At 53.3% G+C, this 57,671-nt stretch carries 53 protein-coding genes and 1 riboswitch (1 of these 54 running past the window's edge); of the genes, 26 read left to right on the forward strand and 27 right to left on the reverse strand.

Annotated elements, in window-relative coordinates:
- Positions 1–247: 247 nt before the first annotated feature.
- Together murI and btuB are read right to left on the reverse strand one after the other, a co-directional pair.
- On the reverse strand, positions 248–1,099 hold the full coding sequence (gene murI / locus VH86_RS17060; RefSeq protein WP_045833616.1) for a glutamate racemase: 852 nt from the start codon (positions 1,097–1,099) through the stop codon (positions 248–250).
- Positions 1,044–2,921, reverse strand: a complete 1,878-nt coding sequence (btuB, locus tag VH86_RS17065) for a TonB-dependent vitamin B12 receptor BtuB (RefSeq protein ID WP_045833617.1) — start codon at positions 2,919–2,921, stop codon at positions 1,044–1,046. Before btuB ends, murI begins: the two co-directional genes overlap by 56 nt.
- A 69-nt stretch (positions 2,922–2,990) precedes the next feature.
- A riboswitch (cobalamin riboswitch) is annotated at positions 2,991–3,173 on the reverse strand.
- Positions 3,174–3,284: 111 nt separating this feature from the next.
- On the opposite strand from btuB, the gene trmA reads away from it, so the two are divergent.
- Positions 3,285–4,388: a tRNA (uridine(54)-C5)-methyltransferase TrmA gene (gene trmA, locus VH86_RS17070; protein WP_045815694.1), complete on the forward strand. Its 1,104-nt coding sequence runs from the start codon at positions 3,285–3,287 to the stop codon at positions 4,386–4,388.
- A gap of 36 nt (positions 4,389–4,424) precedes the next feature.
- Here the strand turns inward: trmA and VH86_RS17075 are convergent, their stop codons facing one another.
- Positions 4,425–4,781: a YijD family membrane protein gene (locus VH86_RS17075; RefSeq protein ID WP_034823705.1), complete on the reverse strand. Its 357-nt coding sequence runs from the start codon at positions 4,779–4,781 to the stop codon at positions 4,425–4,427.
- Positions 4,782–4,799: 18 nt separating this feature from the next.
- The gene (gene fabR / locus VH86_RS17080; protein WP_034823706.1) at positions 4,800–5,444 is read right to left on the reverse strand and encodes an HTH-type transcriptional repressor FabR; all 645 of its coding nucleotides are present in this window, start codon (positions 5,442–5,444) and stop codon (positions 4,800–4,802) included.
- A 194-nt stretch (positions 5,445–5,638) separates the two neighbouring features.
- On the opposite strand from fabR, the gene sthA reads away from it, so the two are divergent.
- On the forward strand, positions 5,639–7,039 hold the full coding sequence (gene sthA, locus VH86_RS17085) for a Si-specific NAD(P)(+) transhydrogenase (RefSeq protein ID WP_038644114.1): 1,401 nt from the start codon (positions 5,639–5,641) through the stop codon (positions 7,037–7,039).
- Here the strand turns inward: sthA and oxyR are convergent.
- From oxyR to argC, 5 genes are all read right to left on the reverse strand, one after another.
- Positions 7,022–7,939, reverse strand: coding sequence for a DNA-binding transcriptional regulator OxyR (gene oxyR / locus VH86_RS17090; RefSeq protein WP_034823715.1), 918 nt, complete (start codon positions 7,937–7,939; stop codon positions 7,022–7,024). The genes sthA and oxyR overlap by 18 nt on opposite strands.
- Positions 7,940–8,203: 264 nt before the next feature.
- Positions 8,204–9,577, reverse strand: a complete 1,374-nt coding sequence (gene argH / locus VH86_RS17095) for an argininosuccinate lyase (protein WP_045833618.1) — start codon at positions 9,575–9,577, stop codon at positions 8,204–8,206.
- 76 nt (positions 9,578–9,653) lie between these two features.
- The gene (locus VH86_RS17100) at positions 9,654–10,871 is read right to left on the reverse strand and encodes an argininosuccinate synthase (RefSeq protein WP_038644110.1); all 1,218 of its coding nucleotides are present in this window, start codon (positions 10,869–10,871) and stop codon (positions 9,654–9,656) included.
- A 15-nt stretch (positions 10,872–10,886) separates the two neighbouring features.
- Entirely contained in the window at positions 10,887–11,660 is a 774-nt protein-coding gene (gene argB, locus VH86_RS17105) for an acetylglutamate kinase (RefSeq protein ID WP_038644108.1), read from the reverse strand.
- A gap of 15 nt (positions 11,661–11,675) precedes the next feature.
- A complete protein-coding gene (gene argC, locus VH86_RS17110; RefSeq protein ID WP_045815742.1) occupies positions 11,676–12,680 on the reverse strand; it encodes an N-acetyl-gamma-glutamyl-phosphate reductase in 1,005 nt (334 codons plus the stop codon).
- A gap of 169 nt (positions 12,681–12,849) precedes the next feature.
- On the opposite strand from argC, the gene argE reads away from it, so the two are divergent.
- Together argE and ppc are read left to right on the forward strand one after the other, a co-directional pair.
- A complete protein-coding gene (argE, locus tag VH86_RS17115) occupies positions 12,850–13,998 on the forward strand; it encodes an acetylornithine deacetylase (RefSeq protein ID WP_045815696.1) in 1,149 nt (382 codons plus the stop codon).
- A 246-nt stretch (positions 13,999–14,244) separates the two neighbouring features.
- On the forward strand, positions 14,245–16,896 hold the full coding sequence (gene ppc, locus VH86_RS17120) for a phosphoenolpyruvate carboxylase (protein WP_045833619.1): 2,652 nt from the start codon (positions 14,245–14,247) through the stop codon (positions 16,894–16,896).
- Between the two features lie 266 nt (positions 16,897–17,162).
- On the opposite strand, the gene metF is transcribed toward ppc, so the two are convergent.
- The 3 genes from metF to metB form a co-directional block, all read right to left on the reverse strand.
- A complete protein-coding gene (gene metF / locus VH86_RS17125) occupies positions 17,163–18,059 on the reverse strand; it encodes a methylenetetrahydrofolate reductase (protein WP_038644102.1) in 897 nt (298 codons plus the stop codon).
- Positions 18,060–18,275: 216 nt separating this feature from the next.
- The gene (locus VH86_RS17130) at positions 18,276–20,708 is read right to left on the reverse strand and encodes a bifunctional aspartate kinase/homoserine dehydrogenase II (protein ID WP_045833620.1); all 2,433 of its coding nucleotides are present in this window, start codon (positions 20,706–20,708) and stop codon (positions 18,276–18,278) included.
- 2 nt (positions 20,709–20,710) lie between these two features.
- Positions 20,711–21,871, reverse strand: a complete 1,161-nt coding sequence (metB, locus tag VH86_RS17135; protein WP_045815698.1) for a cystathionine gamma-synthase — start codon at positions 21,869–21,871, stop codon at positions 20,711–20,713.
- Positions 21,872–22,148: 277 nt separating this feature from the next.
- Here metB and metJ point away from each other — a divergent pair, with 277 nt between their 5' ends.
- The gene (gene metJ / locus VH86_RS17140) at positions 22,149–22,466 is read left to right on the forward strand and encodes a met regulon transcriptional regulator MetJ (protein ID WP_034823729.1); all 318 of its coding nucleotides are present in this window, start codon (positions 22,149–22,151) and stop codon (positions 22,464–22,466) included.
- Between the two features lie 76 nt (positions 22,467–22,542).
- Here the strand turns inward: metJ and rpmE are convergent, their stop codons facing one another.
- Entirely contained in the window at positions 22,543–22,758 is a 216-nt protein-coding gene (rpmE, locus tag VH86_RS17145; protein WP_021506837.1) for a 50S ribosomal protein L31, read from the reverse strand.
- A 336-nt stretch (positions 22,759–23,094) separates the two neighbouring features.
- Here rpmE and priA point away from each other — a divergent pair, with 336 nt between their 5' ends.
- The 6 genes from priA to rraA all read left to right on the forward strand — a co-directional run bounded on the left by priA (position 23,095) and on the right by rraA (position 30,260).
- Positions 23,095–25,293, forward strand: a complete 2,199-nt coding sequence (gene priA / locus VH86_RS17150) for a primosomal protein N' (RefSeq protein ID WP_045833621.1) — start codon at positions 23,095–23,097, stop codon at positions 25,291–25,293.
- Between the two features lie 167 nt (positions 25,294–25,460).
- Complete coding sequence (gene cytR, locus VH86_RS17155) at positions 25,461–26,498, forward strand: DNA-binding transcriptional regulator CytR (RefSeq protein WP_038644093.1); 1,038 nt, start codon at positions 25,461–25,463, stop codon at positions 26,496–26,498.
- Between the two features lie 171 nt (positions 26,499–26,669).
- The gene (ftsN, locus tag VH86_RS17160) at positions 26,670–27,560 is read left to right on the forward strand and encodes a cell division protein FtsN (protein WP_045833622.1); all 891 of its coding nucleotides are present in this window, start codon (positions 26,670–26,672) and stop codon (positions 27,558–27,560) included.
- Between the two features lie 180 nt (positions 27,561–27,740).
- Complete coding sequence (gene hslV, locus VH86_RS17165) at positions 27,741–28,277, forward strand: ATP-dependent protease subunit HslV (RefSeq protein ID WP_071845580.1); 537 nt, start codon at positions 27,741–27,743, stop codon at positions 28,275–28,277.
- A 5-nt stretch (positions 28,278–28,282) separates the two neighbouring features.
- Positions 28,283–29,620: an HslU--HslV peptidase ATPase subunit gene (gene hslU / locus VH86_RS17170; RefSeq protein WP_045833623.1), complete on the forward strand. Its 1,338-nt coding sequence runs from the start codon at positions 28,283–28,285 to the stop codon at positions 29,618–29,620.
- 154 nt (positions 29,621–29,774) lie between these two features.
- Positions 29,775–30,260, forward strand: coding sequence for a ribonuclease E activity regulator RraA (gene rraA / locus VH86_RS17175; protein WP_034823742.1), 486 nt, complete (start codon positions 29,775–29,777; stop codon positions 30,258–30,260).
- Between the two features lie 53 nt (positions 30,261–30,313).
- Here the strand turns inward: rraA and zapB are convergent, their stop codons facing one another.
- A complete protein-coding gene (gene zapB / locus VH86_RS17180; RefSeq protein WP_034823745.1) occupies positions 30,314–30,553 on the reverse strand; it encodes a cell division protein ZapB in 240 nt (79 codons plus the stop codon).
- A 421-nt stretch (positions 30,554–30,974) separates the two neighbouring features.
- Between zapB and VH86_RS17185 the strand changes: the two genes are divergently transcribed.
- From VH86_RS17185 to glpX, 3 genes are all read left to right on the forward strand, one after another.
- Positions 30,975–31,823, forward strand: a complete 849-nt coding sequence (locus tag VH86_RS17185; RefSeq protein ID WP_034823747.1) for an MIP/aquaporin family protein — start codon at positions 30,975–30,977, stop codon at positions 31,821–31,823.
- 29 nt (positions 31,824–31,852) lie between these two features.
- Positions 31,853–33,364, forward strand: coding sequence for a glycerol kinase GlpK (gene glpK / locus VH86_RS17190; RefSeq protein ID WP_045833624.1), 1,512 nt, complete (start codon positions 31,853–31,855; stop codon positions 33,362–33,364).
- A gap of 96 nt (positions 33,365–33,460) precedes the next feature.
- Positions 33,461–34,471 (forward strand): class II fructose-bisphosphatase, encoded by a 1,011-nt coding sequence (gene glpX, locus VH86_RS17195; RefSeq protein ID WP_045833625.1) that lies wholly within the window; start codon positions 33,461–33,463, stop codon positions 34,469–34,471.
- Here glpX and emrD read toward each other — a convergent pair.
- Positions 34,461–35,657 carry a multidrug efflux MFS transporter EmrD gene (emrD, locus tag VH86_RS17200; protein WP_045833626.1) on the reverse strand — a complete coding sequence of 399 codons (1,197 nt, stop codon included), beginning with the start codon at positions 35,655–35,657 and terminating at the stop codon, positions 34,461–34,463. The two genes, glpX and emrD, sit on opposite strands and share 11 nt — an antisense overlap.
- 290 nt (positions 35,658–35,947) lie before the next feature.
- Here emrD and fpr point away from each other — a divergent pair, with 290 nt between their 5' ends.
- The 3 genes from fpr to tpiA all read left to right on the forward strand — a co-directional run bounded on the left by fpr (position 35,948) and on the right by tpiA (position 38,279).
- Complete coding sequence (fpr, locus tag VH86_RS17205) at positions 35,948–36,694, forward strand: ferredoxin--NADP(+) reductase (protein ID WP_045833627.1); 747 nt, start codon at positions 35,948–35,950, stop codon at positions 36,692–36,694.
- Between the two features lie 106 nt (positions 36,695–36,800).
- Entirely contained in the window at positions 36,801–37,391 is a 591-nt protein-coding gene (locus VH86_RS17210; RefSeq protein WP_045833628.1) for a YiiQ family protein, read from the forward strand.
- Positions 37,392–37,511: 120 nt separating this feature from the next.
- Positions 37,512–38,279 (forward strand): triose-phosphate isomerase, encoded by a 768-nt coding sequence (tpiA, locus tag VH86_RS17215; protein WP_038644077.1) that lies wholly within the window; start codon positions 37,512–37,514, stop codon positions 38,277–38,279.
- A 138-nt stretch (positions 38,280–38,417) separates the two neighbouring features.
- Here tpiA and VH86_RS17220 read toward each other — a convergent pair whose 3' ends face one another.
- The 5 genes from VH86_RS17220 to cpxP form a co-directional block, all read right to left on the reverse strand.
- On the reverse strand, positions 38,418–39,176 hold the full coding sequence (locus tag VH86_RS17220; protein ID WP_038644075.1) for a CDP-diacylglycerol diphosphatase: 759 nt from the start codon (positions 39,174–39,176) through the stop codon (positions 38,418–38,420).
- Between the two features lie 130 nt (positions 39,177–39,306).
- Entirely contained in the window at positions 39,307–40,296 is a 990-nt protein-coding gene (locus VH86_RS17225) for a sulfate ABC transporter substrate-binding protein (RefSeq protein ID WP_034823765.1), read from the reverse strand.
- 147 nt (positions 40,297–40,443) lie between these two features.
- Positions 40,444–41,406, reverse strand: a complete 963-nt coding sequence (pfkA, locus tag VH86_RS17230) for a 6-phosphofructokinase (RefSeq protein WP_034823768.1) — start codon at positions 41,404–41,406, stop codon at positions 40,444–40,446.
- Positions 41,407–41,613: 207 nt separating this feature from the next.
- A complete protein-coding gene (fieF, locus tag VH86_RS17235; protein ID WP_045815705.1) occupies positions 41,614–42,516 on the reverse strand; it encodes a CDF family cation-efflux transporter FieF in 903 nt (300 codons plus the stop codon).
- A 200-nt stretch (positions 42,517–42,716) separates the two neighbouring features.
- A complete protein-coding gene (cpxP, locus tag VH86_RS17240; RefSeq protein ID WP_045833629.1) occupies positions 42,717–43,229 on the reverse strand; it encodes a cell-envelope stress modulator CpxP in 513 nt (170 codons plus the stop codon).
- Between the two features lie 150 nt (positions 43,230–43,379).
- Here cpxP and cpxR point away from each other — a divergent pair, with 150 nt between their 5' ends.
- The 3 genes from cpxR to trmL are packed head-to-tail and all read left to right on the forward strand — an operon-like array spanning position 43,380 to position 45,960.
- Positions 43,380–44,078, forward strand: a complete 699-nt coding sequence (gene cpxR, locus VH86_RS17245) for an envelope stress response regulator transcription factor CpxR (protein ID WP_007885339.1) — start codon at positions 43,380–43,382, stop codon at positions 44,076–44,078.
- Positions 44,075–45,451: an envelope stress sensor histidine kinase CpxA gene (gene cpxA / locus VH86_RS17250; RefSeq protein ID WP_034823776.1), complete on the forward strand. Its 1,377-nt coding sequence runs from the start codon at positions 44,075–44,077 to the stop codon at positions 45,449–45,451. The genes cpxR and cpxA overlap by 4 nt, the downstream gene beginning before the upstream one ends.
- A 35-nt stretch (positions 45,452–45,486) precedes the next feature.
- Positions 45,487–45,960 carry a tRNA (uridine(34)/cytosine(34)/5-carboxymethylaminomethyluridine(34)-2'-O)-methyltransferase TrmL gene (trmL, locus tag VH86_RS17255; protein WP_038644069.1) on the forward strand — a complete coding sequence of 158 codons (474 nt, stop codon included), beginning with the start codon at positions 45,487–45,489 and terminating at the stop codon, positions 45,958–45,960.
- Here the strand turns inward: trmL and cysE are convergent.
- From cysE to VH86_RS17280, 5 genes are all read right to left on the reverse strand, one after another.
- The gene (gene cysE, locus VH86_RS17260) at positions 45,957–46,772 is read right to left on the reverse strand and encodes a serine O-acetyltransferase (RefSeq protein ID WP_034823780.1); all 816 of its coding nucleotides are present in this window, start codon (positions 46,770–46,772) and stop codon (positions 45,957–45,959) included. The two genes, trmL and cysE, sit on opposite strands and share 4 nt — an antisense overlap.
- 67 nt (positions 46,773–46,839) lie before the next feature.
- A complete protein-coding gene (gene gpsA / locus VH86_RS17265; protein WP_045833630.1) occupies positions 46,840–47,859 on the reverse strand; it encodes an NAD(P)H-dependent glycerol-3-phosphate dehydrogenase in 1,020 nt (339 codons plus the stop codon).
- Positions 47,859–48,323 carry a protein-export chaperone SecB gene (secB, locus tag VH86_RS17270; protein ID WP_034823785.1) on the reverse strand — a complete coding sequence of 155 codons (465 nt, stop codon included), beginning with the start codon at positions 48,321–48,323 and terminating at the stop codon, positions 47,859–47,861. The genes gpsA and secB overlap by 1 nt, the downstream gene beginning before the upstream one ends.
- 39 nt (positions 48,324–48,362) lie before the next feature.
- Positions 48,363–48,617, reverse strand: a complete 255-nt coding sequence (gene grxC, locus VH86_RS17275) for a glutaredoxin 3 (protein ID WP_007885328.1) — start codon at positions 48,615–48,617, stop codon at positions 48,363–48,365.
- Positions 48,618–48,634: 17 nt separating this feature from the next.
- Positions 48,635–49,066 (reverse strand): rhodanese-like domain-containing protein, encoded by a 432-nt coding sequence (locus VH86_RS17280; RefSeq protein ID WP_045833631.1) that lies wholly within the window; start codon positions 49,064–49,066, stop codon positions 48,635–48,637.
- A gap of 249 nt (positions 49,067–49,315) precedes the next feature.
- Between VH86_RS17280 and envC the strand changes: the two genes are divergently transcribed.
- The 4 genes from envC to VH86_RS17300 all read left to right on the forward strand — a co-directional run bounded on the left by envC (position 49,316) and on the right by VH86_RS17300 (position 53,756).
- Positions 49,316–50,617, forward strand: a complete 1,302-nt coding sequence (envC, locus tag VH86_RS17285; RefSeq protein ID WP_045815707.1) for a murein hydrolase activator EnvC — start codon at positions 49,316–49,318, stop codon at positions 50,615–50,617.
- 3 nt (positions 50,618–50,620) lie between these two features.
- Positions 50,621–51,520: a divergent polysaccharide deacetylase family protein gene (locus VH86_RS17290; RefSeq protein WP_045833665.1), complete on the forward strand. Its 900-nt coding sequence runs from the start codon at positions 50,621–50,623 to the stop codon at positions 51,518–51,520.
- 102 nt (positions 51,521–51,622) lie between these two features.
- Positions 51,623–52,852 carry a glycosyltransferase gene (locus VH86_RS17295; RefSeq protein WP_045833632.1) on the forward strand — a complete coding sequence of 410 codons (1,230 nt, stop codon included), beginning with the start codon at positions 51,623–51,625 and terminating at the stop codon, positions 52,850–52,852.
- Positions 52,845–53,756 carry a hypothetical protein gene (locus VH86_RS17300; protein WP_045833633.1) on the forward strand — a complete coding sequence of 304 codons (912 nt, stop codon included), beginning with the start codon at positions 52,845–52,847 and terminating at the stop codon, positions 53,754–53,756. The genes VH86_RS17295 and VH86_RS17300 overlap by 8 nt, the downstream gene beginning before the upstream one ends.
- A gap of 27 nt (positions 53,757–53,783) precedes the next feature.
- Here VH86_RS17300 and tdh read toward each other — a convergent pair whose 3' ends face one another.
- The gene (gene tdh, locus VH86_RS17305; RefSeq protein ID WP_045833634.1) at positions 53,784–54,812 is read right to left on the reverse strand and encodes an L-threonine 3-dehydrogenase; all 1,029 of its coding nucleotides are present in this window, start codon (positions 54,810–54,812) and stop codon (positions 53,784–53,786) included.
- On the reverse strand, positions 54,809–56,017 hold the full coding sequence (locus VH86_RS17310) for a glycine C-acetyltransferase (RefSeq protein ID WP_045833635.1): 1,209 nt from the start codon (positions 56,015–56,017) through the stop codon (positions 54,809–54,811). Before VH86_RS17310 ends, tdh begins: the two co-directional genes overlap by 4 nt.
- Before the next feature lie 231 nt (positions 56,018–56,248).
- On the opposite strand from VH86_RS17310, the gene rfaD reads away from it, so the two are divergent.
- Positions 56,249–57,181: an ADP-glyceromanno-heptose 6-epimerase gene (gene rfaD, locus VH86_RS17315; RefSeq protein ID WP_045815712.1), complete on the forward strand. Its 933-nt coding sequence runs from the start codon at positions 56,249–56,251 to the stop codon at positions 57,179–57,181.
- Positions 57,182–57,198: 17 nt separating this feature from the next.
- A protein-coding gene (gene rfaF, locus VH86_RS17320; protein ID WP_038644061.1) for an ADP-heptose--LPS heptosyltransferase RfaF crosses the window boundary here: on the forward strand, positions 57,199–57,671 show its 5' end (the start). It continues 571 nt past the right edge of the window; the window shows 473 of its 1,044 coding nt (coding positions 1–473); the start codon lies at positions 57,199–57,201; its stop codon lies beyond the right edge, outside the window.

Here is a 57,671-nt window from a genome sequence, read left to right on the forward strand (position 1 = left end):
AAATTGTTAAAGAGCAGTGCCGCGATTTCTCAAGCGGCGCGGGAAGCGTATATTACGCTTTCCGCATTCTCAGTCAAGCATTTATTTTTGCTTTTCTGAAGGTTGCCTTGAAGGCCACCTCCTGAACACTTCGCTTCGTAAGCCGTTGTTCCGTGTCAGTGGAGGCGCAGTATAGGGATTTCTTTTTGGCTGACAAGCGCTAAATGCAAATTAAATTCTGAGTGCTGTTTTTTTCGTCGAAACCCCACTAAATCGCCAGTTTTTCCAGCAATGGAAAGCCATAACGCCGTAGAACCGGTGATAATTGCACCGCCTCCTCATCCATCAGCGTGCAGAATGCCATATTCTGACCAGAAGAAACGGCGTGCGGCGCTTCATGTTCTAATAACCATACTGTGCGGCGTGCAATGGCTGCACCGGAATCCACTAACCGCGTGCCTTCAGGCAGTACCATTTGCAGCTCGTCACGCAATAGAGGGAAGTGCGTACATCCCAGAACGACAGTGTCAGGTGGCTCTTTCATGCGAAGCCAGGGTTGCACAGCATGGCGCACATCAGAGAGTGCCACCTCTTCACCATGCAGTTTCGCTTCCGCCAGCTCTACCAGTTCAGCAGAACCCAGCATTTCAATTTTGCACTCGCGCGCAAACTGCGCCACCAGCTCATGAGTATAAGGACGTTTTACCGTGCCGCGTGTTGCCAGTAATCCCACGACACCATTACGCGTGAGACGAGCGGCAGGTTTAATCGCCGGCACAACCCCCACAACAGGAAACTCGAATCGCTCACGCAGTGCAGGTAAAGAAACGGTGCTGGCCGAGTTACAGGCAATAATGACTAATGCCAGCGGGAAGCGTTTTGTCATCGCCTCAACCACAGCAACCACACGCTCGACAATAAAGTCTTCGGTTTTTTCACCGTAAGGGAAACCTTCATTATCAAAGGCGTATAAATAGTGAAGATCCGGCAATAACTGCCGGACCTCATCATAGACGGAGAGCCCACCGACGCCGGAGTCAAACACCAGCACGGTGGGACGCAAATCAGAAGCTGTAGCTGGCGCTGAGGTAATACTCCGTTCCTGGAGTTGGATAGCCATACACTGTCTCGTAGTCTTTATCGAACAGGTTGGCAATTCTACCACGAACGGTGAGTTGTGATGTGACCGGATACGAGACTGCGAGATCCCACAAGCTTACACCGCCTAATTTAATACGTTGTGCAGTATAGGAGTGGTTGTAATCGGTATCGTAGCGATCGCCAAGGTAGTGATATGTCACAGACCAATCGAAGTCATAGAGAGTCCAATCAAGCTGGTACTTAACCTGTTGTTTGGCACGGCGTACGAGTTGCTGGTTAGTCGCTGCATCACGTGCGTCAACATAATCGTAAGAGATTTGATGGCTTAATGGGCCCGTATCAAATGATGCCGTGGCTTCAACGCCCTTAATACGCGCTTTATCAATGTTGTAATAAATATAGGTGGATGGGTCGCTATCGATCAGGTTGTCGATATCATTACGGTAACCAGAAACACGCCAGTTAACCGGACCTGTAAGCCCCTCAAAGCCCCCCTCCCATTGCTTACTCTGCTCGGGTTTCAGATCGCTATTACCATAGGAGCCATACAATTGCCCGAGCTGTGGCGACTTGTAAGCGGTTGCGTAGCTGGCGAACACGCTATAGCCGTCAACAAATTCCCAAGATGTCCCCGTCTGCCAGGTGGTATGCCAACCGAATTGGCTATTGTCATCACCACGCACTGCACCTTCAACGGTTACGTCGCCAAACTTTTGCTGAGTGGTGGCATAAATACCGGTGTCACGCAGTTCAGTGCTATTGGTTACATAAGCAGTGCCCGGTTCCGTAGTCTGTTTCTGCCAGTCTACGCCACCACTGACCGTGCCTTGGCCTAATTGCAGCGTGTTACCCCACTGCAGATTGTACTGTTTACTATCATCAAGCGTGGTGGCTGGGCCATATCGGCCGACACGTGGATCATAGTTATAGTCTTTACTGCGGCTATAGCTGGCAATTAACTGAGTTGAATAGATGTCATGGTTGAATCGCAGCCCGGTATCCCAGGTCTGGCTGTAGAGTTGGCGTGTATCAGCTAATCCCAGGAGATTGAAACTACTGTCATAGCTATAGGTACCATCATAAGCCGTGCGATTATCAAAACCATAACCACGCACAAAGCCACTCAGTTCATCACTAAACTGATGCTCCAGTGAACCGTATATCGATTTACTCATAAAACCATCGCGATCTTTCTGCGCGGGATCGCCGTAAACGTCAGGCAAGTTGGCCACCACGTCGTAACCCCTGGTGTAGGTATAATTACCCGCCATGGTGAGTTTTGTGGCATCGCCCAGCATTTGCTGCGTGGAACCATCGTAACTTTGGTAGCCATTGGAACCGACACCCGCCGTCAACGTGGTACCTGCTTTATCGCGGCCGGTAATAATGTTCACCACCCCGCCAATCGCATCCGAACCATAAACCGCTGAACGCGCGCCACGGATATATTCAATGCGCTGCACCAGTGACAGCGGTATCTGGCTCAGGTCAGATGAACCAGAAATACCCGCCTGATTGAGACGAATACCGTCAATCAGCACCAGCACATGGCTGGAGTTGGTACCGCGAATGAACATTGAGCTGGATTGACCAAGGCCACCGTTCTGCGCGATATCCACGCCCGGTAAACGGCGCATCACATCAGTCAGGCTTTTTGCCTGCCAGCGATCGATTTCTTCACGGGTGACAACGGTGGTTGGCGCCAGCACCGATGAAACCGGCTGGGCGAAACGGTTAGCGGTGACGATTTGCGTATCATCATCCTGAGCGTAGCCATACGCAGCCCAGAGTGAAAGCGCCGTTGCACTGAAGGCACACAGCGTAGTTTTGCTTTTATTCATTGTTGTAAGCATCCAAAAGACGAAGCAGGATGCCGCAGGCCTACAACCGATAGCACGCGATGGTTGTAGTGATTGCGACGACACACCGGCAGGTCTTCGGGCTAAGAATCATAAATGGTGAAAAACTTCCCATCCCGCAGGACAGTGTTTGTCGATACCATCACCATGACATTCTTTTACCGCTGCGCGTCAGCTCCAGATTCACACTGGATTCCCTTTTAACTCAAGGAGGCCGGCTGTCGCAGTCTACGGTTAAGCAGGCCGCGAATCCAGACTGCTCGCCATCATCTTTTCACAGAACTGGACATCAGCAGGTGAATGCCTACAATCGCCCGGCAAGCAGGCTTATTACCAGGATGAACGATGACACCCGAACAACTCCCAATTGAACAATACGACGCGCAACTGGCGGAAAAAGTCAGCCGTTTACAGGCGATGATGGTGCCCTTTGCCGCGCCTGACGTGGAGGTGTTCCGCTCACCGGTCAGCCACTATCGTATGCGCGCCGAATTCCGCATCTGGCATGATGGCGACGATCTGTATCACATCATCTTTGATCAAGAGACCAAGCAGCGCATCCGTGTGGATCAATTCCCAGCGGCGAGCGAATTGATCAATCAGTTGATGCCAAAACTGATCGACGCGATCCGTGATAACCCGGTGCTGCGTTTCAAGCTGTTCCAGATCGACTACCTGTCGACCATGAGCAATCAGATTGTGATCTCGCTGCTTTACCACCGCAAGCTGGAAGCGGAGTGGACAGAAGCCGCCACGATACTGCGTGACAAGCTGCGTGCCGAAGGGATTGATGTGCAGCTGATTGGTCGTGCGACCAAAACCAAAATCTGCCTCGATCGCGATTACGTTGATGAATGCCTGCCTGTAGCGGGCAAAGAGATGATTTACCGTCAGGTAGAGAACAGCTTCACTCAGCCTAATGCGGCGATGAACATTCAGATGCTGGAATGGGCGCTGGATGTGACCAAAGGTTCGCGTGGTGACCTACTGGAACTTTACTGTGGCAACGGCAACTTCTCATTGGCGCTGGCGCGTAACTTCCATCGTGTACTGGCAACCGAGATCGCCAAGCCATCTGTGGCCTCAGCGCAGTACAACATTGCCGCCAACCATATCGATAACGTGCAGATTATCCGCATGGCGGCGGAAGAGTTTACGCAGGCGATGAATGGCGTACGCAGCTTTAATCGTTTGGAAGGGATCGACCTGAAGAGCTATCAGTGCGAGACCATCTTTGTCGACCCACCACGCAGTGGACTCGATGAGGAAACGGTGAAGATGGTGCAGGCGTATCCGCGCATTCTTTATATCTCCTGCAATCCGCAAACCCTGTGCGATAACCTCGCCACACTAGGTCAAACACATGACGTGTCGCGGCTGGCGCTGTTTGACCAGTTCCCCTACACCCATCATATGGAATGCGGTGTCTGGCTCACGCGTAAAGCGTAAAACAAAACGGGAACCCTGCGGTTCCCGTTGTTGCATTTAGCTCTTGTTCCTGGCGCGGCGGAAGCGCGTGGCAATCCAGAACACCAGTGCCACCATCAGGATGGTCGGAATGAAGTTGGAACCGATATCCGGATATTCAGCGCGAACCAGCGCGCTGTACACCAAAATACCCAATAGGAAAAACGCCGCAGCCAGTGAAGGCATGCCATCGGGCATGTTGCGGTTAAGGTAACGCTGATGCAGACACCAGGCCGCGAGGCCAAGGGCGATCAGCGGAAATATCGAAAAAGGCACAAACGTACTGAACAGCACCGAAAAGGAGCCGTTGATCGCTAAACCGGTGATAAAAGCCAGTAACAGGGTTCCTTTATCGCGAGGGTTTTGCTCAATCATTTCATTATCCTTATCACATTACTCTTCGGGTTTTTCCAGGGTAACCGCCAGACGTTCCTGCTCCCGGCGATACCAGTAATAAGCGCCTTTAGCGATCATACGCAATTGCAGCACCAGGCGATCTTCCAGCTTGCGACGCTGTTCGATATCCACATCCAGCGCTTCCGCACCGGCGCTGAACACGATTGTCACCATGGCTTCGGCTTGCGCTTCGGTAAAGCTGCGCGGCATGCGATTTTCCAGCTCAAGGTAATCAGCGAGCTCAGCAATAAAGTGCTGAATCTCTCGCGCAACTGCGGCACGGAACGCGGCCGATGTTCCGGAGCGCTCGCGTAGTAAGAGACGAAAAGCGTTGGGATTGTTCCCGATAAATTCCATAAATGTGGAAACGGAGGTCTTGATGATGCTGCCTCCTTTGGCAATGCGCTGGCGTGCCTGACGCATCAACTGGCGTAACATCAGGCCGCTTTCGTCGACCATGGTCAGACCCAGTTCATCCACATCTTTAAAGTGACGATAAAACGAGGTCGGTGCAATCCCGGCTTCACGCGCAACTTCACGCAAACTCAGGCTGGCAAAACTCCTTTCTGCACTTAACTGACTGAAGGCTGCTTCAATCAGCGTACGTCTTGTACGTTCTTTCTGTTGCGCCCTGACGCCCATTTTCCCGGCCTTTTGAGTGATCTGGAAGGCACTATAACAAACTTTTCAGCGTACAGTGGCGCAAAGTTTGTGACCGCCTGTGTACCTCACGCTTTGTCAAAACTGGGGATTTTTCGCTGTTAGAATTCAGATGTGCGCGGTGAGATGTTAGAATCTCGTTGTAAAAATGTGATAGAAAAATAGGACGTACTGGTATGCAAAAGTCTTACGATTACGATGCCATTGTGATTGGCTCAGGTCCAGGCGGCGAAGGTGCGGCAATGGGCCTGGTGAAGCAGGGAGCGCGCATTGCAGTGATCGAACGCTACCATAATATCGGCGGCGGTTGTACTCACTGGGGGACCATCCCCTCCAAAGCTCTACGTCACGCTGTCAGCCGTATTATCGAGTTCAATCAAAACCCTCTTTATAGCGATCACACCCGACTCCTGCGCTCCTCATTTGCTGACATTCTGAATCACACCGAAAACGTTATCAGTCAGCAAACGGCCATGCGGCAGGGATTTTACGAACGCAACCGTTGTGAGATTTATCAGGGCGATGCCCATTTTGTTGATGCCAACACTATCGAAGTTGAACAGCCCGATGGCACCCGCGAACGCCTAACCGCAGAAAAATTCGTGATTGCGTGCGGTTCACGTCCTTATCATCCTGCCGACGTCGACTTTACGCACCCACGCATTTACGACTCCGACTCCATCCTCAACCTGCATCATGAACCTGGCCATGTGATCATCTACGGTGCCGGTGTGATTGGTTGTGAATACGCGTCGATTTTCCGTGGCCTGAACGTCAAAGTTGATTTGATTAACACGCGCGATCGTTTGCTGGCGTTCCTCGATCAGGAAATGTCAGATTCGCTCTCCTACCACTTCTGGAACAGCGGCGTGGTGATTCGTCACAACGAAGAGTTTGAGAAGATTGAAGGTGTGAGTGACGGCGTGATCATGCACCTGAAGTCAGGCAAAAAAGTGAAAGCGGACTGCCTGCTGTACGCTAACGGTCGTACCGGTAACACGGATTCACTGGCGCTGGAAAATGTCGGGTTAGAAGCCGATGGTCGTGGTCTGCTGAAAGTGAATAGCATGTACCAGACTGCGCAACCGCACATCTATGCCGTTGGCGACGTGATTGGTTACCCGAGTCTGGCTTCCGCCGCTTACGATCAGGGCCGTATTGCCGCGCAGGCGATCATTAAAGGTGAAGCCACTGCACATCTGATCGAAGATATTCCCACCGGGATTTATACCATTCCGGAGATCAGCTCAGTGGGTAAAACCGAGCAGCAGTTAACCGCGATGAAAGTGCCTTACGAAGTGGGTCGTGCGCAGTTTAAACATCTGGCTCGTGCGCAGATTGTGGGGATGCACGTGGGCAGCCTGAAGATTCTGTTCCATCGTGAAACCAAAGAGATTTTGGGCATTCACTGCTTTGGCGAGCGTGCAGCAGAAATTATTCACATCGGGCAAGCCATCATGGAGCAGAAGAACGGCGGCAACACGATTGAGTATTTCGTGAATACCACCTTCAACTATCCGACAATGGCCGAGGCCTATCGCGTTGCGGCGCTCAACGGCTTAAACCGCCTGTTTTAACGACGTATCCAGATAACCCTGCATATGGGTTTTGATTGCTTCTGCCAGCTGCTCATAGCGGCTGCGCAGAGGTGATCCTGGACGATATACCAGAGCAATCGTGCGTTGTGGCACCGGCTTGTAGCACGGCAAATAGCACACGCCATCTCGCACACGCTCATTCGGCACCGCCAGCGATGGCAGCAAAGTAATGCCGCTTCCTGCCGCGACCATGTTGCGTAGCGTTTCCAGGCTGGTTGCGCGGAAATGGGTATCTTCATCCGCACCGGCTTCAAAGCAGAAGCCCATGGCTTGATCACGTAAGCAGTGGCCATCTTCCAGCATCAGCAGCTTTTCACCCGCCAGATCCGACATCGGCACACGATCGCGATCGTGCCATGGATGATCCTTGTAGATCGCCAGCTTCATCGGCTCGTCAAACAGCGGCACCTCAATAAAGGCTTCGCTCTCTTTCACTAGCGCCAGAATGGCACAATCCAGTTTACCGCTATCGAGCTGTGCCAGCAGTTGCTGCGTCTGCGCTTCATGCAGGTACATTTCGAGTTTGGGGAAAGTCTGGTGCAGCATTGGGATGATTTGCGGCAACAAATACGGGCCCGTTGTCGGAATCAGGCCAATATGCAGCGGACCGGACATCGCCTCGCCCTGCTGACTCGCCATTTCCTTCAGCACTTTCACTTCGCGCAGCACGGTTCGCGCCTGATCCACCAGCAACAATCCAGCCTGGGTAAATAATACCTTCCGGCTGGTTCGCTCCAGCAGCATCACACCGAGCTCATCTTCCAGCTTACGAATCTGCCCGCTTAAGGTAGGTTGGCTGACATGACAAGCATCAGCTGCACGCCGGAAATGGCGATGCTCCGCAAGCGAAACCAGATACTCCAGATCACGAATGTTCATTGATTTCCTCCAAACCACGATAGCCCGTGGCGATAGATAGAATAGCAATGAACGATTAGCCCTATCAAGCGATGAACAGGAATAATACCGGCCATAGCAAGCAATGTTGAAAATGAAGTTGAGATGACATCGAGCATCACCTGCGATGAGCTCGAAAAATCATAGTGTTGGCCGGGAGTGCCAGCCCTTGATGATGTGCCTATAACAATATGTATTTCTGAAGCTAGAGGTTGGCGGGCTACCGAAAAGGAGCCCGCTCTTTTTTTATGCCAAACGCTTTTTCGCTTCAGCGATGGCAAATGCGACTTGCTGAGGCGACACACCGCCCTGTGCATTACGCTTGTCGAGGCAGGATTGCAGCGACAGAATCGGATAGACGTCATCCTCAATCACCGCACTGAACTGCTTCAATTGCGCCAGGCTTAACGCTTCCAGCGCCACGCCCTGCTTGATCGCTTCAACCACGGTTTCACCGACAATGTGGTGCGCTTCACGGAACGGAACGCCTTTGGCCACCAGATAGTCCGCCAGTTCAGTGGAGTTGGCGTAACCCTGCTCGGCCGCTTCCTGACAACGTGGGCGTTTCACCTGAATGCCGTCCAGCACCAGTATCGACATGTGCAGACAATCAACCCAGGTATCGAGTGCATCGAACAGGCCTTCTTTGTCTTCCTGCATGTCTTTGTTGTAGGCGAGCGGCAAGCCTTTCAGTGTCATCATCATGCCGGTCAGTGCGCCTTGTACACGGCCACATTTGCCGCGAATCAGTTCCAGTGCATCCGGGTTCTTTTTCTGCGGCATCAGTGATGAGCCTGACGTCACTTTGTCAGACAGCTCAAGGAAGCCCGCTTCGCCAGTGTTGAAGAAAATCAGGTCTTCTGCGAAACGTGAAAGGTGAATCATGCCGATTGATGCATCCGACAACAGCTCCAGCACGTGGTCACGATCAGACACGGTATCGAGGCTGTTGCGTGTGGCAGATGCGAAGCCTAACCAACCCGCCAGCTGCTGGCGATCGATTTCATACGCGGTACCGGCCAGTGCGCCACAGCCCAGCGGGCTCACGTCTAAGCGCTTCAGCGTATCCTGCAGACGGCTTTCATCACGCGCCAGCATTTCTACATAGGCGAGGCACCAGTGTGCAAAAGTCACCGGCTGCGCGCGCTGCAGGTGCGTATAGCCTGGCATCACCGCGTCCTGATTAGCTTCGGCGGTGGCAACGAGGGCAGATTGTAATTCGCGCGTGGCGTCCAGCAACACCGCGACCTGCTCTTTGCACCACAGTTTCAGATCGGTAGCCACCTGGTCATTACGGCTACGGCCGGTGTGCAGTTTTTTGCCCAAGGCACCCACTTTGTCGATCAGCTTGCCCTCGACCCAACTATGGATATCTTCGGCATCGCTTTGCAGAATCTGTTCTGGATTGGCGCGCACTTCTGCCAGCAGTTCATTCAATGCGACGTCCAGTTGCTGCTGCTCTTCGCTGCTCAGCACATTGACGGTGACCAGCGCTTTAGACCACGCTATTGAACCGGTGATGTCCTGCTCCGCCAGACGATAGTCAAAACGCAGTGAGTCATTAAACTGTTTGAACCGTTGGTCTGCTGCCTGCGAAAAACGTCCGCCCCAAAGTGCCATCTCTCATACTCCTGAATTCTGTTAAAGAAAGGGCGGCCCGAAGCCGCCCTTGCAAAATGTGTTATCTGCTGCGGTGTTACTTCTTCTGCTCGTTCAGTGCACGAATGCGTGAAGAGAGAGAGAACAGACGGATGAAGCCGCCCGCGTGGCTGTGATCGTATACTTCGTCTTCGCCGAAGGTGGCGAACTCTTCAGAGTACAGGCTGTTCGCCGAGGTTTTCTGAATCGCAGTGGCGTGGCCTTTATACAGCTGCAGGACCACTTCGCCATTCACCTCTTCTGCCAGGGATTCGGCAGCAGCCTGGATAGATTTACGCAGCGGCGCAAACCAGCGGCCATCGTAAACCACGTATGACATTTCGTGGCCCAGCTGCTCACGCCATTTGAAGCTATCACGATCCAGTACCAGCTGCTCAACCGCACGCAGCGCGTTGACCATAATGGTGCCGCCAGGGGTTTCATAGCAGCCACGAGATTTGATACCGACCAGACGGTTTTCCACGATGTCGATACGACCCACACCGTGTTTTGCGCCCAGCACGTTCAGTTTTTCCAGACACTGGAACGGGCTCAGCTTCTCGCCATTTACCGCCACCACACGACCTTTCTCAACGGTCACGGTGACGTTCTCTGGCTGATCTGGCGCTTCCAGTGGGTCAACGGTCCACACCCAGCAATCTTTGTTCGGTGCATTCGCTGGGCTTTCCAGCACGCCACCTTCAGTAGAGATGTGCCACGCGTTCTCATCACGGCTGTAGATTTTTTCCAGTGATGCCGTAGTTGGGATGTTACGCACTTTCAGGTAATCCAGCAGCGCTTCACGTGAACGCAGATCCCACTCACGCCATGGCGCAACCACTTTCAGCTGTGGCGCCAGTGCGGTGTAGGTGGTTTCGAAACGCACCTGGTCGTTACCTTTACCGGTCGCACCGTGGCAAAGTGCGTCTGCACCCACTTTCAGCGCCAGTTCAACCTGCGCTTTCGCGATGATAGGACGAGCCATTGAGGTGCCCAGCAGGTAAGTGCCTTCGTACAGCGCACCGGTTTGCAGCACGGGATAAACGTATTCACTGATGAACTCTTCACGCAGGTCAGCAACGTGACACTCAGATGCACCAGACTGCAGCGCCTTCTTCTCAACGCCTTCCAGATCGGCTGGGTCCTGGCCAATGTTGGCCACGAATGCCACCACTTCACAACCGCCGTAGTTCTCTTTCAACCATGGAATGATGGCCGAAGTATCCAGACCACCAGAATAGGCCAGAACGATTTTTTTGATGTTTTGCGTGCTCATGTCTTAAATCCTTGATTATGCGAGAATCCGGGTGCCAATCGACACGCCGTTGAAAAGGGTTGGCAGCTGTTCAGCATGGCGCCAGCTGGCGATATCAACCGGACGACCTAAAGTACGTGCGGCATCGAGTGCCGCGTTCACTTTAACGATCATGCCATCAGTAATAATGCCCTGATCGATCAGCTGCTGTGCTTTCTCGGCCGTCATCTCTTCGATGCGTTGACCTTTGCCATCGAGAATACCGCTGACATCTGAAAGCAGTACTAAATCAGCACCAATGGTCGCAGCCAGCGCGGTCGCCGCCTGGTCAGCGTTGACGTTCATCAGATCGCCGCCGTCAGTAATACCGATGGAGCTGATCACCGGCATATAGCCCGCGCTCAACAAGGTATTTACCAGCGCTGGATTACCTGGCGTCGCGTTGCCCACATGGCCAAGTTCCTCGTCGAACTGCGCCACGTTCACCAGCCCCGCATCACCGAGGCATAAGCCAACGGCACCAATGCCATACTTCTTCGCCCAGGCCAGCAAGGTCTTGTTCGCTGTACCCGCCAGGGCACCAGTAATAATGTCAATCTGATCGGCTGGCGTCACGCGCAAACCGTTCTTCTTTTTCACTGGCAGAGCGAGCTTCTTCATCAGCTCGTCAACCAGGCAGCCGCCGCCGTGCACAATGATCAGCGGACGCTGATGTTCATTGCGGTAGGCCAGCAGCGCATCAAACAAGCGGGCCAGCGCTTCTTCGCTATCCAGCAGCACGCCGCCCAGTTTAATGATTAATGGATTCATGGCAGTTTCCGTCCGTTAAATCAGTGACAGCGTTTCGGGGAAGCCGAAACGAATGTTTAAGCATTGAACCGCCTGCGAAGAGGCGCCTTTCAACAGGTTATCTTCGGCAGCCACCACAATCAGATGTTCGCCTTGCATGGCAAAACCGATATCGCAGAACGGTAAACCAACGACTGCTTTCAGCGCCGGCACACCTTTTTCATACACGCGAACCAAGGGTTTGTCGTGATACGCCTTATGGAAGGCATCCGCCACATCCTGCTGCGTCACGCCTGCTTTCAGGCGGCAGGTGGTGGTCGAAAGAATTCCGCGCGGGAAGCTGCCCAGATGCGGGGTGAAGATCACGGGCGTACCGAGGTGTGCCACGATTTCAGGATGATGACGATGGTTGAACAAGCCATACGGCTGCAGGCTCACTTCGCAGAAGCTGGTGCCGACGTTGGCTTTACGCCCCGCCCCGCTCACACCACTGGTAGCATTGATCACCGGCCATTGTGCATCGTTAAGCAGTCCCGCTTCGACCAGTGGTTTTAACGACAGCTGCGCCGCCGTGGGATAACAACCGGGTACCGCCACCAGCTGCGCATCTTTGATTTTTTCATGCTGCCATTCGGCCAGGCCGTATACGGCTTTATCCAGCCAATCCTGATGCTGATGGCTGAAACCATAATATTGAGTATAGAAAGCATCATCGTTGACACGGAACGCACCGGAAAGGTCGAACACCACACAGCCTGCTTTGAGGAATTCGGGTGCCAGATCGTGGCTGACTTCATGCGCGGTCGCGAGGAATACCACATCGACTTTGTCTGCCCACTCGGAAGCCTCACTCAGCGGCTGCAGCGGCAAATCGACAATGCCTTTCAGCTGCGGATGCAGATCGGAGAGTAATTTTCCGGCGTCCGGGCTTTGCGCTGAAACCGCCAAAGCGGTTATGTTCATATGCGGATGGCGATTCAGGTAAGTGGCAAGCTCTACGCCAGCATAACCACTGGCACCAACGATCAGCGTATTCAACATCAGGCTGTAACCCTTTTTACAGTCACTCATTCCGGGTCGCGGCTTTGCCCCGTTGCCCACGATGCCGTTTGCAGATGATTTTACTCTTCACTTGCAAGCGACGTTATTGTATTTTTATTCACTATTAATGCATGAATATTGATACATCCTAACCCAAGGACCGTCAACAGTGAAGACAAAATTACCACCTTTTATCGAACTCTACCGCCAGCTGATTGCCACACCATCGATCAGCGCCACCGACAGCGCGCTGGATCAGAGCAATGAAACTTTAATCAATTTGCTGGCGGGCTGGTTCCGCGATTTAGGCTTCAGTGTTGAAGTCCAGCCAGTCCCGGGGACGCGTCATAAATTCAACATGCTGGCACGCAGCGGCTTGGGTGCGGGTGGCCTGCTGCTGGCCGGTCATACGGACACCGTTCCGTATGATGATGGCCGCTGGACGCGCGATCCTTTCACCCTAACCGAGCACGACAACAAGCTGTACGGTTTGGGTACCGCAGATATGAAAGGTTTCTTTGCTTTTATTCTGGATGCCCTGCGTGACGTTGACGTGACCAAACTGAGCAAGCCACTGTACATCCTCGCCACCGCCGATGAAGAAACCACCATGGCCGGTGCAAAGTACTTTTCCGAATCCACTCAGCTGCGTCCGGATTGCGCCATCATTGGTGAGCCGACCTCACTGAAGCCCGTGCGCGCGCACAAAGGCCATCTGTCAAACGTGATTCGTATTCAGGGTCAGTCAGGCCACTCCAGCGATCCTTCACGCGGTGTGAACGCCATTGAGCTGATGCACGAATCCATTACCCAGCTGATGCAACTGCGCAATACCCTGAAAAATCGCTATAACCACGATGGATTTGCGATTCCTTATCCGACCATGAACTTTGGTCACATTCACGGTGGCGATGCTGCAAACCGTATCTGCGCCTGCTGCGAACTGCACATGGATATTCGCCCGCTGCCGGGCTTAACTCTGAGCGATTTGGATGGTTTGCTTAATGAAGCATTGGCGCCAGTGAGCGAACGCTGGCCGGGGCGTTTGACGGTAGGTGAACTGCATCCGCCGATTCCTGGCTACGAATGCCCCGCCGATCATGAGCTGGTAAAAGTGGTGGAGAAACTGCTGGGTGTGCCGACTGAAGTGGTGAACTATTGCACCGAAGCGCCATTTATCCAGCAATTGTGTCCAACGCTGGTTTTAGGCCCGGGATCGATCAATCAGGCCCACCAGCCAGATGAATTTATCGATACCGCATTTATTAAGCCAACTCATGCGCTTATCACGCAGGTTGTTCAGCATTTTTGTCACTGATTAACAATAGATGGGGCAATTCACTGTTAAAACAGTAAATTGCCCGGTCATTGTTCGGGATTTGATAATAAGAATAACTTATCTCGCTTCCCCTCAAGTTAATTCTATGAATTTCCGGTAGTTAGCAGCGAATTATCGTCAATTTAAGTCAATTGACGAACAGGAAGAACCGTGGCTAGATAAAAGACGATGTTATGCCCGTTGGGTGTAAGGGTACTTTCAAGACGATAAGGGTGTCAGGGTCAAATGAACGAACAATATTCCGCAATGCGAAGTAATGTCAGTATGCTCGGCAAACTGCTCGGGGATACGATAAAGGATGCACTGGGAGAGAACATCCTCGATAGGGTGGAAACTATCCGCAAACTCTCTAAGTCCTCCCGCGCAGGCAATGACACCGATCGTAAGGAACTGCTGAACACGCTGCAAAATCTCTCTAACGACGAGCTGCTACCCGTCGCGCGTGCGTTTAGCCAGTTCCTCAACCTGACCAACGTGGCAGAGCAGTATCAGACCATTTCCCGCAGCGGCGATGGCGCGAACAATCCTGAAATCCTGAAGAAGACCTTTGAGCGTCTGAAGCAGCAAAACGACATCAGCGAAAGTTCGATTCGCCAGGCGATTGAAGAACTGTCACTGGAGCTGGTACTGACCGCTCACCCAACGGAGATCACCCGCCGTACGCTGATCCACATGCTGGGTGAAGTGAATAGCTGCCTGCAGCAACTCGACCACAGCGATCTCTCCGATTACGAGCGCACGCAAGTCATGCGTCGCCTGCGTCAATTGGTCGCACAAGCCTGGCATACTGATGAAATCCGTAAGTACCGCCCAACCCCGATTGATGAAGCCAAATGGGGCTTTGCCGTGGTCGAAAATAGCCTGTGGCAAGGCGTACCGGCATTCCTGCGCGAGCTGAACGAGCAAGTTGAAGAGACCTTTGGTATTAAGTTGCCCGTCGATTTCGTGCCGATTAAATTCACCTCGTGGATGGGCGGCGATCGCGACGGTAACCCGAACGTCACCGCGCCTATCACACGCCATGCGATGCAGCTGAGCCGCTGGAAAGCCGCTGATCTGTTCCTGCGCGACGTGGGCGTGCTGATTTCTGAACTGTCGATGTCCGAATGCAGCGATGAAGTGCGTGAGCTGTGCGGCGATCCAGAAGCGCTGGAACCGTACCGCATGATTCTGAAGCGCATCCGTGGCCAGCTGATGACTACGCAAGCTTATTTAGGCCGTCGTTTGAAAGGCGAGCGCCTGCCGCGCCCTGCCGATCTACTGGTATCAAACGATCAACTGTGGCAACCGCTGTTCGCCATCTATCAATCTCTGCAACAGTGCGGCATGGGCATCATCGCGAATGGCCAGTTGCTGGATACGCTGCGTCGCGTGAAGTGCTTTGGCGTGCCGCTGGTGCGTATTGATATCCGTCAGGAGAGCACCCGCCACACCGAAGCGATTGCGGAAGTGACGCGCTATCTGGGGCTGGGTGACTACGAAAGCTGGTCAGAAGCTGATAAGCAGGCATTCCTGATCCGTGAACTGAACTCCAAACGTCCGCTGCTACCGCATCAATGGGAGCCGGGCGACAACACGCGCGAAGTGCTGGATACCTGTAAAGTGGTGGCAGAAGCGCCACAAGGCTCTATCGCCTCTTACGTGATTTCGATGGCGAAAACGCCGTCGGACGTGCTGGCGGTGCATTTGCTGCTGAAAGAAGCCGGCATTCCTTACGCGATGCCAGTAGCGCCACTGTTCGAAACCCTCGACGATTTGAACAACGCCAATGACGTGATGACGCAACTGCTGAATATCGATTGGTATCGTGGCTTCATCAACGGCAAACAGATGGTGATGATTGGTTATTCCGACTCGGCGAAAGATGCCGGCGTGATGGCCGCCAGTTGGGCACAGTACGAAGCACAGGATGCGCTGATCAAGACCTGTGAGAAAGCTGGCATCACCCTGACGCTGTTTCATGGACGTGGCGGTTCAATCGGTCGTGGCGGCGCACCTGCGCACGCAGCACTGCTGTCGCAACCGCCGGGCAGCCTCAAAGGCGGCCTGCGCGTGACCGAACAGGGCGAGATGATTCGCTTCAAATATGGTTTGCCAGAAGTCACTATCGCTAGCCTGTCGCTGTATACCGGTGCGATTTTGGAAGCCAACCTGATGCCACCGCCAGAGCCTAAGCGCGAGTGGAAAGAGATCATGAACGGTTTGTCAGCCCATTCCTGCGCCATGTATCGCGGCTATGTGCGTGAAAACCCGGACTTCGTACCGTACTTCCGCTCGGCCACGCCAGAGCAAGAGCTGGGTAAACTGCCACTCGGTTCACGTCCGGCGAAGCGTCGTCCTACCGGCGGCGTGGAATCACTGCGTGCGATTCCGTGGATCTTCGCCTGGACGCAGAACCGTTTGATGCTGCCAGCCTGGCTCGGTGCTGGTGCGGCACTGCAAAAGGCGATGGATGAAGGCCATCAGGATCAGCTGGAAGCGATGTGTAGCCAGTGGCCGTTCTTCGCCACCCGTCTTGGCATGCTGGAGATGGTGTTCTCGAAAGCCGATCTGTGGCTGGCGGAATACTACGATCAGCGTCTGGTGGATAAATCACTGTGGCCTCTGGGTCTGCAGTTGCGCGATCAGCTGGCTGCGGATATTAAAGCCGTGCTGACCATCGCCAACGATGCGCACCTGATGGCTGACCAGCCGTGGATCGCCGAATCTATCGCGCTGCGTAACGTTTACACCGATCCGCTCAACGTATTGCAGGCTGAACTGCTGCATCGTGCACGTGCGCAGGAAGAACGTGGTGATGAGCCAGATGCGCGTGTTGAACAAGCGCTGATGGTGACGATTGCCGGTGTGGCAGCGGGTATGCGTAATACCGGCTAGTTGCGGTATGCGCTAATCATGAAGGGGGCCAATCTGGCCCTTTTTTTTGGGCGGTGCGCGTCGCGGGAAGAGGCGGCAATTACGTAAAGTCGCTGTCTCGTCCCTGATCGCTCGGCGTGCGCCATCCATGGCGCCCAACGCTTTACTCCATTTGCCGCCTCTTCCCGCTGGGTAACATGGTGCAAATAAAAAAGAGGGCGCATTGGCCCCTTCATAATTCAATTAAAGAGGGCGCATTGGCCCCTTCATAATTCAATTTAAGAAAATCAGGCCGTTAAGGTTGGACGCACACCCAGCGTATGACAGATAGCGTAGCTTAGCTCTGCGCGGTTCAGCGTGTAGAAGTGGAAATCCTTCACCCCTTCACGCGACAGAATTTTCACCATGTCCATGGCGATGTTAGCGCCGACCATTTTGCGCGTTTCTGGATCGTCATCCAATCCGGCAAACATCGCGTTCATCCAGCCCGGCACGCGCACGTTGGTCATGGTGGCGAAACGCTGTAACTGCTTAAAGTTCGATACTGGCAAAATGCCCGGCACGATTTCGACATCAATGCCTGCCGCGACACAGCGATCGCGGAAGCGCAGATAGCTTTCGACATCAAAGAAGAACTGCGTAATAGCGCGGTTGGCACCAGCATCAACCTTACGCTTCAGGTTGATCAAATCCGCTTGCGCACTTTTCGCTTCAGGATGCACTTCCGGGTAAGCGGCTACAGAGATATCAAAATCGCCCACTTCTTTAAGCAATTCGACCAAATCAGCGCCGTACATCTCAGGCTTGCCGCCGCCCGGCGGTAAATCACCGCGCAGCGCCACAATGTGACGGATACCGTTATCCCAGTAATCACGCGCGATGGTGCGCAGCTCATCACGCGTGGCATCGATGCAGGTCAAGTGCGGAGCCGCTTCCAGGCCGGTGCGCTCTTTAATGCCTTTGATGATGCTGTGCGTACGGTCGCGCTCGCCAGAGTTCGCACCGTAGGTTACGGAGAGGAATTTCGGTTTCAGGATGCTCAGTCGATCAATCGAACTCCACAAGGTTTCTTCCATTTCACTGGTACGAGGCGGGAAAAATTCAAAAGAGACGTTAATTTGCCCGTTCAGCTCAGCCAGGCTTTGGTTCAACGCTTCGCGCTGATTGGCGTGAAAGAAACTCATCCAGATTACCTCGTCGTCACATATCGATTAACTTGCGGCCTGCGAACATCTATACGTTTAGACGTCCAGATGCACAAAATGAACCATTAGCGCGTTAGCGTCAACTTAAAATTAATGTACAGGCGTGACAAATATTCAATCAAGTTGAAAGAGTTTCATGTTCGCGGAGAGAGTGAAAAGCGCAGACGGCGGGCACCGTCTGCGTTGCAAGGCAGGTTACAGTAGCTGTGCGAGGCGATTGATATCCGATTGTAACGCACCGGCTGTCACATCACGGCCGGCGCCTGGCCCGCGGATCACCAGTGGATTGTCACGATACCAGCGGCTTTCGATAGCAAACACGTTATCGCACGGCAGCAGTGAAGCCAGCGGATGTTCCGGACGCACCGCTTCCACCCCCACACGGGCCTTACCGTTGGCATCGAAACGTGCCACATAGCGCAGCACCAGGCCCATCTCCTGCGCCGCTTCAAAGCGTTGCAGCATTTGGTCATTCAACTCGTCGGCATTCTCGAAAAAGTGGTCAATCGATTCTTCTTCGCAATCCGACGGCACCAGCGATTCAACACGTACCTGATCCGGCTCGATGTCATAACCGGCTTCACGCGCCAGGATTACCAGCTTGCGCATCACATCCTGCCCCGACAGATCCACGCGCGGATCGGGTTCGGTGAGACCTTGCTGCCAGGCCTGATCCACCAGCTCACTGAACGGCACGGTGCCATCAAATTGCAGGAACAGCCAGGACAGCGTGCCGGAGAAAATACCACTGATGGCCAGAATGCTGTCGCCGCTTTCGCGCAGATCGCGCACCGTATGGTTCACCGGCAATCCTGCGCCTACCGTGGCGTTATACAGCCAGTGACGACCGGTTTTGGCGAACGCATCACGAATCTGCCGCCAACTCTGGCTGCTGGATGCGCCTGCGACTTTGTTCGCGCTAATGACATGGAAACCGTGGCTGGCAAAATCAAGATACTGCTGTGCCAACGGTGCGCTGGCGGTGACGTCCAGAACCACTAAATCATCGAACGGATGGGCACGCATCCACAGGAACAGCGACTCTTCATCACGTTCTTCGGCTTCGTCATCAAAAAAGGCGAGCGCACGGCTGGCTTCCAGACCTTCGTAGCTCAGCAAACTACGACTGCTATCCGCCACGCCTGCCAGCACATACTCAAAGCCGGTACGCGCCGATAAGCCTTCCTGCTCGCGGGCAAACAACTCCAGCCAGCGTGAGCCAATATTGCCTTTGCCAAACAGCATCAGACCGATGCGTTTTTCCGCGCGGAACAATGACTGGTGCAACCCCTGAATCAGGTGCTGTGTCGGTCTCACGCGCAATACGGCGACAATACTGATGTGATCTTCTGACTGCCAGACAAACTCAACCGGCTGGTCTTTGATTTGCTGCCAGAAACGATGGCTGTGCAGCGGGTTACGCGTCACGCCTGCGCCGACCAACGCCACCAACGCTAAGCCATCGCGCAGTTGCAGATGACCCGGCAGCGCAGCGTCCTGCAACAAATTGAATGCGCTGTTCACCACTTCGGAGGTATAGCAAAGTTGCAGTAGACGGCGGTCAGGATGAACGCCCATTGCTAACGGACGCAGTTGCGCACGCTTCAGCAGCAGATCGATCTCTTTCTGCTGCGTTTTGAAATCGTGGTTTTCTGAGATGTGAATCTCGACCAGGCACACATCGTCGTGGCTGGTGACAATACGCGCGCCGGTACCGGAAGCCAGTACGCGCTCAATGCGCGTTGAGCCCTGCTCAGGTTGATAGCTGCAACGCAACTGCAGATCGATATCGCTATTCGACACGGGCTGCAGCGTACGGGTATGCAATACCGGTGCGGCCAGACGCGCCAGCTCGCTGGCCTCATCCAAACGCAGTAACGGCAGCAAACAGGCGTCGGACACTTTACGCGGATCGGCGCTATAGACACCGGCCACATCGCTCCAGATGGTGACCCGGTTTACGCCTGCCAGCGCACCGATCTGGGTGGCTGAGTAGTCCGAACCATTGCGCCCCAGCAATACCGTTTCACCGGCATCGCTACGGCTGATAAAGCCGGTTACCACCAAACGCTTATGAGGATGCTGAGCCAGCAGCGCCTGTAGCAATGGCCAGGACTTGCCTTCATCCACCTGTGGCTGCGCAGCACGTTCGGCACGCAGGAAGTCACGCGCGTCCAGCCATGCAGACTCGATATCACGCTGGCTCAGCACCGCCGCCATCAGGCGTGCCGACCAGATTTCACCGTGCCCCACCACTTCGGCATACACCGCATCGGTGATAGCGCCGTCAAGCAGGGCCGCCAGACGTTCCAAATCGCGAATAAAGGCAGCAGTCAGCGTTTCAGCAAATTCAGCAGGCAACAGCGCAGCGATCAGTTCGCTGTGAAAACGGCGTAAAGCTTGTTGCACCTGATGGGCAGATAAGCGATCGCTCTGGCTCAGTTTAAGCCAGCTAATCAGCTGGTTGGTGGTGCTGCCTGCGGCAGAGACCACCATTAAATCGCCTGGCTGGCTGTAATCCGCCATGATGCTGGCGACACGCTGATAACAACGTGCATCCGCCAGGCTACTGCCACCAAATTTATGCAACTGCTTGTTCGGCGTTCCCGCGCCTGCTGAACTTGTCATGCTTACTCCTCGGCTGCGATCCGGAATGCATTATCCAGATCGGCGATTAAATCTTCGTGATCTTCAATTCCGACAGAAATACGCAGCAGCGTTTCTGAAATACCCGCTGCCGCGCGCGCTTCCGCAGACATGCCGGCATGCGTCATGGTCGCGGTGTGCGAAATCAGGCTCTCCACGCCACCCAGCGATTCCGCCAGCGTGAACAACTGCAGCGCTTTCAGGAAGCGGCGCAGACGTGCTTCATCAGCGTCGAGTTCAAAGCTGAGCATTGCACCAAAGCCACGTTGTTGACGCACCGCGTACTCATGTCCGGCATTTTCCGGCAGAGACGGATGATACAGTTTTTTCACCAGCGGTTGTTGCTTCAGGTAATCAACAATCGCCAGCGCATTACGCTGTGCTGCTGCCATACGCGGCGCCAGCGTGCGCAGACCGCGCAGTAGCAGGTAGCTATCAAACGCTGCGCCGGTTACACCAATATTATTCGCCCACCAGGCAAGATCCGTGGCCATCGCCGGATCTTTAGAAATCACCGCTCCGGCCACCACATCCGAGTGACCATTCAGGTATTTGGTACAAGAGTGGATAACCAGATCGGCTCCCAGTGCCAGCGGATTTTGCAATGCCGGACTCAGGAAGGTGTTATCCACTACGCTGATCGCACCCGCTGCACGCGCCGCCTGGCAAATGCCTGCGATATCTACCACGCGCAGCAGCGGATTGCTTGGGCTCTCCACCAACACGAGTTTGGGTTTCTCGGCCAGCGCGGCTGCCAGAGCGGCTTTGTCACCCTGATCGACAAATTTCACGCGATAAGCACCGCGTTTGCTCAGGCTGTCGAACAGGCGATAGCTGCCACCGTAGCAGTCATGTGGGGCAACCAGCAGATCGCCCGGCTTCAGGAACACGGTGGTCACCAGATGAATCGCTGACATCCCGGTATTGGTTAATACCGCGCCCGCACCGCCTTCCAGTTCTGCCAGCGCGCGCTGTACCACATCACGCGTGGGGTTACCGCGACGTGAGTAGTCATGTGCACGCGGTTCATTAAAGTCGAGGAAGTTGTAGGTACTGGAGAGGTGAATCGGTGGGACAACGCAGCCATATTGCTCGTCATCATTCAAACCGCTGCGTACTGCGATGGTTGCCTGTTTACGCGTCATGGTGCTTACTGTTCCTGAAGTGTAATAAGAAGTGGCAACAGGATAACATTCAGCGCATAGACGTCAATACATCTGGACATCTAAATGTCTTTGCGTATAGATTGAGCAAATCATCAATACCCGCTAAAATTACGCGTCATCGCCTGGTGTTCAGCGCGCTTTCCTGTGAAAAGCGATGCGTAAGCATAAAACCGGCAGTTTAAGCGGTCAGGCATCGAAAAATCGGGCATAATCAACGGATTTCCCCATATTCAACTTTTATTGATTAAGGTAACCCATGGCTGAATGGAACGGCGAATATATCAGCCCTTACGCTGAACACGGCAAGAAGAGCGAGCAGGTTAAGAAGATTACAGTTTCTATCCCGCTGAAAGTGCTGAAAATTTTAACGGATGAACGCACGCGCCGTCAGGTGAACAACCTGCGTCATGCCACCAATAGCGAATTGCTGTGCGAAGCCTTTTTGCATGCTTTCACCGGGCAACCGCTGCCAAATGATGTCGATTTGCGCAAAGAACGCAGCGATGAGATTCCGGAAGAAGCTAAGCAGATTATGCGTGAGATGGGCATCGATCCCGACACCTGGGAATACTGAGTCCAGAAACAAAAAAACCCAGCCAAGGCTGGGTTTTTTCTTGCTGCCGAATCCGAAGATTCGATGGCAAATAATCTTATTTCTTGCTGCCTGGGATGCTGAAACGCTTGTTGAAGCGATCAACACGACCACCAGAATCAACAACACGCTGCTTACCAGTGTAGAACGGGTGGCATTTGCCGCACACGTCCAGGTTCAGGGTACCAGTCATGGTTGAACGGGTGTTGATCACGTTGCCGCAAGAGCAGGTGATGGTCACAGCTTCGTATTTCGGGTGAATACCTTGTTTCATGGGAGAACCTCATAAAAGGCCGTGTCGCTCTCCGTGCCAGGCGAACCTGCACAGCACCACACGCGGTTGAACAATTAAGTGTATCTTTGACAAGCCATCTCATCAAAGGCGGCATAGTATACAGAAATTGACCGCACCAGGCAAATAGCAGCCGTTTATTCTCTGAGTCACTCGAGCCATTGGGAGGCGGTAAACGCCCTCATCCCAGTCAATCTGATGGAAAGAGCGAGCGCAGCCAATGTGGCTATGCGGTGTGGGCTGTGGCGTGAAGTATGACGAGGGTTGCATCAGCGTGTACACTACTTCTCCTTATTACAGAACCGGATAGAGATCGACATGCCCGTTGTTCAGGTTGCCCTGCCCGTTCCGCTGCCTCGCCTGTTTGACTACCTTCTGCCCGCCGATGCGCCGCAGCCGGTGGTGGGCGCCCGCGTCAGCGTGCCGTTTGGCAATCGTAAAATGATCGGCATTGTGGTGGCTGTAAAGGAAACCAGCGATCTGCCTTTGAATCAGCTCAAACCGCTGGAAAGCATGCTGGACGATCAGAGCCTGTTCTCTCCAGCGCTGTGGCGCATCCTTAACTGGGCCGCCAGCTATTACCATTCGCCGCTCGGCGAGGTGCTCAACCATGCTCTACCCGTGCTGCTGCGCCAGGGCAAACCGGCTCAGGAAGCGCCACTCTGGCAATGGGTGGTCAACGATGCCGGACGTGAAGTGGCCATGGAGAGCCTCAAGCGTGCGCCGAAGCAGCAGCAAGCTTTGGCGGCACTGCGCCAGCAGCCCCTCTATCGCCATCAGGTCAGCGAACAGGACCTGACTGACGCGGCACTGCAATCACTGCGAGCAAAAGGTCTGTGTGATCTGCGCGAACATGCGCCGCAGATGCACGACTGGCGCAGCACCTTTGCCGTGAAAGGCGATCGCCTGCGTCTTAATACCGATCAGGCGATGGCCGTCGGTGCGATGCGCAGTGAAGATGACCATTATGCAGCGTGGTTGCTGGCGGGGATAACCGGTTCGGGCAAGACCGAAGTCTATCTCAGCGTGTTAGAGAATGTGCTGGCGCGCGGCAAACAGGCGCTGGTACTGGTGCCTGAAATCGGTCTGACCCCGCAAACCATTGCCCGCTTCCGTGAACGCTTCGATGCGCCGATTGATGTGCTGCACTCGGCACTCAATGACAGCGAACGTCTTGCGGTGTGGCTGAGAGCGCGCCGTGGCGAAACCGCGATTATCATCGGCACGCGTTCCGCGCTGTTCACACCGCTGGCGCGTCCGGGGGTAATCATTATTGATGAAGAACACGACAGTTCGTACAAGCAGCAGGAAGGCTGGCGCTATCAGGCGCGCGATTTGGCGGTGTTTCGCGCCCACGAAGAAGATATTCCCATTGTCATGGGTTCAGCGACGCCTGCGCTGGAAACTCTGCATAATGTGCGCGTTGGCAAGTATCGACAGCTCAATCTCACCAAACGCGCGGGTAACGCCAAACCGGCGCTTCAGCAACTTATCGACCTTAAAGGCCAGCAGCTTAAAGGCGGACTTGCGCCCGCATTGCTGGGTAAAATGCGCCAGCACCTGCAGGCCGATAATCAGGTGTTGCTGTTCCTGAACCGTCGCGGATTCTCGCCAGCATTAATGTGCCACGACTGCGGCTGGCTGGCCGAGTGTCAGCGTTGCGACAGCTATTACACGCTGCATCAACATCATCGCCAGCTGCGCTGCCACCACTGCGACAGCCAGCGCCCGCTGCCCAATCAATGTCCGGGGTGCGGTTCCACACACCTGATGCCGGTCGGCGTCGGTACAGAGCAGCTTGAACAGCAGCTCAGCACACTCTTTCCCGGCGTACCGGTGTCGCGCATTGATCGCGATACCACCAGCCGCAAAGGTGCACTGGAGCAGCATCTGGCGGATGTGCATCGCGGCGGCGCCCGCATTCTGGTTGGCACACAGATGCTGGCAAAAGGGCACCATTTCCCCGACGTGACGCTGGTTTCCCTGCTGGATGTCGATGGCGCCTTATTCTCCGCCGATTTCCGCGCCGCCGAACGCTTTGCTCAACTCTATACCCAGGTGGCCGGGCGCGCCGGGCGCGCCGGTAAACAGGGTGAAGTACTGCTGCAGACGCACCATCCCGAGCATCCGCTGTTGCAGACGCTGCTGCATCGTGGCTATTTCGCCTTTGCCGAGGAAACCTTGCTGGAGCGCCAATCGGTGCAGCTGCCGCCGTGGACCAGCCACGCGCTGTTCCGCGCGGAGGACATGGACAATGCGCAGGCCGCTGAATTCCTCACGCAGCTGCGCAATTTACTCGAAGCCAGCCCGCTGAAAGATGAGGCCATGTGGTTGATGGGGCCGGTTCCGGCACTGGCACCGAAACGCAGTGGACGCTGGCGCTGGCAACTGTTGCTACAGCATCCTTCGCGTAAACGCCTGCAACAGCTGCTGAGCAGTTCGCTACCGCTGATCTCCACCCTGCCCGCCGCGCGCAAAACCAAATGGACACTGGATATCGATCCCACCGAGAGTTAGGCCGCATAACATCTGCGAGCCAGATCGAAAAAAGTCGCACAAGTCACAATTTTTATGCAAATTAAGTAACAACCTCACCCGGCGTTGGGTTATCAATAGTGCCCATCCCGGCTGAAGCCCGGCAATGTCTGAAAATCAATGCGCTGTACCGCGTCAGGAGTTATACGTTGGACCAGAAGCAACCTTCATCTGCTGCCACCATGAAAGATGTGGCCGAGAAAGCCGGCGTGTCTACCGCCACGGTTTCTCGCGCGCTGATGAACCCGGAAAAAGTCTCGGCTGCCACCCGGCAGAAAGTAGAACAAGCGGTGATTGATGTCGGCTATGCGCCACATGGGCTGGCGCGCAATGCCAAACGCGGCGAAACGCAAACCATATTGGTGATAGTGCCGGACATCTGCGATCCGTTCTTTAGTGAAATCATCCGAGGCGTCGAAGTCACGGCGGCGCAGGAGGGCTATCTGGTGCTGATTGGCGACTGCGCACATCAGGATCAGCAGGAAAAAACCTTCCTCAACCTGATGTTGACGCGCCAAATCGACGGCATGGTGCTACTGGGTTCACAGCTGCCGTTCGATGCAGGAATTGAAGATCAGCGTAACCTGCCGCCGATGGTGATGGGCAACGAATTCGCCCCGGAAATGGCTCTGCCTACCGTGCACATTGATAACCTGACGGCGGCATTTGAAGCCGTCAATCATCTGCTGCAACTCGGTCATCGCCAGATTGCCTGCATTACCGGGCCGGAACATATCCCGCTCAGCCAGTATCGTTTACAAGGCTACATCCAGGCTCTGCGCCGCAGCAGTATCGCTATCGATCCCACGATGATTGTGCACGGTGATTTCACCTTCGAAGCCGGTGCCAGTGCGTTGAAACAGCTGATGAGCTTACCGCAACCGCCGAAAGCCATTTTCTGCCACAGCGACTTGATGGCATTGGGTGCGATGAATCAGGCACGAAAGCTGGGCATGCGCATTCCACAGGATCTTTCCGTAGTGGGATTTGACGATATCGAACTGGCGCAGTATTACGATCCCCCACTCACCACCGTGGCACAGCCGCGATTTGCCATTGGCCGCGAGGCGATGCTGCTGTTGCTGGATGAACTGCAGGGCAAACGCGTCAACAACGGCTCACGTTTACTCGACGCGGAATTACGCGTGCGCGGAAGCACCGCACCCGCCACAAAACGGGAAAAATAGTCTAGGCTTCAGTGCATTTTCAGCGGATTCTGAAGGCAGACTCTGCTGGTCAAAGTTCCAGCCCTTGAGTAACATGACGCATTCGTTGCCGGGCAATTAACAGAACATTTACACCCGTCTTAATTTAGGGTTTCGCCCATTGGCATTTTTTTGAAGGGTATCAGAACGAAAGTGGCACAGAGAGATTATGTAGGCCGCGGGCGTTCAACAGGGACGCGTCGCAAAAAACCCGCTGCAGGCCGCAGTAAGAAAAGCAAAGGCGGCTCCGGCACGTCAAAGTTGATGATCGTACTGGCCGTGGCCGTACTGGTCACCTTTGCCGGTGGTTTATGGTTCATCTCTCATCATAAAAAAGAAGAGACTGAGGTCATTCCGAATCATAAAGCCAACGGCAACGGCCTTCCGCCTAAGCCAGAAGAGCGCTGGAAATACATCAAAGAGCTGGAAAATCGCCAAATCACCGTGCCTACGCCGACGGAACCGTCTGCTGGTGGTGGTGTGCAATCACAGACCCAGCTGACGGATGAGCAGCGCCAATTGCTGGAACAGATGCAGGCTGATATGCGCCAACAACCGACGCAGCTCAACGAAGTGCCGTGGAACGAACAAACTCCGGCACAGCGTCAGCAAACTCTGCAACGCCAACAGCAGGTGCAGCAACAACAGCAACAGATGCAGCGCCAGCAGCAACAGTTACAGCAGCAACAACGCCAACAGCAGTTGCAGCAACAGCAAGCGACGCGTCAACAACAACAGCCAGCGCCGATAACGCGTGAACCGGTGCAACAACCGAAACCGCAGGAAACGGCAAAAGCGAAACCGGAAGAGAAAGCCGCTTCGCAGCGCTGGATGGTGCAGTGTGGCTCGTTCAAAGGCACTGACCAGGCAGAGTCTGTTCGTGCTGGCCTGGCCTTTGAAGGTTTCGAGAGCCGCATCACTACCGGTGGTGGCTGGAATCGCGTGGTTATCGGTCCATTTAAAGATCGCAGCAGTGCTGACAGCACCATCAAACGCTTACATAGCTCCGGACACAGCAGCTGCATTCCTCTCGCTTTACCCTAAGCGATAAGTGCTCACCCCTCAGAACTTACATCTGTAAGTCACAGGGGTGAGCGCACCTGCCCTTTCAAGTAAGACAAATCTCGGGGGTTGAAACCCTTCAAACCTACCCCATATCTGGTTGCATGATACTTCGTGCTCTGTGCGCGAAGTTCCTTATCCACTGCAACAAGGGGTCTGCCCGTGACAACAATAGTAAGTGTACGACGCAACGGCCGAGTCGTGATTGGCGGTGATGGCCAGGCTACGCTCGGCAATACCGTGATGAAAGGCAACGTGAAGAAAGTGCGTCGTCTCTACAATGACAAAGTGATCGCCGGTTTTGCTGGCGGCACCGCAGATGCCTTCACCCTGTTTGAACTGTTCGAGCGCAAGCTGGAAATGCACCAGGGCCATCTGGTGAAAGCAGCGGTCGAACTGGCAAAAGACTGGCGTACCGATCGCATGCTGCGCCGCCTTGAAGCGCTGCTGGCGGTGGCTGATGAAAACTCCTCACTGATCATCAGCGGTAATGGTGACGTGATTCAGCCTGAAAATGACCTGATTGCCATCGGTTCGGGTGGTCCTTACGCCCAGGCAGCGGCACGCGCCCTGCTGGAGAACACCGACATTGGTGCGCACGATATCGTTGAGAAGGCGCTGAACATCGCTGGCGATATCTGCATTTACACCAACCACAACATTAACTTCGAAGAATTACCGTCTAAGGCTAAGGACTAAACATCATGTCTGAGATGACTCCCCGCGAGATTGTTAGCGAGCTTAACCGCTTTATCATCGGCCAGGACGGCGCAAAGAAGGCCGTGGCGATTGCACTGCGTAACCGCTGGCGCCGCATGCAGCTCAACGAAGAGCTGCGCCATGAAGTGACGCCAAAAAATATTCTGATGATTGGCCCGACCGGTGTCGGTAAAACTGAAATTGCACGCCGTCTGGCAAAACTCGCCAACGCGCCTTTCATCAAAGTCGAAGCCACGAAATTCACCGAAGTGGGTTACGTGGGTAAAGAAGTCGACTCGATTATTCGCGATTTGACCGACTCCGCCATCAAAATGGTGCGCAGTCAGGCGATCGAGAAAAACAAGTACCGCGCCGAAGAGATGGCAGAAGAGCGCATTCTTGATGTCCTGATCCCACCGGCGAAAAATAACTGGGGTCAGGCCGAGCACACTGCTGAACCTTCTGCAGCCCGCCAGTCATTCCGCAAGAAGCTGCGTGAAGGCCAGCTGGACGACAAAGAGATTGAGATCGATCTGGCCGCATCAGCAGCCGGTGTTGAAATCATGGCGCCTCCGGGCATGGAAGAGATGACCAGCCAGCTGCAGTCGATGTTCCAGAACCTCGGTGGACAGAAGCAGAAAGCGCGCAAGCTGAAGATCAAAGAAGCCATGAAACTGCTGATTGAAGAAGAAGCGGCAAAATTGGTGAATCCGGAAGAGCTGAAGCAAGACGCTATCGAAGCCGTTGAGCAGCACGGTATCGTGTTCATCGATGAAATCGACAAAATCTGTAAGCGCGGCGGCCAGAATGCCGGCGGCCCGGATGTATCACGCGAAGGTGTGCAACGTGACCTGCTGCCACTGGTGGAAGGCTGCACCGTGTCCACCAAGCACGGCATGGTGAAAACTGATCACATTCTGTTTATCGCGTCAGGCGCTTTCCAGGTTGCCAGTCCGTCAGATCTGATTCCAGAACTGCAGGGCCGTTTGCCGATCCGTGTGGAGCTGCAGGCGCTGACCGTGAATGACTTTGAACGTATCCTGACGGAGCCAAACGCGTCTGTGACCGTACAGTACAAAGCGCTGATGGGCACAGAGGGCGTGAATGTTGATTTCACGGAAGACGGTATCCGTCGTATTGCCGAAGCGGCATGGCAGGTGAACGAAACCACCGAGAACATCGGCGCGCGTCGTCTGCACACCGTGCTGGAACGTCTGATGGAAGACATTTCCTATGACGCCAGCGATCGCAACGGCGAATCCATCACTATCGATGCCGATTACGTTGGCAAACACCTGGACGAATTGGTGGCCGACGAAGATCTCAGCCGCTTTATTCTGTAAAGGTTCCATCGTTATCCGCTGCCCGGCCACTGTGCCGGGCATTTTTTTTACGCAGGATATTGATGCAGCGCTTTTTTTAGCGGGTGATGATTTTGCCAACAATCGTCAGATAGCGATATACTTACCGCTCCTGTGGCAAACAGACGATACCCTCATGAAATACGATACTTCCGAACTCTGTGACATCTACCATGAAGAAGTGAACGTGGTTGAACCGCTCTTTTCCAATTTTGGCGGACGCACCTCATTCGGTGGGCAAATCACCACAGTGAAATGTTTCGAAGACAACGGCCTGCTTTACGATCTGCTGGAAGAGAATGGCCGGGGTCGTGTGTTAGTGATTGATGGCGGCGGCTCAGTACGTCGTGCGTTGGTTGATGCGCAACTGGCACGGCTGGCGGCGCAAAACGAGTGGGAAGGCCTGGTGATTTACGGCTCAGTGCGTCAGGTTGACGATCTGGAAGAGCTGGAAATTGGTATTCAGGCGATTGCCGCGATTCCGGTTGGTGCGGCGGGCGAAGGGATTGGCGAAAGCGACGTACGCGTTAACTTTGGCGGCGTGACCTTCTTCTCCGGCGACCATCTTTATGCCGATAACACCGGCATCATTCTGTCGGAAGACGCTCTCGATATCGAGTAAGCCACAACAAAAACGGGTGCCGCAGCACCCGTCATGGGTTTAAGCATAGACGCTTAAACCTCTTCCATTTTTCCCAACAGTGCACGCAGGCGCTCCTGCCATACATGCTGTTCTTCTTTCAGATGCTGATTTTCACGCACCAGTGCATCCTGGTTGCCGGAAGCCTGGCTGGCTTCGTTGCGCAGCGTATTATTCTGATCTTTCAGCTCTTCAATTTCCATCTGCAGCAGGGTGATGGTATCAATCGCCTGCTGTACTTTCGCTTCCAGTTTCTCGAACACTTCAAATGACATCTTTATGACCTCTCCTAAATCTCTTGCAAGGCGTTGATGGTGCTGGGACTGCCTTGTTATGGTGCGTCCAGCCACGATGTCCCGATTGTATGTAGCCACACCCCGCAAGTCCAGCGACACAAGGCCTGCACGGGCAGTCTGTAACACTTTTCAGTTAATGCTTAAAAAAACGCTCACGATCGCGCATTTTTGCGCGCGGTCACGATATTGGACTGAGGTAAAGCAGGGTTAATGGGCCTTAAAGAAAGGTAAAAGACGCGAAAACGCGCATTTTTATGACGGAGTACACATATTTTGATTTCGCTATTTCTCGTTTATGCTCGTTAACGATAAATTCACATCAGCCCTACATAAGAGCTGGGTGACTCATGGATTGAGAACAAAAACTGATAAAATTTAACCTCGCTTCAGGAATGCCATTATGAGTCAGACAACGAACACACTAAAAGGTCAATGCATCGCCGAGTTTCTCGGTACCGGTTTGATCATCTTTTTTGGTGCAGGCTGTGTTGCTGCATTAAAACTGGCTGGTGCCGCATTCGGTCAGTGGGAAATCTGTATTATCTGGGGTCTTGCTGTCTCCATGGCCGTGTATCTCAGTGCGGGCGTATCCGGCGCGCATTTAAATCCAGCGGTAACGGTCGCGCTGTGCCTGTTTGCTAACTTTGAAGGGCGCAAAGTGCTGCCTTACATCCTGGCGCAGGTTGCCGGTGCCTTCTGTGCGGCGGCGCTGGTTTATGGTCTCTACTACAATTTGTTCTTTGATTATGAAGCCAGCCATCAAATGGTGCGTGGCAGCGTGCAGAGCCTCGATCTGGCCGGTATCTTCTCAACCTACCCTAATCCACACATCAGTGTCGGTCAGGCGTTCCTGGTTGAGATGGTGATCACGGCGGTTCTGATGGCGGTGATCATGGCGCTGACCGATGACGGCAACGGTGTACCACGCGGTCCACTGGCTCCGCTGTTAATTGGTCTGTTGGTTGCCGTGATTGGTGGTTCAATGGGCCCGCTCACCGGATTCGCACTTAACCCGGCGCGTGACTTCGGTCCTAAACTGTTCGCCTTCATCGCAGGATGGGGTGATGTGGCCTTTACCGGCGGCAAAGATATTCCTTACTTCCTGGTTCCGATTTTTGGCCCACTGGTGGGTGCTTGCCTCGGAGCCTTCGGTTACCGTTCACTGATTGGCCGTAACCTGCCGGTCAATGTGGCGGAAGCCAGCAAAACAGAAAAACCGGTCGCACGCGCTGAGCAGCGTAAAGCGTAAGTTTCATCGTTAATCATCAGGAAAATAAAATGACTACGACTGATAAAAAATACATTCTCGCGCTCGATCAGGGCACGACCAGCTCGCGTGCCGTGGTACTTGATCATGACGCGAACATCGTCGCCGTCTCGCAGCGCGAATTTACCCAAATCTACCCGAAAGCGGGATGGGTAGAACACGACCCAATGGATATTTGGGCGTCACAAAGCTCCACGCTGGTCGAAGTGCTGGCCCATGCCGACATCCGTTCTGATGAGATTGCCGCGATTGGTATCACCAACCAGCGTGAAACCGCCATCGTGTGGGATAAAGAGACCGGTAAGCCGATCTATAACGCCATCGTCTGGCAGGATCCACGTACAGCGGACTACTGTAACAAGCTGAAGAAAGAGGGTCTGGAAGAGTACATCCAGCACACCACTGGTCTGGTGATTAACCCTTACTTCTCAGGCACCAAAGTGAAGTGGATCCTCGACAACGTTGAAGGTGCGCGCGAGCGTGCAAAACGTGGCGAGCTGCTGTTCGGTACCGTTGATACCTGGCTGGTGTGGAAAATGACCCAGGGGCGTGTGCACATCACCGACCACACCAACGCCTCTCGTACCATGATGTACAACATCCACAAGCTGGAGTGGGATCAGCGTATGCTGGAGATCCTCGATATTCCGCGCGAAATGCTGCCGGAAGTGAAAGGCTCTTCTGAAATCTACGGCCAGACCAACATTGGTGGTAAAGGCGGTACGCGTATTCCAATCGCGGGTATCGCGGGTGACCAACAGGCAGCCCTGTACGGCCAACTGTGCGTACAACCGGGTATGGCGAAAAACACCTACGGTACCGGCTGCTTCATGTTGATGAACACCGGCACCGAAGCGGTGACTTCAACGCACGGCCTGCTGACCACCATTGCTTGCGGCCCGCGTGGCGAAGTGAACTACGCACTGGAAGGTGCGGTGTTCATCGGCGGTGCGTCCATTCAGTGGCTGCGTGATGAGATGAAGCTGATCAGCGATTCAACTGACTCTGAATACTTCGCGCTGAAAGTGAAGGACACCAACGGCGTCTACATGGTGCCTGCGTTTACCGGTCTGGGTGCGCCATACTGGGATCCGTATGCCCGTGGCGCCATCTTCGGCCTGACCCGTGGTGCCAACGCGAATCACATCATTCGCGCAACGCTGGAATCGATTGCTTATCAGACACGTGACGTTCTGGAAGCGATGCAGAATGATGCGGGCACCCGTCTGCAATCTCTGCGCGTGGACGGCGGTGCGGTCGCCAACAACTTCCTGATGCAGTTCCAGTCAGACATTCTCGGTACGCGCGTTGAGCGTCCTGAAGTGCGTGAAGTGACCGCGTTGGGTGCAGCTTACCTTGCTGGCCTGGCGGTGGGCTTCTGGAGTGATCTGGAAGAAGTACGTGCGAAAGCGGTCGTTGAGCGTGAGTTCCGCCCAAGCATCGAAACCACCGAACGCAACGTGCGCTATGCAGGCTGGAAGAAAGCCGTGGCGCGTGCGCAAGCGTGGGAAGACGCTGAGTAATACCTCTGACCCGCGGCACCCTGCCGCGGGTTTTTCTCCCCGCCCTGCTATCCCCTCCGTGTTACACTGCCTGCCTGTTTTTTATCAGGTGCAACCATGAAACGAGAACTCGCGATTGAATTTTCCCGTGTGACCGAAGCCGCTGCATTAGCGGGCTATCACTGGTTAGGACGCGGCGATAAAAATGCGGCCGACGGTGCAGCCGTCCACGCTATGCGCATTATGCTCAATACCATTGATATCGACGGTCAGATTGTAATTGGCGAAGGCGAGATCGACGAAGCGCCGATGCTCTATATCGGTGAAAAAGTCGGTACCGGCCGTGGGGATGCGGTGGATATCGCTGTCGATCCTATCGAAGGCACACGCATGACGGCGATGGGCCAGGCCAACGCACTGGCAGTATTAGCCGTGGGCGATAAAGGCAGCTTCCTGCACGCACCTGATATGTACATGGAAAAACTGATTGTCGGGCCCGGCGCGCGCGGGGCAATCGATCTCAACCTGCCGCTCGACGCCAATCTGAAGAACATCGCCATCGCTCTGGATAAACCCCTCAGTCAGCTGACCGTGTCGATTCTGGCCAAGCCGCGCCATGACGCGGTGATCGCGCAGCTCCAGCAGCTCGGCGTGCGTGTGTTTGCCTTCCCGGATGGTGATGTTGCGGCCTCGATTTTGACCTGTATGCCTGACAGCGAAGTGGATGTACTTTACGGTATCGGCGGTGCGCCAGAAGGTGTGGTGTCAGCGGCAGTGATCCGTGCAATGGATGGCGACATGCAGGCGCGCCTATTGGCACGTCACCACGTCAAAGGCGACAGTGAAGAGAACCGTCGTTTGGGCGAGCAGGAGCTGCAACGCTGTGCTGAAATGGGCATTAAAGCCGGAGAAGTGCTGAAGCTGGAAGAGATGGCGCGTAACGATAATGTGATTTTTGCCGCCACCGGTATCACCACCGGTGACCTGCTGAAAGGCATTACACGTAAAGGCAACATCGCTACCAGCGAAACCCTGCTGGTGCGCGGTAAATCACGCACCATCCGCCGCATCCAGTCGATCCACTATCTGGATCGCAAAGACGCGGCGCTGCATCAGTTTATCCTGTAATCGCCTGTTTGCCGCTTTCCGGATGACGTGAGAGCGGCCACCAGCAAAGCAGCATCACCAGCGATGTGACAAACATCAGCATCCCGAGGCTCGACTGATCGTGCTGCGGCAGCAGCGCCGACAGCCAGGCAATCACGCCAGAGCCAAGATTCTGTATGCCACCAATCAGCGCGCCCGCACTCCCTGCTAACCATGCATACGGCTCCATCGCACCGGATGTCGCCAATGGGAACAGCATCCCGGCACCAAAGAAGAACAGTGCGGCAGGCACCAGCAGTGTCCAGATATTCATGATGCCGAACCATGCCGGCATCCACATCAGCAGACCCGCCAGCAAGCAACTGTTTACGCCATACCACATCAGCGTATGCCAGGATTTCTGCTCGCGTCCGGCAAACCACGCACCGAAAAAAGCGGCCGGGATGGGCAGAATAAACAAGATGCTGACGGTGATACCATCCAGACCGAGCACGCCTCCCATCAACACGCCACAGCTAGCCTCAAATACCGCAATGCCTGCCAGCGCGCCGACCAACAACATCAGATAGCGGATAAAATTCCCGTCGCTAAGCAAGGTGGCATAACGACGCAGAAACGGTGTGGCAGGGGTATCCACCGGGCGCGTTTCGGGTAGCCAGCGCGCCATGGAAGCGGTGACACCGACACACAGCAACAGCAGGAACGCAAAACAAGCGTGCCAGCCAAACAGATGCGTCAGCAGCGCACCAATGACCGGAGCCAGCAGCGGGCTCACCAGAATACCCATATTCAGCAGGCTATTGGCCTGGCGCAGTGCGATACCGGAATAGAGATCGCGCGGCATGGTGCGAGCCATCACCCCCGCGACGCCAGTACCCAAACCCTGCACCGCACTGCCCAGCACCAAAATCTGCAGTGATGGCGCAAACATGGCGATCAATGCTCCCACGGCAAAGATCGTCATACCGATAAGGATCACCGGACGACGGCCAAAGCTGTCTGACAGCGGACCGTAGATCAGTTGCGATCCACCATAGATCATCAGATATGCGGCCATGACCTGCTGCATGCTGCCACTGCGCACGTTCAGGGCTTCAGCCATGTTCGCCATCGCCGGCACATAGATGGTTTGCGCCATCTGTCCGACCGCCACCAGCACGATCAGCATGAATAACAGGAAGCGGTTTTGTGTTTTATTCATCAACATGGAACAAAATGTCTGCCTGAGAAACAAAATAAAAGCAGCACTAAAAAAGGCTGCTGGCGATTAATGGCGGCAAAAATATCAGGATTGCGTGATAAATCGAGAGGTGAGCGCAAAGCGACGGGCGCCGTGGTGTCAAGATTACGTACCGGGTCGTAACCCGACCGCTACAGTTGATGTGGAGTGCGCATCATTTGTCGCTGAGAGCCCTTTGCTCTCCGCCGGGCTGGAAATCTGCGACAGGGCTGACGATGATAGTGACACGCCTGAATAATCAATAATAAGGAGCGATCATGGCAGAGTGGATCAATGCGGAAGTACAAGAAGTAAAAAACTGGACCGATGCACTGTTCAGCCTGCGCGTTACCGCGCCAATTGATACCTTTACCGCCGGGCAGTTTGCCAAGCTGGCGCTGGAAATTGATGGTGAACGTGTGCAACGCGCCTACTCGTATGTGAATGCGCCGCACGATCCCTTACTGGAATTCTATCTGGTCACAGTGCCTGAGGGTAAACTCAGTCCACGTTTGCAGGCATTGCAACCTGGCGATCAAGTGATGGTGACCAAAGAAGCCGCCGGTTTCTTTGTACTCGATGAAATTCCCGATTGCAGCACACTATGGATGCTGGCGACCGGTACAGCAATCGGCCCCTATTTATCGATTCTGCAGCAAGGCGAAGATCTGGAACGGTTTGACAACATTGTGCTGGTGCATGCGGCACGTTTCGCCGATGACCTGAGCTTCTTGCCGTTGATGCAACTGCTGCAACAGCGTTATCCGGGCAAATTACACATTCAGACGGTGGTGAGTCGAGAAGAGATCGCCGGTTCACTGCACGGTCGTGTGCCGCAGCTGATAGAGAGCGGTGAACTAGAACGTGCGGTAGGTTTGCCGATGACCGCTGACACCAGCCACGTGATGCTGTGTGGCAACCCGCAAATGGTGCGCGACACCCAGCAATTGCTGAAAGATACGCGTGAGATGCGCAAACATTTCAAACGCAAACCCGGCCATATGACCAGCGAGCATTACTGGTAATACGTGCGGTGTGAAGATTGTCAGACTTTTCCCAGTGTGGGTTTTGACTTTGGTCGGTAAAAACCGTTCTAATCGTGGGCTAAGTGAATGATTTAGGGCCGAAGCAATGAAGAATCTGCCAGTCGCGTTGCTGCTAAGCGTCGCGCTGACATTTCCCGCCTGGGCGGAGGATGCGACACCGCAGGATCGAAGCGATCACCTGCCTGCCGCCCCTTATCTATTGGCAGGTGCCCCCACCTTCGATATGACCATCGCGCAGTTTCGCGAGAAGTACAACGCAACGAATCCAGATCTGCCGTTGCAGGAATATCGTGCGATTGATAATCGAGACGATAAAAGCAACCTGACACGCGCCGCCAGCAAGATCAATGAAACACTCTATGCTTCTACTGCGCTGGAACAGGGCACCGGAAAAATCAAAACGCTGCAAATTACCTGGCTACCGGTTCCCGGCCCGGATATGAAAACCGCGCAGGCACGTGCGATGGATTACATGACGGCATTATTGCGATTTTTTGTCCCTGGCTTATCGCTTGCAGATGGACGGAAAAAGCTTGATGCACTGCTCAGCGCAGGCAAAGGCGCGCGCTATTTTGCCAGTACTGAGGGTGCATTGCGTTTTGTGGTCGCGGATAACGGTGACAAGGGATTAACCTTCGCGGTTGAGCCGATAAAACTCGCGCTCGCGACCCCTTGATCACCGCGGCAAAAATGACGAAAAGCAAAGCCAGCGACACGTTTGATCTCTATACTGTCTGGCAGACATCGCTGCCCGATGGCAGCGCTATTTCATGAATCGCGTTATGCGGAGGAAAGAATGCGACATCCACTGGTTATGGGTAACTGGAAACTGAATGGCAGCAAGCACATGGCAGGCGAGCTGATTGAAGGTCTGCGCAAAGAGCTGTCTGGTGTTGAAGGTTGTGGCGTAGCAATTGCTCCACCCACTCTCTATCTTGACCTGGCAAAACACGCCATCTCCGGCAGCCACATTGCACTGGGTGCACAGAACGTTGACGTTAACCTGTCTGGCGCATTCACCGGTGAAACCTCCGCAGAAATGCTAAAAGATGTCGGCGCGAAATACATCATCATCGGTCACTCTGAGCGTCGTACTTACCACAAAGAAAGCGACGAGTTCATCGCGAAGAAATTTGCTGTGCTGAAAGCAGCCGGTCTGGTGCCAGTCCTGTGCATCGGTGAAACCGAAGCAGAGAACGAAGCGGGCAAAACGGAAGAAGTGTGTGCACGCCAGATTGACGCCGTGCTGGAAACTCAGGGTGCGGCTGCGTTCGAAGGCGTGGTTATTGCCTACGAGCCAGTTTGGGCGATTGGTACCGGCAAATCCGCTACCCCTGCGCAGGCCCAGGCCGTGCACAAATTCATTCGTGACCATATCGCGAAGAAAGATGCGGCGATTGCTCAGCAAGTGATCATTCAGTACGGCGGTTCTGTTAACGACAAAAATGCCGCAGAACTGTTCACTCAGCCAGACATCGATGGCGCGCTGGTTGGTGGTGCTTCACTGAAAGCCGATGCGTTCGCAGTGATCGTGAAAGCAGCTGCAGCAGCGAAAAACGCCTAAGTTTTCGGCGTGTAATAAGGCGGCTGATAAGCCGCCTTTTTTATTACCAGAGATTTAAAGGGTATGTGATGAGACAGTATTTCAAACCCACCCAACGTGATAACCGGTTTCCGTGAAGCTTGAGATTGGAAGCCATGATTAATGGTTCAAAATCTGGCATTGATGGTCCTGCAACTCTTCTGCAGAACCGCTGTTAAGCATTAACCAGTTACGTTCCAGCGCCAGCAGGGCTAAACGCCCATCCGGCAATGCCGTTAGCGCCATCCCATATTTTCCCATCTCGCTCCGCGCATTAGGCACTTCAGTCGCCAGACGGATAAAGGCACTTTGCTGGGCCAGTTCAGCCGTCGACAGCGCACGAATCAAATAGCGATGTTTACGTAGCGTAGCTGACTGCCACTGTTCGTTGAGCTTCGGGCTTAACGCATCAAGCCGTTGGCGCACATCAGGTCGCAGACAAGAGATGTGGATGTGCAGTTGATTCTGCGTACGGCCATATTGCGCGTTGATGGCCAGAGACAGCGCGCTGTCAGCAATCGGCGCACCGCGTTTCTTTGCCAGCAGACTACGCTGCAGCCAGGCAGCGGCAAAAAGATTTGGCGTAGCGGGTTCGAGAATGATCGGGCTTTCCATGCCAGTGATTTTCTCAATCGGCATCAGCAAATACTGTAAAGGCCCGTTGAGATCTTTCAACGTGACATAACCCTGTGCCGTATTCACTTGCTGGCAAGGGGCGGGATTGCCACTCTTCGCCAGATTGGGCACGCACTTCTCATTGATGATCTGCCAGAGGGCATTAGAGTTTTTCTGGAAATGGAAGGCGCTGACGATCAGTCCGACAATCAGCACCAGCAGTAAAACGGTTAGCAACTTCAGGGTGCGACGACTTCCCTGCATGGCCTAATTCCTCTGTTCATCACCTGCCAGCATCCTCGCCTGCCGTCTGGGCAATGTCACGGACTTTTACTGCTCTACAATGCAAAACGGCCAGCATCAGGCTGACCGTTTCTGTTTGATGCGATGACGATTACGGTTTCATGACCTGATCGTAACTGCCACCATCGGCGAAGTGCGCTTTCTGCGCTTGCGTCCAGCCACCGAACTTGCTGTCGATAGTGAACAGTTTCACCGGTGCAAAGGTACTGGCAAACTTTTTCGCGACTTCAGGATCGCGCGGACGATAGAAGTTTTCCGCTGCGATGGTCTGGCCTTCTGGTGAGTAGAGATACTTCAGGTAATCTTCGGCCACTTTACGCGTGCCCTGCTCATCCACCACCTTATCGACCACCGAAACAGTGGGTTCTGCCAGAATCGATTCGCTTGGCGTAACGATTTCGAACTTGTCTTTACCCAGCTTGTTCACCGCCAGATACGCTTCGTTTTCCCAGGCAATCAGCACATCGCCTATGCCACGTTCTACGAAGGTGTTGGTCGCGCCACGTGCACCGGAGTCCTGCACTTCCACGTTCTTGAACAGCGCCTTCACATACGCCAGTGCTTTGGCCTGGTCACCGTTGTTTTGATCCAGCGCCCAGCCCCACGCGGCCAGATAGTTCCAGCGTGCGCCACCTGAAGTTTTCGGGTTTGGCGTGATCACCGATACGCCAGGTTTAATTAAATCGTTCCAGTCATGGATGCCCTTCGGGTTGCCTTTGCGTACCAGGAACACGATGGTTGAAGTATAAGGGGCGGAGTTGTCTGGCAGGCGCTTAATCCAGTTTTTATCGATCCGACCACGGTCAGCAATAGCATCCACGTCAGACTGCAGCGCCAGGGTCACGACATCAGCACGAATGCCGTTGATCACAGAGGTTGCCTGCTTCCCTGAACCGCCATGAGACTGACGGATCACCACATTGTCGCCCGTTTCCTGCTTGTAGTGTGCGCTAAACGCTTTGTTGTACTGTTCATACAGCTCACGCGTTGGATCGTAAGAAACGTTTAACAGCTGGATATCCTTTGCCAAAACACTGGTGGAAGCCAGTAACAGGGTGACACCAATACTCCACTTGTTCATTGCTTGCTCTCCCGAGGTCGTTATAGAACAAGACTGACATAAACCAATCCAATGATTAAAGAATTAAAAATAAGTGGTTATAACTGGAGGGAATATAAGTGGAGATAAAAAAGGGCACGGTGGAGGCCGCGCCCTGATTCAGTTTGATTAGTAGAGTTTTTTCGCCGTATCCAGCCAGTCGCGCTTGAATGGGCGCTTCATGTTTTCAATCGCGTCAATGATGTCGTGATGCACCATCTTCTCATTCTGAATGCCGACACAACGTCCGCCGTAGCCCTGCAACAGCAGTTCGATGGAGTAGGCCCCCATACGTGACGCCAGGATACGGTCGTAAGCACATGGCGCACCGCCACGCTGAATATGCCCAAGCACAGTGGCACGTGTTTCGCGTTTGGTTTCTGCTTCGATGTAATGCGCTAAATCGTCGATATCACAGATGTGTTCGGTAATGGCCACAATGGCGTGTTTTTTACCTTTGGCGATACCCGCTTTGATCTCTTCGACCAGCTCTTCACGGGTATAAGGAATTTCCGGCAGTACGATGAATTCACAACCACCGGCGATGGAAGCAGCCAGAGTCAGATCGCCGCAGTAACGACCCATCACTTCCACGATGGAGATGCGCTGATGCGAAGAGGAGGTGTCGCGCAGACGGTCAATCGCTTCAACCACGGTTTCCAGCGCCGTGAAGTAACCGATGGTGTAATCGGTACCGGCAACGTCATTATCGATGGTGCCTGGCAGACCAATGCACGGGAAACCCATTTCCGTCAGACGTTTGGCACCCATGTAGGAACCGTCACCGCCGATGACCACCAGCGCGTCAATGCCGCGCTTCTTCATGTTCTCAATGGCAACCTGACGAACTTCCTCATTACGGAAATCCGGGAAGCGCGCAGAACCGAGGAAAGTACCGCCACGGTTGATCATGTCGGACACACTGTAACGGTCGAGGTTGATCATACGGTCTTCATACAATCCCAGATAGCCGTCGTAGATACCAAAAACTTCAAGGCCTTCACTCAGCGCGGAACGGACAACTCCGCGGATGGCTGCGTTCATGCCTGGGGCGTCACCGCCGCTGGTCAGTACTCCGATTTTTTTGATCATGACAACCTCTGGATTGTTCAAAACTAAGGATTATTCCTGCCTGCCGACCGGTGTAAACCCGCTCACGATCGTGCGGCTTAATAGTTGCAGATAGTATATCAAAGGCTTGATGCTGAATTGATTCAGGTCAGACAAGTTTTCGCTATTTTTTTACAGAGTTGTTAGCGTTACGTCATTTTTATAACGCAACACCATGATATTTAAACGCTAAAACTGGAAAAAGCCTTGCTGATTTTCCGGCACCACCGAGCAGGGATCCTGATGGATGATAACATCCGAACCGGGAAACTTAAGCCGCAGTGCTTGCTCGATCTGATCCGCTACCTGATGTGCCTGCACCAGCGGCAGGTGGTCATCCATTTCCAGATGAAGCTGAATAAAACGGGTGGGCCCGGATTGACGCGTACGCAGTGCATGGGCTCCGCGCACACCTGGCCAATCGCTAACCAAATCGATAATCGCCTGCTTCTCTTCTTCCGGCAATGCGCGATCCAGCAAAGATTGCACCGCTTCATAGCCCATGCGCAAAGCGTTGTAGAGGATGTACACCCCAATCCCCAGCGCAAAGAGCGCATCTGCCCGGACAAAACCATAGCTGCTTAACACCAAAGCCACCAGGATCGCGCCATTCATCACCACGTCAGATTGATAGTGCAGCATATCCGCACGTATCGCCTGGCTGCGTGTCCGACGCACCACCCAGCGCTGGAAAGTCACCAGTAACAGGGTGGAAAAAAGGGCGACCACAGTGACGACGATACCGACCAGCGGCGCCCGTAATATATTGGGTGAGGCCAGATGCTGAATACCAGTGAGAAATAAAAACAGTGCTGAGCCGGAAATAAACATGCTTTGTGCCAGCGCGGCAAGCGACTCCGCTTTACCGTGGCCGAAGGTATGATCAGCGTCCGCAGGCTGGAGTGAATAGCGCACCACCAGTAAATTTGTCAGCGATGCAGCGATATCCACCAGTGAATCGACCAGGGCGGCCAACATACTGACTGAGCCGGTCAGCCACCAGGCAAAAACCTTCACGATCAACAGTAATGTCGCCAGCGTCGTTGCCGCCAGTGCCGCGCGGTTGACGAGTTTCGCGTAGGAGGGATCCATGCCATGCCTCGTAGAAGCGTCTGCTCAGCGCAACGCCGTTAATCACATAATGGCTCAAGTTTATCATCGGCAAGCGTAAGCTGCGTGAATTGAATATTAAGGTGATGATGCAGCACAGGATTGGCAGATAAAAAAAACCCCCGCATCATGCGGGGGAAGACAGGGATGGTGTCTATGGCAAGGAAAACAGGGATACTATGTTACTGGTTACTGCTGGTACTACTCACTGCATGCAGCGGTGATGATGGCTGCAATCCTGAGAGCTGACGCATATCGTTAAGTCGCCGCTCATAATTCTTCTGCAATGTCGCTTGCTGTGCAGGCGTTAGCAGGTGATACATCTGGTTGCGAACCCGAGCCATCTCAACTTGCAGCTCAATCTGCGCGCGGGCTTGTTTCTCTGCCTGCTGTCGGATAGCCGATTCGTTAAATTTGTCTGCAATGACAAGGTCATGCATAGTTTCAATATCCTGAACGCTCATAACCGGGCGCTCATGTCGTGCTTGCTGCATCAGGTCTCGCATCTGTTGCCGCTGTTGTTCAGTCAGCTCAATGCCATCGAACATGTGTCTTTGCGGATTTTGCGTCATACTGCCTGTCGTCAATCCGCCGTTATGATGCATCTCGTCAATCGTCGTCGTGTCTGCTGCTTCTGCGCTGGCGTGACTGAGAACCATCGCTGAGGCAATGACGACGGCGGTTAAGTAGCGCATCGTTTACTCCCAGTTCGTTCCGTTTTGCGATTCAACGAGAGCTAGTGTAAGGCGATAGCTGCAAACATCCGTCAGGGGGTGTAAAACTACGTAAAGCGTTGGATTGCAAGTCAAGGAACACGGTATTTTGCCTGCGGAGGGCAACAAAAAATGAATAAAATCCTGTTGGTTGATGACGACCGCGAATTAACTTCGCTGCTTAAAGAACTGCTTGAAATGGAAGGTTTTGAGGTGATTGTCGCCAGCGATGGCGAGCAGGCGCTTAACCTGCTGGATAACACCGTTGACTTGTTATTACTCGACGTCATGATGCCGAAGAAGAACGGTATTGATACGTTGAAAGAATTACGACAACAGCACCAAACTCCGGTCATTATGCTGACTGCTCGCGGTAGTGAGTTGGATCGTGTTCTTGGCCTTGAGCTGGGCGCGGATGACTATCTACCTAAACCGTTTAATGACCGTGAACTGGTGGCGCGTATTCGGGCTATTTTGCGCCGTTCAAACTGGAGCGAACAACAACAGCAGCATGACAATAGTTCACCCACGCTGGAAGTGGATTGCCTGCGCCTCAACCCAGGCCGCCAGGAAGCCAGCTTCGATAGTGAAACGCTGGATCTGACGGGCACGGAATTCACGCTGCTCTATTTGCTGGCACAGCACTTAGGTCAGGTCGTGTCGCGTGAGCACCTCAGCCAGGAAGTGCTGGGTAAACGCCTGACGCCGTTTGACCGCGCGATTGATATGCACATTTCAAACCTGCGTCGTAAATTGCCGGAACGTCGTGATGGTCATCCGTGGTTTAAAACGCTACGCGGACGCGGCTATCTGATGGTTTCGGCATCATGATTGGAAGTTTGACCACCCGCATCTTCGCCATTTTCTGGCTCACCCTGGCGCTGGTGTTGATGCTGGTTTTGATGGTGCCCAAACTCGACTCACGCCAGATGACCGCACTGCTGGAAAGTGAGCAACGCCAGGGCACCATGATTGAACAGCATGTTGAAGCTGAGTTATCGCAAGATCCCCCTAACGACCTGATGTGGTGGCGCAGGCTCTTTCGCGCCATCGACAAATGGGCCCCACCCGGCCAACGCTTGTTATTGGTGACCAGCGAAGGCCGGGTGATCGGGGCGCAGCATAATGAAATGCAGGTGATTCGTAACTTTATCGGCCAGTCTGATAATGCCGATCATCCGCAGAAGAAAAAGTATGGTCGTGTGGAGATGGTGGGCCCGTTCGCCGTGCAGGATGGTGAAGATAACTATCAGCTCTACCTGATCCGCCCCGCCACCAGTTCTCAACTGGACTTCGTCAATCTACTGTTTGACCGTCCGTTATTGCTGCTGATTGTGACCATGCTGATTAGCTCGCCGCTGCTGTTATGGCTGGCGTGGAGCCTGGCGCGTCCTGCACGTAAACTGAAACATGCTGCCGATGAAGTGGCGAGCGGAAACTTACGCCAGCATCCTGAACTGGAATCTGGTCCACAGGAGTTTCTGGCAGCAGGTTCAAGTTTCAACCAAATGGTGAGCGCACTGGAACGCATGATGACCGCACAGCAGCGTTTGTTATCCGATATCAGTCATGAATTACGCACGCCACTGACACGTTTGCAATTGGCTACTGCCCTACTGCGCCGTCGCAATGGTGAAGGTAAAGAACTTCAGCGTATCGAAACAGAAGCCCAGCGGCTTGATGGCATGATTAACGACTTGCTGGTGCTCTCACGCACTCAGCATAAAAATGCCTTAGTCAGTGAAGCGATGAAGGCGAACCAGTTGTGGAACGGTGTACTGGAAGATGCCAAATTCGAAGCCGAGCAGATGGGTAAAACCATGGATGTGCCGTATCCGCCAGGTCCGTGGCCACTGTACGGCAACCCGCATGCCCTGGAGAGCGCACTGGAAAACATCGTACGTAATGCGCTGCGTTATTCCCACACGCATATCAGTGTGAGCTTCTCGGTGGATATTCAGGGTATTACCGTTCACGTTGATGACGATGGCCCAGGCGTCAGCGCTGAAGATCGCGAGCAGATTTTCCGCCCCTTCTACCGCACGGATGAAGCACGCGACCGTGAATCTGGTGGTACCGGTCTCGGACTGGCGATTGTAGAAACGGCCGTGCAACAGCATCGCGGTTGGGTGAAAGCCGATGACAGCCCATTAGGGGGGCTGCGGCTTACGCTCTGGTTGCCGCTGTACTCCGCTCGTCAATAATTTGCTATGCTTCGGCCCTCGTTTCCGGGGGCCTTATGCTGAACATCGTTTTATTTGAACCTGAAATTCCGCCAAATACTGGCAATATCATCCGCTTGTGTGCCAATACAGGCTTCCAGTTGCACCTGATAGAGCCGTTGGGCTTTGCCTGGGATGACAAGCGTCTGCGCCGCGCCGGGCTCGATTATCACGAATACACCTCACTCAAAAAACACGCCAATTACTCTGCGTTTATCGAGTCTGAAACACCACAGCGCCTGTTTGCACTCACCACCAAAGGTACACCTGCCCATAGCGCTGTGAGCTATCGGAAAGGGGATTATTTGTTGTTTGGTCCTGAGAGCCGTGGTTTGCCGGCAGAGATACTGAACGCGCTGCCAGCAGAGCAGAAGATCCGCATCCCGATGATGGCTGAAAGTCGCAGTATGAATCTGTCGAATGCGGTATCTGTGGTGGTTTATGAAGCGTGGCGCCAGCTTGATTATGCTGGCGCGCTGATCAAGAGCTAAATTCCGTCGCCGTACTCAAAGCCCGCGCCGTTGAAGAGTTGGTCCATATCCATCGAAGGTTTATCGCTGGTGGGTTTGCCAACAATACGCGCAGGCACACCGGCTGCCGTGGTATGCGGCGGCACCGGTTGTAGTACCACCGAACCCGCACCAATTTTCGCGCCGCGCCCAACTTCAATGTTACCGAGAATCTTGGCACCTGCACCAATCATCACACCTTCACGGATTTTCGGATGGCGATCGCCGCTGGTTTTTCCGGTACCGCCTAGCGTTACCGACTGCAAAATCGACACGTCATTTTCCACTACGGCGGTTTCACCAATCACGATACCGGTAGCATGATCGAGCATGATGCCGCGACCAATACGGGCTGCTGGGTGAATATCCACTGCAAAGGAGACGGAGATTTCGTTCTGCAAATAGACGGCTAACGCGCGGCGGCCCTCTTTCCAGAGCCAGTGGCCGATGCGATAAGCCTGTAATGCATGGAAGCCTTTCAGATACAGCAACGGCGTTGAATACTTATCAACGGCAGGATCGCGCTGGCGCACGGCTTGAATATCGTAAGCTGCAGAGACAATCATCTCTGGATCTTCGCGATACGCTTCCTCAACGATTTCACGTACCGCAATAGCTGGCATGATCGGGTTGGCGAGTTTGTTCGCCAGCATGTAGCTTAGTGCGCTGCCAAGATTTTCGTGCTTGAGCAAAGTCGCGTGATAAAAGCTGGCCAGCATGGGTTCACAATCAGCCAGCGCTCTGGCTTCAGCTTTGATGTTGTTCCAGACCAGTTCTAACTCTTCTGACGACATTGCTCTGTGCTCCCGATAAAAAAAGCGCCTGAGAGGCGCTGCAGGTGATTTAGCTGAGCATCCTGCTTCAGCTTTGGCTGTTTTCGTCCTTCCTTGCACGGCCAAGTAAACTCAATGCTGCCTCTCGCGCCGATTTTTCGCAATACAGTACCTGATAAATCTGCTCGGTAATGGGCATTTCAACACCCATTCTCGCCGCCAATGCTTTGACTTCTTTGGTGTTTCGATACCCTTCTACAACTTGTCCGATAATGCGCTGTGCCTCATCCACGCTCTCGCCTTGTCCCAGCATCATGCCAAAACGACGATTACGGGATTGATTATCGGTACAGGTCAGTACTAAATCGCCCAGCCCCGCCATGCCCATAAAGGTGGTGGGATCGGCACCCAGTGCAGCACCGAGGCGGCTCATCTCCGTTAATCCACGTGTGATTAACGCGGTACGTGCGTTGGCACCAAAACCGATGCCATCAGAAATACCGGCACCAATCGCAATCACGTTTTTCACCGCGCCACCCAGTTGCACGCCGATGAAGTCTGGATTGTTGTACACGCGGAAGCTTTTACCGCAATGCAGTTTTTGCTGCAGGTCTTCAGCGAACTGTGCGTCAGTGGCAGCCAGCGCTATCGCTGTAGGCAGGCCCGCTGCAAGCTCTTTCGCGAAAGTTGGGCCGGAAACCACGGCCAGCGGAATTTGATCGCCGAGGATTTCACGCGCAACATCCTGCAAAAGCCGGCCAGTTTCTTTTTCGAGGCCTTTGGTTGCCCAGACAATTCGGGAATCTGCACGCAGATGCGGCTTCAGTTGGGTGAGAACATCACCAAACACGTGGCTGGGCACCACCACCAACAGATCACGACTGGCACTCACCACCGTTGCCAAATCGGCTTCAGGAACAAGATTGTCAGGGAAAGGTACATCAGGCAGGAAAGCGGCATTACATCGGTCAGCCTGGAGCTGTGCCACACTGTGCGGATTGTGGCCCCAAAGCAGAACCGGATGGCCGTTACGAGCCAACGTAATGGCCAATGCGGTGCCGTACGAGCCGGCACCGATGACGCTAATCGAAGCGTTGAAGGTAGTCATCAGGCATCCTGACGTGGCGCTTCGCCTTCACCTTGCTGCTGCAGATAGTTCATGAACAGGGCATCAAAGTTAACTGGCGCCAGATTGAGCTGCGGGAAAGTACCACGAGACACGAGGCTGGTGATGCATTCACGTGCATACGGGAACAGAATGTTCGGGCAGTATGCACCGAGGCAATGTGCCATCTGAGTGCCTTCGATACCGCCGATGGTGAAGATACCCGCCTGCTGAACTTCGCACAGGAATGCGGTGTCTTCACCAACGGTTGCTGTCACGGTAACGCGCAGAACAACTTCATAGACTTCATCAGCCAGCTGAGATGAAGCGGTGTCCAGATCCAGTTTCACTTCCGGTTCCCACTCTTTCTGGAAAACCTGAGGCGCGTTTGGCGCTTCGTAAGAAACATCTTTGGTATAAACACGTTGAATCTGGAACTGCATTTCGTTTGTGCTATGTTCTGACATGTTACTAAATCCTGTGAGTTAAATTGTCTGACCGAAAAATTATGCCTGGAGTAAGGGATCCAGTCCCTGACGCCCATCCAGCGCGTAAAGATCGTCACAGCCACCAATGTGCTGCGCATCAATAAATATCTGAGGAACTGTCGTACGCCCGCTTCGCTGAATCATCTCTTCACGTTTCGCCGCGTTCCCATCAATAGGAATCTCCTGGAACGAAACACCTTTCTGATCCAACAATGCTTTTGCCCGGTGGCAATAAGGGCATGTGACTTTGGTGTAAATCTCAACATTAGCCATGCGGTTACCTCTGGGAATTATTTACCGCGTACCAGCGGCAGATTCTCACCACTCCAGCCGCTCACGCCATCTTTCAGCACGGAGACTTTTTCAAAACCTTCAGCGCTCAATTTAGCGGCTGACTCACTTGCGCTCTGACCAGTGGCACATACCACAATTATGGGCTGGGACTTGTGCTTTTCCAGTTCGGCAAAGCTCCCTTTTTTGATGTCAGCCGCTGCAATATTCACCGCACCTGAAATGTGCCCTTTGCGATAATCATCGCGCGAACGCACGTCTACAACCACCGCATCCTCTTTGTTGATCAGGTGGGTTGCTTCACCACGGCTGATGGTTTTTACCTTAGAGAACATTCCTTTAACGGTGGTCACAATCACCAGAACGAGTAAAACAACCCATGCCAGACTAAGGATGGTGTGATTGCTTGCAAACTGCATAATTTCTTGCATGAGGGGTAACGACTCCAGACCGGGCTAATAAGCTAAAACAAGGGTTCTGAGTATACCTGCGCCACTTAGCATGTACAGTCGCGAAGCGGGCAGAGTTACGATTTGTGCGTCATTTTCCAAAAAAAGTGTTCTAATCGCAAAATTGAGTCAAGGTTTATGCCGCTAAGCTCGGCACCGACATCTTTCGTAAAGCAAAACCCGCCCGGGATAACTGGTAAGCGGCTGTTCATCGTGGAATAATTATCGACTATGAAGGGAAAAGCGACCGTTACACACACAAGGACCTGTCACAACGGCCCAGCGCATCCGTTGTTATTTCGCTGGTCCGAAATCTCCCTGAGCTTGCTCTGCGCGGGCGCACTGTTATTGCCCGTTTACGCGCACAGTGCGGATGACAGTAAAACTCAGCTCAAGTCCATTCAGCAGGATATTGCTGACAAAGAGAAAAGCGTTAAAGCGCAGAAATTACAGCGCAGCAAACTTCTCGATCAACTGCAAAGTCAGGAAAAAGTGATTGCGCAGGCCAGCAGGCAGCTTCGGGAAACGCGCAATAGTTTGACCGCGCTCGACGGCGAAATCACGCAAATTACCACCTCCATTTCTCGCCTGGAAAAACAGCAGGCTCAGCAGGAAAAACTGCTGGCTCAGCAATTGGATGCGGCTTTCCGACAAGGCCAGCACAATGGGTTACAGCTGCTGCTGGGCGGTGAAGAAGCACAGCGCAGTGAACGCATTCTTGCCTATTTCGGCTACCTTAATGCTGCACGCCAGAAAAACATCGACGATCTCAAACAAACTCAGCAACAGTTGGCCGAGCAGCGTCAGGCATTGCAAGGTAAGCAGGAACAACAAAAATCCCTGTTAGCCCAACAGCAGTCGCAGCAGGCCAAACTGGAAACCGCCAGTGCGGCACGTAAGAAAACCCTGACGGTACTGGAAAGCTCGCTGGAAAAAGATCAGGCCGATTTGGTTGAGATGCGAGAAAACGAAAGCCGTCTGCAGGATAAAATTGCCAAAGCCGAACGCGAAGCGCGTGAGCGTGCCGAACGTGAAGCACGCGAGGCAGAAAAAGTACGCCAGCGTCAGGCGCAGGCAAAAGCCAAGGGATCAAGCTATCAACCCACACAAAGCGAACGTGAGTTGATGGCACGCACCGGTGGCCTCGGTAAGCCTGGTGGGCAGGCGGTGTGGCCGGTGAATGGACGTATTGAACACCGCTTCGGTGAATCCATGCAGGGTGAGCTGCGCTGGAAAGGTCTGGTGATTGATGCACCAGAAGGCACCGAAGTGAAAGCCATCGCCGATGGACGCGTACTGATGGCCGACTGGCTGCAAGGCTACGGTCTGGTTGTGGTATTGGAACATGGTAAAGGCGATATGAGTCTTTATGGCTACAACCAAAGTGCGCTGGTGAGCGTGGGTACTCAGGTGAAGGCAGGACAGCCTATCGCCCTTGTGGGTACCAGTGGCGGCCGCGGGACGCCTTCGCTCTACTTTGAAATCCGACGTCAGGGACAGGCCGTCAATCCACTACCGTGGTTAGGAAGATAAGTGTTGTTTCAGCCTCAAAAGCTCTCAATTGCGTTCTGCGCACTGTTTTTCACACTATCGGCTCAGGCAGGTAAACTCTCAATTGTGATTGATGACTTCGGTTATCGTCCGGTTGAAGAGAATAAAGTGCTGCAAATGCCCGCTGCGATTTCGGTCGCTGTACTGCCGAATGCACCTCATGCTCGTGAGATGGCGACAAAAGCACATCAGGGCGGTCATGAGGTGTTGATTCACTTGCCAATGGCACCACTCAGTAAACAACCGTTGGAAAAAGATACCTTAACCCCAGAGATGAGCAGCGAAGAGATCGCACGCATTGTGCGGGATGCCTCGGGTAAAGTGCCTTTCGCCGTAGGTTTGAATAACCATATGGGCAGCAAAATGACCTCTAGCCTGCCCGGCATGCAGAAAGTGATGCAAGTGTTAAATCAGTACAATTACTACTTTCTCGATAGCATGACGATTGGTAATAGTCAGTCCATTCCCGCAGCACAAGGTACGCATGTTAAAGTGCTGAAACGCCGGGTATTCCTTGATGACAGTCAAAATGAAGCAGCGATCCGTGAACAGTTTACCCGTGCCGTAAAACTGGCACAGCGCGATGGCTATGCCATTGCGATTGGTCATCCACATCCCACCACCGTTCGTGTGCTGCAACAGATGCTGCCATCACTGCCAGCCGATATTACGCTGGTACGTCCGAGTCAATTGCTGAATGAGCCTGTGCATCAGGGCAAAACACCGCCGACAACCGATAAATCTCCGGGACCGAAGTTCCGTGCTCCAGGCGTGTGTAAGGTTAGTAAACCACTGACACCCGTGCCGCAGAGCAGAGCTGTTCAAATTGTGCTTGAAAGCATCAGTCATAGCCGATTAATGAAAACGCTGGGAAGCTTGTATTGATTATTAGGCAGGAGTTCTGTCTCATTAAAATGATTCACATCCCTGGACAAACATTATAATTTATGCGAAACATGACCGCACATAGAAAGGATATCAGTACGGATGAAGCCGCATAAAAGAAAAATCCTGCTACTCGACAATGGTCTTGAATGGGGTGGTGGAACGAACAGCATGCTTGAATTACTGAAGCGTATTGATCGTGAAAAATTCGAGGTTACTTGCTGTTTTTACCACAATTACTCACGTGGAAATGGCGAAACGATTGAATTAATTCTCAATTCTATAAATGTACCTGTATTTTTCATACCTCAGATTAAACAACCTCGCTGGGCAAAAATAAGTAAAGAAATCATCCGAACTATACTGTTCTTCAGTACCAAGGTACACAAAGCCATCATAGGGAAAATTGATTATAAATGGCGGATCTTACCTAATGCTTACAAAATAAATTCACTACTACAAATGGGTCAATATGATGCCCTTTACATGAACAACCAACCCAGTACTAACGTCGAGGGTTATATCGCTGCACGCCAATTAGGAATCGCTATTATTCAACATTGCCGTATTGATCCTATACTTAATGGCCCATTGGTGCGAATGGTTAATGAGTATTGTGATGCCATTATTTCAGTATCGAATGGCGTCAACAGCACGCTTCGCCAACGAGGTGTTGATGCACGCCGTTGCTTTACTGTTAATAATGCAATTGACATTCATCAATCATTGCCAGACCGCTTAGCCTTCCGTCGGCAACTCAGTATAGCGCCTGAAACGTTTGTTTTTGGATCTATTGGCTCATTGATTTTACGTAAAGCGAATCACCACATTCTTAAAGCATTGGGGCATTTCAAAAGAACACATCCTCAGGCCAACTGGAGAATGATTGTGGTAGGCTCAGGCCCAGAACATGAAAATCTTGAGAAACTGGCAGTTCGTGAGAACATCAGCAAAGAGATTATTTTTACTGGATTTCAAAACAACGCTTTAGACTTCCTTTCATCATTTGATACTTTCATCCTTGCATCAAAAAGTGAAGGTCTTCCTCGCGTAGTGCTTGAAGCGATGCTTGTTAATACAGCCGTAATTGGTTCGAATGTGACAGGTACAACTGAATTAGTTAATCACAATAGTACCGGGCTTTTATTCGAATATGGTGATATTGATAGACTGACACAACATATTACTCTTCTTTGGAAAGATGTTGAATTACGTCAAAGACTTGTTGATGCAGCGGCAAAGAAAGTTCGTGAGAATTATGCTATTGAAAACTATGTCAGTGGTGTGGAAACCATATTGGAACAGGTAATAAGAGAAAAAAAACATGCTTAAATTTTTAAATAAGCGCTATAAACACATTCGCTCCCGACATAATATCGATTATGGTCTAATGGACACCCAAGGCGATATTCCAGTGACTTCCGTTGTCATTCCTTGCACAGGGTCGGACTATATTGAAGAGGCTTTACTAAGCGCATCTTTCGCCAGCAAGTTTGCGCCTCAAATTAATGAAATTGTTATTGTCACCGATCAGTCTGAAAAAGAGTTTGGTCTATTACCTGCCTTAACACGCGTTGTCAAACTTGACGTTACTGACCGCGAAGAAAGCTATCGCTATAAACAAATATATCGAAGCCGTCTCATTAAGTTACAGGCACCTTTACAAGCGAAGGGGGAAGGTATCTTGATGATTGATTCAGACTTAAATCTGCTTAAATCACCCGTCATCAATTTGCGGCAAGACCATATTTACTCCAGTTTCCGACAGGGTAAGATGATTGCAAAATTAGAGGGCGCGGCTAAAGAGTCGATTCCTGCTTATTATCATTCTTCGATTCGCCCTCATTTCGTGGACCATGTAAATGGGGCATATTTGGCGGCAACGCGTAAAACATGGAAGCGTATTTGCCCCCTGTGGTTGGCGCTCTTTCAGGACACCTGGGAGTTGATGAACGATGATCAACCACCAACCGACCAACTACCTTTAGCAACTCTACTGGATTTACTAGATATACGAACGGTTAATTTAGGTGAGTGGGCGAATTGGCCGGTTTCTAAACGTATAGGTGGTCAATCAGCCATTATCCCGCAAGAAGTCATTGGTGCGCATGGTGGTTTCCCATTGAGTGAATGGCAAAAATATTTGCAGGATCCCACTCAACCACTCTGTTTCAAAGGTCAGGATTACACACGAAAAGTGCGTTACCTGACCGATTCTGAAAAAAAGCAATCTTAATATACTTCGGCCATAAAGCCGGGGCTATCAATCCCAGCTCAATACCACTTTTCCTGAACGCCCGGATCGCATCTCGTCAAATCCCTGCTGGAATTCATCGATGTGGTAGCGATGTGTGATGATGGGCGTTAAATCGAGGCCGGATTGAATCAACGCTGCCATTTTGTACCAGGTTTCAAACATCTCGCGGCCATAGATGCCTTTGATGAACAGTCCTTTGAAGATCACCAGATTCCAATCGATCGCCATCTCGCCCGGCGGAATGCCCAGTAGAGCGATTCGCCCACCATGGTTCATCACCTCCAGCAGGGTGCGAAACGCGGGAGGCGCGCCAGACATCTCCAGCCCGACATCGAAACCTTCGGTCATACCCAGCTCAGCCATCACATCGCGCAGATTTTCCTGCGCCACATTGACGGCGCGTGTCACACCCATCTGGCGTGCCAGACCGAGGCGATATTCATTGATATCGGTGATGACCACATTGCGTGCGCCTACATGTTTGCACACCGCTGCAGCCATAATACCAATGGGGCCAGCGCCAGAGATCAGCACATCCTCGCCGACCAGATCAAACGAGAGCGCGGTATGCACGGCGTTGCCAAAGGGATCGAAAATCGCTGCCAGCTCGTCAGAGATATTGTCGGGAATCTTGAAAGCGTTAAATGCAGGGATGACCAGGTACTCAGCAAAACAGCCCTGACGATTGACGCCGACACCTACGGTATTGCGGCACAAGTGAGTGCGACCGGCGCGGCAATTTCGGCAGTGACCGCAGGTGATATGACCTTCGCCGGACACACGATCGCCAAGGGAAAAGCCTCTTACCTCTTCGCCCATACCGACGACTTCGCCGACATATTCATGACCAGTGATCATCGGAACGGGAATGGTTTTACGCGACCAATCATCCCAGTTGTAAATGTGAACATCGGTGCCGCAAATTGCGGTTTTACGAATTTTAATCAGCAGGTCGTTGTGACCAGGTTCCGGAATCGGTGCATCCTTCACCATCCAGATACCTTCTTCGGCTTTGAGTTTGGCCAATGCTTTCATCGTTCTGCTCCTGCGATCACGCCCAACTGTCGGCCAATGCGAGTGAAGGCGGCAACGGCATGTTCCAGTTGTGCCTGCGTATGACCTGCAGATATCTGAGTGCGGATGCGTGCCTGACCTTGCGGCACCACCGGATAAAAGAAGCCTGTGACGTAGATGCCCTCTTTTTGCAGCAGGCTGGCAAACTGCTGAGCCACTTTTGCATCGCCAATCATTACCGGAATGATGGCGTGGTCAGCACCCGCCAGCGTAAAGCCGGCTGCGGTCATCTTCTCGCGGAAGAATCGGGCGTTATCCCAAAGGCGCTGGCGTAACCCATCGCCTTCACTGAGCAGGTCTAACACCCGCAGCGAGGCAGCGACGATGGCAGGTGCCAGGGAGTTGGAAAATAGGTAAGGGCGTGAACGCTGGCGTAGCCACTCAACCACCTCTTTTTTCGCAGCCACATAGCCACCGGAAGCACCACCTAGCGCTTTGCCTAATGTGCCAGTCAGGATATCTACGCGATCCATTACGCCGCAGTATTCATGGGTGCCACGCCCAGTTGCACCGACAAAACCGACCGCATGGGAATCATCAATCATCACCAATGCGTCAAATTCGTCGGCCAAATCGCAAATGCCTTGCAGATTGGCAATCACGCCATCCATCGAGAACACACCGTCTGTGGCGATCAGAATATGGCGTGCACCTTTATCACGCGCTTCCTCTAACCGAGCACGTAACTCAGACATATCGTTGTTGGCATAGCGATAGCGCTGGGCTTTACACAGGCGTACGCCATCGATAATTGAGGCATGATTGAGTGCATCAGAGATGATGGCATCTTCCGCACTGAGCAGTGTTTCAAACAGACCGCCATTGGCATCGAAGCAAGAGGAAAATAGGATGGCATCTTCCATGCCGAGAAAGGCCGCCAGCTTTTGTTCCAACTGCTGATGGATATCTTGTGTGCCGCAGATAAAGCGCACGGATGCCATGCCGAAGCCGTGGGAATCCATGCCTTCTTTGGCGGCCTGAATAAGTGCGGGGTGATTCGCCAGACCGAGATAATTGTTGGCGCAGAAGTTAATCACCGGAGGACTATTAGCGACATGGATCTCAGCCTGCTGCGCCGACGTGATGGTACGTTCTTGTTTGAACAATCCATCGCTACGTGTTGTCTCAAGCTGTTGACGGATTTGCGAATAAAACTGACTGGACATGATTCTGCTCCTCAGATAGCAAAATTTTGGCACATATTACTGATCAGGACGCATCGTGCCGACATTTCTGCCAGAGAAATCTTCGTTTTGCAGCATAGTTCACGCGATGGATGCAAATTGTGCAGCGGTTACGGAGTCATCTGGCTGCCTGCCGCGGGCTGAAATGTTATGATGTTAGGCATTCGTGCGTGAAACCTCCTGTTTCACCCCAACTGTTTAAAGGCAAAGCATATGATTATCGTAACCGGTGGCGCTGGCATGATTGGCAGCAACATTGTTAAAGCGCTGAACGATCGCGGTCTTACCGATATTCTGGTGGTGGATAATCTGAAAGATGGCACCAAATTCGTGAATCTCGCAGATCTGGATATCGCAGACTACATGGACAAAGAAGAGTTCCTCTCTTACATCATGTCCGGCGAAGATCTGGGTCCAATCGAAGCGGTATTCCATGAAGGTGCCTGCTCGGCGACCACAGAGTGGGATGGCAAGTACATGATGGATAACAACTATCAGTACTCGAAAGACTTGCTGCATTTCTGCCTGGAACGCGAAATTCCTTTCCTTTACGCCTCTTCAGCGGCCACTTACGGTGGCCGCAATGAAAACTTCATTGAAGAGCGCCAGTACGAGCAGCCGCTGAACGTCTATGGCTACTCGAAAATGCTCTTCGACCACTACGTGCGTCAGATTCTGCCGGAAGCCGATTCTCCAGTGTGTGGGTTCCGCTATTTCAACGTTTACGGCCCACGCGAAGGTCACAAAGGCGGTATGGCGAGTGTGGCTTTCCACCTCAATACTCAGATCAGCAATGGTGAAAATCCAAAGCTGTTTGAAGGTAGCGACGATTTCCGCCGCGATTTCATCCATGTTGACGATGTTGTTGCGGTAAACCTGTGGTGCTGGGAAAACGGTGTATCTGGCATCTACAACTGTGGTACAGGCCGTGCGGAGTCCTTCCAGGAAGTCGCCGATGCAGTGCTGAAGTTCCATCAGCAAGGCCAGATCGAATACATCCCGTTCCCTGAGAAACTGAAAGGCCGCTATCAGGCATTCACTCAGGCGGACCTGACCAATCTGCGCGCAGCGGGTTATGACAAGCCATTCAAAACCGTTGCTCAGGGTGTGGGTGAATACATGACCTGGCTCAATCGTAAAGCATAAGGAAACCGGCACCAGCGATGAAAATTCTGGTCATTGGCCCTTCCTGGGTCGGCGATATGATGATGTCGCAAAGTCTCTATCGCACGCTCAAGGCTGAGCACCCGGATGCGGTCATTGATGTAATGGCGCCGGCATGGTGTCGGCCACTGCTGTCACGGATGCCGGAAGTCAATCAAGCGCTGGCGATGCCACTGGGCCATGGTGCTTTGGCACTGGGTGAAAGGCGGCGTTTGGGGAAATCCCTTCAGGCCAGCGGTTATGACCGTGCTTATGTGCTGCCGAATTCGTTCAAATCAGCGCTGGTGCCGTTCTTTGCAGGTATTAAGCGCCGTGTCGGTTGGCGCGGTGAGATGCGTTATGGCGTGTTGAACGATGTGCGTGTGCTGGATAAAGCCGCGTTTCCGCTGATGGTGGAGCGCTATGTTGCACTGGGCTACGACAAACCCATCGCCTCCGCTCAACAGTTGCCGCAGCCATTACTGTGGCCACA

Origin of the sequence: Pantoea sp. BL1 (assembly GCF_000963985.1) — a bacterium.
GTDB classification, from domain to species: domain Bacteria; phylum Pseudomonadota; class Gammaproteobacteria; order Enterobacterales; family Enterobacteriaceae; genus Pantoea; species Pantoea rwandensis_B.

Coding starts and splice junctions, on each gene's coding strand:
- VH86_RS17310 (WP_045833635.1), bottom strand. CDS start 56,017: ATGTCCAGTCAGTTTTATTCGCAAATCCGTCAACAGCTTGAGACAACA.
- rfaD (WP_045815712.1), top strand. CDS start 56,249: ATGATTATCGTAACCGGTGGCGCTGGCATGATTGGCAGCAACATTGTT.
- secB (WP_034823785.1), bottom strand. CDS start 48,323: ATGTCAGAACATAGCACAAACGAAATGCAGTTCCAGATTCAACGTGTT.
- VH86_RS17185 (WP_034823747.1), top strand. CDS start 30,975: ATGAGTCAGACAACGAACACACTAAAAGGTCAATGCATCGCCGAGTTT.
- VH86_RS17280 (WP_045833631.1), bottom strand. CDS start 49,066: ATGCAAGAAATTATGCAGTTTGCAAGCAATCACACCATCCTTAGTCTG.
- rraA (WP_034823742.1), top strand. CDS start 29,775: ATGAAATACGATACTTCCGAACTCTGTGACATCTACCATGAAGAAGTG.
- murI (WP_045833616.1), bottom strand. CDS start 1,099: ATGGCTATCCAACTCCAGGAACGGAGTATTACCTCAGCGCCAGCTACA.
- tdh (WP_045833634.1), bottom strand. CDS start 54,812: ATGAAAGCATTGGCCAAACTCAAAGCCGAAGAAGGTATCTGGATGGTG.
- pfkA (WP_034823768.1), bottom strand. CDS start 41,406: ATGATCAAAAAAATCGGAGTACTGACCAGCGGCGGTGACGCCCCAGGC.
- btuB (WP_045833617.1), bottom strand. CDS start 2,921: ATGAATAAAAGCAAAACTACGCTGTGTGCCTTCAGTGCAACGGCGCTT.
- cysE (WP_034823780.1), bottom strand. CDS start 46,772: ATGTCGTCAGAAGAGTTAGAACTGGTCTGGAACAACATCAAAGCTGAA.
- metB (WP_045815698.1), bottom strand. CDS start 21,871: ATGACGCGTAAACAGGCAACCATCGCAGTACGCAGCGGTTTGAATGAT.
- oxyR (WP_034823715.1), bottom strand. CDS start 7,939: ATGAACATTCGTGATCTGGAGTATCTGGTTTCGCTTGCGGAGCATCGC.
- glpK (WP_045833624.1), top strand. CDS start 31,853: ATGACTACGACTGATAAAAAATACATTCTCGCGCTCGATCAGGGCACG.
- hslU (WP_045833623.1), top strand. CDS start 28,283: ATGTCTGAGATGACTCCCCGCGAGATTGTTAGCGAGCTTAACCGCTTT.
- sthA (WP_038644114.1), top strand. CDS start 5,639: ATGCAAAAGTCTTACGATTACGATGCCATTGTGATTGGCTCAGGTCCA.
- trmL (WP_038644069.1), top strand. CDS start 45,487: ATGCTGAACATCGTTTTATTTGAACCTGAAATTCCGCCAAATACTGGC.
- zapB (WP_034823745.1), bottom strand. CDS start 30,553: ATGTCATTTGAAGTGTTCGAGAAACTGGAAGCGAAAGTACAGCAGGCG.
- VH86_RS17210 (WP_045833628.1), top strand. CDS start 36,801: ATGAAGAATCTGCCAGTCGCGTTGCTGCTAAGCGTCGCGCTGACATTT.
- gpsA (WP_045833630.1), bottom strand. CDS start 47,859: ATGACTACCTTCAACGCTTCGATTAGCGTCATCGGTGCCGGCTCGTAC.
- fabR (WP_034823706.1), bottom strand. CDS start 5,444: ATGGGCGTCAGGGCGCAACAGAAAGAACGTACAAGACGTACGCTGATT.
- VH86_RS17300 (WP_045833633.1), top strand. CDS start 52,845: ATGCTTAAATTTTTAAATAAGCGCTATAAACACATTCGCTCCCGACAT.
- VH86_RS17100 (WP_038644110.1), bottom strand. CDS start 10,871: ATGAGCACGCAAAACATCAAAAAAATCGTTCTGGCCTATTCTGGTGGT.
- tpiA (WP_038644077.1), top strand. CDS start 37,512: ATGCGACATCCACTGGTTATGGGTAACTGGAAACTGAATGGCAGCAAG.
- emrD (WP_045833626.1), bottom strand. CDS start 35,657: ATGTTGATGAATAAAACACAAAACCGCTTCCTGTTATTCATGCTGATC.
- cpxR (WP_007885339.1), top strand. CDS start 43,380: ATGAATAAAATCCTGTTGGTTGATGACGACCGCGAATTAACTTCGCTG.
- VH86_RS17075 (WP_034823705.1), bottom strand. CDS start 4,781: ATGATTGAGCAAAACCCTCGCGATAAAGGAACCCTGTTACTGGCTTTT.
- VH86_RS17295 (WP_045833632.1), top strand. CDS start 51,623: ATGAAGCCGCATAAAAGAAAAATCCTGCTACTCGACAATGGTCTTGAA.
- trmA (WP_045815694.1), top strand. CDS start 3,285: ATGACACCCGAACAACTCCCAATTGAACAATACGACGCGCAACTGGCG.
- metF (WP_038644102.1), bottom strand. CDS start 18,059: ATGAGTTTCTTTCACGCCAATCAGCGCGAAGCGTTGAACCAAAGCCTG.
- cpxA (WP_034823776.1), top strand. CDS start 44,075: ATGATTGGAAGTTTGACCACCCGCATCTTCGCCATTTTCTGGCTCACC.
- grxC (WP_007885328.1), bottom strand. CDS start 48,617: ATGGCTAATGTTGAGATTTACACCAAAGTCACATGCCCTTATTGCCAC.
- argH (WP_045833618.1), bottom strand. CDS start 9,577: ATGGCACTTTGGGGCGGACGTTTTTCGCAGGCAGCAGACCAACGGTTC.
- fieF (WP_045815705.1), bottom strand. CDS start 42,516: ATGGATCCCTCCTACGCGAAACTCGTCAACCGCGCGGCACTGGCGGCA.
- ppc (WP_045833619.1), top strand. CDS start 14,245: ATGAACGAACAATATTCCGCAATGCGAAGTAATGTCAGTATGCTCGGC.
- argC (WP_045815742.1), bottom strand. CDS start 12,680: ATGTTGAATACGCTGATCGTTGGTGCCAGTGGTTATGCTGGCGTAGAG.
- metJ (WP_034823729.1), top strand. CDS start 22,149: ATGGCTGAATGGAACGGCGAATATATCAGCCCTTACGCTGAACACGGC.
- priA (WP_045833621.1), top strand. CDS start 23,095: ATGCCCGTTGTTCAGGTTGCCCTGCCCGTTCCGCTGCCTCGCCTGTTT.
- argB (WP_038644108.1), bottom strand. CDS start 11,660: ATGAATCCATTAATCATTAAACTGGGCGGCGTGCTGCTGGATAGCGAA.
- VH86_RS17225 (WP_034823765.1), bottom strand. CDS start 40,296: ATGAACAAGTGGAGTATTGGTGTCACCCTGTTACTGGCTTCCACCAGT.
- cpxP (WP_045833629.1), bottom strand. CDS start 43,229: ATGCGCTACTTAACCGCCGTCGTCATTGCCTCAGCGATGGTTCTCAGT.
- fpr (WP_045833627.1), top strand. CDS start 35,948: ATGGCAGAGTGGATCAATGCGGAAGTACAAGAAGTAAAAAACTGGACC.
- glpX (WP_045833625.1), top strand. CDS start 33,461: ATGAAACGAGAACTCGCGATTGAATTTTCCCGTGTGACCGAAGCCGCT.
- VH86_RS17130 (WP_045833620.1), bottom strand. CDS start 20,708: ATGACAAGTTCAGCAGGCGCGGGAACGCCGAACAAGCAGTTGCATAAA.
- VH86_RS17220 (WP_038644075.1), bottom strand. CDS start 39,176: ATGCAGGGAAGTCGTCGCACCCTGAAGTTGCTAACCGTTTTACTGCTG.
- envC (WP_045815707.1), top strand. CDS start 49,316: ATGAAGGGAAAAGCGACCGTTACACACACAAGGACCTGTCACAACGGC.
- rpmE (WP_021506837.1), bottom strand. CDS start 22,758: ATGAAACAAGGTATTCACCCGAAATACGAAGCTGTGACCATCACCTGC.